Below are 54,627 nucleotides of genomic sequence, written 5' to 3'. Positions count from 1 at the left end.
TGACACCGGCTACTTCGAGGGCTTCAAGGACATCGGCGCCGACCACGGCCCGTTCGACGCCACGATGATCCAGGTCGGCGCGTACTCGGACTTCTGGCCCGACATCCACATGACGCCCGAGGAAGGCGTCCGGGCCCATCTCGACCTGCAGGGCGGTGAGGCGGCCGGCGTGCTGCTGCCGATCCACTGGGGAACGTTCAACCTGGCGCCGCACCCGTGGGCCGAGCCGGGGGAGTGGATGGCGGACGCGGCGGGGGCCGTCGGGCAGGCGGTCGCGTTCCCGCGGCCAGGTGAACCCTTCGAGCCGGCCGGGGAACCGCCGGCCGAGCCCTGGTGGCGGACGCTGTCGGCACCGGTCGTACGCCACTGGAACCGGGCCGGGGGCCTGGACGCCGCCCCGGCCGTCCAGGCACCGGCCATCCCGGCCGCTCCGCCCGCCGGGGGCGACCTGGACCTCGCCGGCGACCGCTGACCCCTCCGGCCGTACGGTGCCTCCTGCACCGTACGGCCTTGCTGGATAATGCGAGCATGCGGATCTCGGCCAGGGCGGACTATGCGGTGCGTGCCGCGCTGCAGCTCGCCGCCGCCCCGGAGGCCTGTCCGCTCACCACCGAGGCGATCGCCGCCGCCCAGGAGATCCCGCGCAAGTTCCTGGAGGGCATCCTCAACGACATGCGCCGGGAAGGTCTGGTGATGAGCCGGCGCGGTGCCAACGGCGGTTACCGGCTGGCCGCGCCGGCGGACGACATCAGCATCGCGGACGTCATCCGGGCCGTCGACGGTCCGCTGGTGTCGGTGCAGGGGGTGCGGCCACCCGACCTGTCGTACACCGGCCCGGCCACCGCCCTGCTCCCGCTGTGGATCGCCCTGCGTGCCAATGTGCGGCAGATCCTGGAAGGCGTGTCCCTCGCGGACGTCGTCTCGGGTCGGCTGCCCGACGGTGTCATGCGGCTGACGGACGCCCCCACTGCCTGGACCAATCCGTAGCCGTATCCGTAGCCGTCCCGTTCCCCGGGACGGACACGTCCGGTTGGTGGATGCTCCCTTGCCCGGGACCGGCCACTCCCACAGGATGATTCCCTACTAATCCAATAGGGAAATGGGGAATCGTGGGTGAGGTGGAGGTGATCACCGCCGCCGGGGACTTCTGGCGGCGCGTCACCGACGAGGTCGCCGACGATCTCGCCGTGGACGCGATCGACCGCGAGCGGGCCGGCAAACCGCCCTTCGACGAGGTCGCGCGGCTGCGGGAGTCCGGACTGCCGGCCGTGCTCACCCCTCCCGCGCCGGACGGACACGGGATGGGCTGGCGGGACGCCTCCGCCGTGGTCCGCCGCATCGCCGCCGCCGACGGCTCGATCGGTGAACTGCTCGGCCGCCATTACGTGTTGTCCTGGAGCGCCCGCTTCTTCGCCGCCCCGGAACACGCCGCCGAACTGGAGGCGCGCGCGGCGGGGGAGCAGTGGCTCTGGGCGGGCGACACCGCCGCGCACCGGCCGCTTCCCCGCGGCGACCTGCCGGGTCCCACGCTCACCCCCGCCGCCGACGGCGGCCACCTCGTCCTGGACGGGCACCGCGCCCTGCCCACCGCGGTCGACGAGGCCGACCGGCTGGTGCTCGACGCCGTCTGCTCCGTCACGCACGAGCCGGTCGTCGTGGTCGTGGACGCGCGGCATCCGCGCGTCGGCCGCGAGCTGTCGCAGGACCGGCTCGGCCAGCGGCTCACCGGTGCCGGTACCGTCCACTTCGACGGCGTACCGGTCGTCTCGGCCGACGTGCTGGGCCCCGCCGGCCGCGACGAGGACATGACCCCGCCCCACGCCGCGCTCGCCCCGCACGCACTCGGTCTCATGCTGACCCAGGTCGCGTTGGGTGTGGCCGAAGGAGCGCTGGCGGAGGCCAGGGACCTCAGCCGCTCGGCGCGCCACACCCGGCCGCCGCACGACGACGCCGACCTCCTGGGGGTCTACGGGGAACTCGCCCTCGCCCTGCACACGGCCTCGGCGGTGGCCGACCGTGCGACGGCGGCCATGGCGGACGCCCTCGCGGCGGGGCGGGCGCTCGACCACGAGCGGCGCGCGGACACGGCCGCCCAGGTGGCGATGGCCGGGGCGGTCACCGCCAGGGCCGCCCTCCTCACCGGCGAGCGGGTGTCGGCGCTCACCGACGCGGACGGCGTCGACCGGTTCTTGCGCAACATCCTGGCGCTGGTGGACCGAGGACCCGCCGGTCCCGCCATGCGGGCCATCGGCGACCATTATCTGAACGCCGTACGAGGTGGTGTGCCCTCGCTGTCCTGGCCCGACCATTACGGTGAGTGATGTTCTGGCCGAAGGGGTGAGGGGTTCCGGCGGGTGCCGGGAGTGCCCGGCCCGCCGACTCCGGACGGGGTGAAGGCGTACCGGCCGGGTTCGGGCGGCGGGGAGTCCGGTGCTCCCCGTGGACTCGTGGCGACCGCTTGTGACCAGTGTCGATCATTCTTTGTCCACTCTCGATCCCTCGTTCGTGAGGGTTATCGGTCTGTCGTACGAGGCCTCATACCAGAGCGCGATGCTGCCCGTATGAGTTTGTCAACTGCCCACCGCACATGATGCGGTGGTGACTACGGTGAGTGTCGGCCGGGCGGCACCGCGGCACCTCATGCCGTAGGGCGCTTCTGCGTCAGGGGCCGCGTCCAGCAGTCGGATCAGGGAGCGGGGACCGGTACGTGCAGCCACAAGGCGGACGAGGGAGCGGACGGGGCGAAGGGTCCCGGCGCCCGGGCCCGGCCGGTGCCCCGGGGCCGGCCGGCGTGCGGGGCACCGTCGGCACCACGGTCGTGGCCCGCAGGCCGGATCACACCGAGGCGCACCCCGCCGACGCCCGGGCCCGCCGGGCCGGTCCGGCGGCCCGCGCGGACCGCCGCGAGGGCGGGCGGCACGGCCGGCCGCCCGCTCCCGCGCTGCCCGATACACCGATACGGCCCCAACTGCTGCGTCTCGCCGTGCTCCCGCCCGTGGCGGTGGCCCTCAGCGCCTGCGCGGCCGTGCTCTTCACCGTCCGCTCCACCGGGGTCCGGCCGAGCCTCACCCTGTGGGCCGTCCTCGGCGGCGCCACCTCGGTGACGTTCGCCGGCATCGTCATCGCCGCCGTGGCCGCCGACCGCGCCGCCCGGTCCGTGCACGACCGCATCGGCACGCTGCGCCGGAGCACCGCCCGGCGCGAGGCCGACCTGGGCACCCTCGTCGAGGCACTGCGCCGCGGCGACGTCCCGCCGCCCCCGCGCGGGCGGCGGGACGAGCAGGCCGATGTCCCCGACGACGACGCCGACTTCGGCCTGCTCGCCGCCGACCTCGCCCGCGCGCACGACGGGGCCGTGCACGCCGTCGTACAGGCGTCCCAGCTCTCCAGCCAGACCGGCAACGAACAGAAGCTCGAGGTGTTCGTCAACCTCGCCCGGCGCCTGCAGTCCCTGGTGCACCGCGAGATCTCCATCCTCGACGAGCTGGAGAACGAGATGGAGGACCCCGACCTGCTCAAGGGGCTCTTCCACGTCGACCACCTCGCCACCCGCATCCGCCGCCACGCCGAGAACCTCGCCGTGCTCGGCGGGGCCGTCTCCCGGCGGCAGTGGAGCAACCCGGTCTCCATGACCGAGGTGCTGCGCTCGGCGATCGCCGAGGTCGAACAGTACTCACGGGTCAAGCTCGTGCCGCCCGTCGACGGCACCCTGCGCGGGCACGCCGTCGCCGACGTCATCCACCTGCTCGCCGAACTCGTCGAGAACGCCACGGTGTTCTCCGCCCCGCACACCCAGGTGCTGCTGCGGGCCAGCCTCGTCACCTCCGGGCTCGCCGTCGAGGTCGAGGACCGCGGACTCGGCATGCCCGTCGGGGAGCAGGACCGGATGAACGCGCTGCTCACCGACCCCGACCAGGTGCACGTCGCCAGCCTGCTGGCCGATGGCCGGATCGGCCTGTTCGTGGTCTCCCAGCTCGCCAGGCGGCACGGCATCCACGTCCGGCTCCAGAGCAACATCTACGGCGGGGTCCAGGCCGTGCTCGTGGTGCCGCAGGCACTGCTCGGCACGGAGCCCGGGGCCGCCGCCGCAGGCGGGCCGGACGCGGCACCGCCGCCGTACGACCGCGGCACCGGCGCCGTCCCGACGGTCCGTCACATGCCCGCCGCACCGGCTCCCGTGGACGCGCCGCCCGCATCCGCCGTCCCCCTCACGCCCGTGCCCCCGCAGCCCCGTCCCCACGTCCCGGCCCCGTCTCCCTCCGGCGACGCGCTCACCCCGCCGCTGCCCCTGCGCGGTGCCCGTGAGGTGCGCCCCCACTCCGCCGAGGCCGTACCCGGCGTCCACCACGGCGACCGGGACGCCCTCACGGACCACGGGACCACGCCCCTCACTCCGCGCGGCGGCACGGTGCGCGGCACCATGGGCAAGCCCCAGCTGCCCCGCCGCCGCGCCCAGGAACACATCGCCCCACAGCTCCGCGACGGTCCCGCGCCCCGCCAGGACACCGAGTACGTCGCCGGGCACGACCCCAACCTGATGGCCGCCTTCCAACGCGGCGTCAGCCGCGCGGAGTCCAGGCGGGAGTCCCCCGCGGCACCGCGGCCCGCCGTCCCCGCACCCCCCACCGACCACCCCGCCCGGCACGACGGGAGCGCGCCCGCCGGATGACCGGCACCGTCCCCAGTGCTCCCGCAGACCTTCGTACCCCAAGGAGTCGATCCACCATGGCGAGCGATGCGCCGACCGTCCAGGTATCCGACCTCGACTGGCTGATGAGCGGCCTCGTGCAACGCGTACCGCACACCAACAGCGCCGTACTGCTGTCCTGCGACGGACTGGTGAAGTCCGTGCACGGCCTCGACCCGGACGCCGCCGACCACATGGCCGCCCTGGCCTCCGGCCTGTACTCCCTCGGCCGCAGCGCCGGCATCCGCTTCGGCGACGGCGGTGACGTCCGCCAGGTCGTCGTCGAGCTCGACTCGACGCTGCTGTTCGTCACCACCGCCGGCTCCGGCACCTGCCTCGCCGTCATGGCCGGCCGCGAGGCCGACGCGGCGGTGCTCGGCTACGAGATGGCGATGCTGGTCAAGTCCGTACGGCCGTATCTGATGACCGCTCCCCGCCAGCAGGGCGTCGAACCGCCGGCGATGAGGCCTTGAGCGTGACGGCGGCCGGTGACGGGCCCTGGCTCGACGACGCGGCCGGACGGCTGGTGCGCCCCTTCACGGTCAGCAACGGCCGCACCCGTCCCACCGTCGCCCTCGACCTCATGTCCCAGGTCAGAGCCACCGGCGCCACCCCCCTCGGCTATCTCGGCCCCGAGCACGCGCAGGTCCTCGACCTGTGCCGCGCCCCCGTCCCGGTCGCCGAGGTCGCCGCCCATCTCAGACTGCCGGTGGCCGTCACCAAGGTGCTGCTGGCGGACCTCGTGGAATGCGGGGCGCTGACCGACAAACCCCCCGCGTTCCACCACACCCCGACGGACCGGGCCCTTCTGGAGGCAGTGCTCGATGGACTACGACGACAGCTCTGACCACGCCGACGGCGCGGACCACGGTGACGCCCCGTTCCCCACCGCACTCAAGATCCTGGTGGCGGGCGGGTTCGGCGTGGGCAAGACGACCTTCGTCGGCGCGGTCAGCGAGATCGCGCCACTCAGCACGGAGGAACTCCTCACCACGGTCAGTGCCGGCACCGACAACCTCGACGGCATCGAGAACAAGGTCGAGACGACCGTGGCCATGGACTTCGGCCGCATCACCCTCGACGCGGAACACGTGCTGTACCTGTTCGGCACCCCCGGCCAGGAACGGTTCTGGTTCATGTGGGACGAACTCTGCGAGGGCGCGCTCGGCGCGGTCATCCTCGCCGACACCCGGCGCCTGACGGAGTGCTTCGCGGCGGTCGACTTCTTCGAGCAGCGCGGTCTCGGATTCATCGTCGCCGTCAACGAGTTCGACGGCTCCTTCCGTTACGACCCCGGGGAGGTGCGCGCCGCCCTCGACCTCCCCGCGGAGATCCCCGTCGTCCGCTGCGACGCCCGTATCTCCAGCTCCGGCGTCCAGACCCTGCTGACCCTGGTCCGCCACCTCATCGCCCACACTCCGGCCGCCGCGACGGGGTATGGCGCCCACATGTGATTCCCGCACACCTTCGGAGCCCCTATATGACCTTCCCCCATGACCTGGGAGCCCGCCCATGAGCTACGACCCGCCCCGCCCGGCAGGTCGTCTGCTGCTCACCCCCGAGGACGGCCAGGCGCCGGAGCGCGCCCGCAGGCTGCGCCGGCTGGGGCTGGGGGAGCGCCCCGAGCCCGCGCTCGACGCCTTCGCGTACGGCCTCGCCGAGCTCACCGGAGCGCCGTACGCCATGGTCAACCTGCCTGGTGAGGAGGGGCAGTTCTTCGCGGGTCTGCACACCCCGCCCGTCGCACCCGTCGTGCGGAGCGACGGCACCGGCGCTCTGCTGGGCCGGGTGCTGCCCCGCGACCACGGCTTCTGCCCCCATGTGGTGGCCCGGCGCAAGGCGCTGGTCCTGGGGGACGTGAGCGACTACCCGCGGTTCGCGGGCAACCCGGTGGTGGACGAGTTCGGTATCCGCTCCTATCTGGGCGCACCGCTCATCGACAGCACCGGCATGGTGCTCGGCACCGTGTCGGTCACCGACATCCAGCCACGTGCCTGGGGGCAGCCGGGGCTCGCCGCCATCAAGGCGCAGGCCGCGGATCTCGTCGTACGGCTGGAGCGCCGGGAGGGCGACGGGCTGCCGCTGTGACCCCACGCGGCACGGGGCCGGACGGGTGACGGTGTGAAGGAAAGCTGTGGCCGCGCTTAAGAAAACCTCGATGGACCGGTGAGGGTGTCGTACGGCAGATTGCAGTGCGATTCCACTCCTCTTCCCGGACCGGGGCCGCTTCGGCGTGCCCGGGGGCCGGGACTTAACCCTCAGGAGCCGTAGCGTTGAAGGCGCTGGTCAAGGAGAAGGCGGAGCCCGGGCTGTGGCTCGCGGACGTCCCGGAGCCCGCCGTCGGACCCGGCGACGTGCTGATCAAGGTGCTGCGCACCGGTATCTGCGGCACCGACCTGCACATCCGGTCCTGGGACGGCTGGGCGCGGCAGACGATCAGCACCCCGCTGGTCCTTGGGCACGAGTTCGTCGGCGAGGTCGTGGAGACCGGCGGGGACGTCACCGACATCAAGGCGGGTGACCGGGTCAGCGGCGAGGGCCACCTGGTGTGCGGCAAGTGCCGCAACTGCCTGGCCGGCCGCCGCCACCTGTGCCGGGCCACGGTCGGCCTCGGCGTCGGACGCGACGGCGCCTTCGCCGAGTACGTCGTGCTCCCCGCCGGCAACGTGTGGGTGCACCGGGTCCCCGTCGACCTCGACGTCGCCGCGATCTTCGACCCGTTCGGCAACGCCGTCCACACCGCGCTGTCCTTCCCGCTGGTCGGTGAGGACGTCCTCATCACGGGCGCAGGACCGATCGGTCTGATGGCCGCCGCCGTGGCCCGGCACGCGGGTGCGCGCAACGTTGTGATCACCGACGTCAGCGAGGAGCGCCTGGAACTCGCCCGCAAGATCGGCGCGACCCTGGCGCTGAACGTGGCGGAGTCGACCATCGCCGACGGGCAGCACACCCTCGGACTGCGCGAGGGCTTCGACATCGGCCTGGAGATGTCCGGCCGGCCCGAGGCCGTGCGGGACATGATCGCCAACATGACGCACGGCGGCCGGATCGCGATGCTCGGCCTGCCGGCCGAGGAGTTCCCCGTCGACTGGGCCCGTGTCGTCACCTCGATGATCACCATCAAGGGCATCTACGGCCGTGAGATGTTCGAGACCTGGTACGCCATGTCGGTGCTGCTGGAGGGCGGCCTGGACCTCGCCCCCGTGATCACCGGCCGCTACTCCTACCGCGACTTCGACGCCGCCTTCGAGGACGCGGCCGGCGGCAGGGGCGGCAAGGTCATCCTCGACTGGACCGCGTAAGCCATCTGCCTCTCTAGGAGCTTCCCGACATGTTCGACTCCGTGCGCGACGACCTGCGCGCCACCCTCGACGAGATCCGCGCCGCCGGACTGCACAAGCCCGAGCGCGTCATCGGCACCCCGCAGTCCGCGACCGTGAACGTCACCGCCGGCGGCCGTCCCGGCGAGGTCCTCAACTTCTGCGCCAACAACTACCTCGGCCTCGCCGACCACCCCGAGGTGGTCGCCGCCGCCCACGAGGCGCTCGACCGCTGGGGCTACGGCATGGCGTCCGTGCGCTTCATCTGCGGTACCCAGGAGGTGCACAAGGAGCTGGAGGCGCGGCTGTCCGCGTTCCTCGGCCAGGAGGACACGATCCTCTACTCCTCCTGCTTCGACGCCAACGGCGGCGTCTTCGAGACGCTGCTCGGCCCCGAGGACGCGGTGATCTCCGACGCGCTGAACCACGCGTCGATCATCGACGGCATCCGGCTCTCCAAGGCCCGCCGCCTCCGCTACGCCAACCGTGACATGGCCGACCTGGAGCGCCAGCTCAAGGAGGCCGCCGAGGGCGGCGCGCGCCGCACGCTGATCGTCACCGACGGCGTCTTCTCCATGGACGGCTACGTGGCCCCGCTGGACGAGATCTGCGACCTCGCCGACCGCCACGGCGCCATGGTCATGGTCGACGACTCGCACGCCGTCGGCTTCGTCGGCCCCGGCGGACGCGGCACGCCCGAGCTGCACGGCGTCATGGACCGCGTCGACATCATCACCGGCACCCTCGGCAAGGCGCTCGGCGGAGCCTCCGGCGGCTATGTCGCCGCCCGCGCGGAGATCGTCGCCCTGCTGCGCCAGCGCTCCCGCCCGTACCTGTTCTCCAACACCCTCGCCCCGGTGATCGCCGCCGCCTCCCTGAAGGTCCTCGACCTGCTGGAGTCGGCCGACGACCTGCGCGTCCGGCTCGCCGAGAACACCGCCCTGTTCCGCCGCCGGATGACCGAGGAGGGCTTCGACGTCCTCCCCGGCGACCACGCCATCGCCCCGGTGATGATCGGCGACGCCGCCCGTGCGGGACGCCTGGCCGAGCTGCTGCTGGAGCGCGGGGTGTACGTGATCGGCTTCTCCTACCCGGTGGTGCCGCAGGGGCAGGCCCGCATCCGCGTCCAGTTGTCCGCCGCGCACTCCACCGAGGACGTCGACCGCGCGGTGGACGCCTTCGTGGCGGCACGGGTGGAGCTCGACGCCTGAGCGGAGCACACCGAGCGATTTGAGACAATCGCATCCATGATCGAGGCGCGGCGGCTCCACATCCTCCGTGCGGTGGCGGACCACCGTACGGTCACGGCGGCGGCCGCCGCGCTGTATCTGACCCCTTCGGCCGTTTCCCAACAGCTCGCCGCCCTCGAACAGGAGACCGGCCACCGTCTCGTCGAGCGCGGCGCCAAGGGCGTACGGCTCACTCCGGCCGGCGAGATCCTGCTCGGCCACACCAACGCCGTCCTCGCCCAGCTGGAGCGGGCCGAGGCCGAACTGGCCGCCTACGGATCGGGGGAGGCCGGCACGGTCACGGTCGCCGCGTTCGCCACCGGGATCGCCGAGGTCGTCGCGCCCGCGGTGGCCCGCCTCGCCGGGTCGGCGCCCGGCATCCGCATCCGGGTCCAGGACGCCGAGGGCGACGCCAGCCTGCCGATGGTCCTGGACCGGCAGGTCGACGTCGCCGTGGCGGTCGAGTACCGCGGGGCGCCGTCCGCCGACGACCCGCGGCTGGCCCACGTACCGCTGTACGCCGAACCCTTCGACGCGGTCGTCCCGGTCACCCACCGCCTGGCCGACACCGCCGAGGTACCGCTCGCCGAGCTGGCCAAGGACCCGTGGATCGGTCCGTACCCCGGCAACCCGTGCCACGACGTGGTCGTGCTGGCCTGTGAGAGCGCCGGGTTCCAGCCCCGCATGGAGCACTCCTCGGACGACTTCCGCGCGGTGGTCGCCCTCGCCTCGGCGGACGTCGGCGTCGCCCTGGTGCCCCGCTCGGCCCTGCGTGGCATGGACCTCACGGGTGTGGTCGTCCGCCCGGTCGACGGGGTGGTCCCGACCCGTCGCGTCTTCGCCGCCGTGCGCCGCGGCGCCGAGGAACACCCGCTGATCCGCCCGGTCCTCGACGCCCTCCGCGCGGCGGCCGGGGAAGCGTAGGCCAAAGGGCGCGGGCCGGCGCGGGGGTCACACGGCCGACCAGCCGTCGTCCACCGGCAGGACCGCCCCGTTGATGTTGCTCGCCGCGTCCGAGGCGAGGAACAGGATGGCCGCGGCCTGTTCCTCGGGCCGGGCCAGGCGGCCGAGGTTGACGAAGTGGGGGCCGAGCGCGGCGGGGCCGTGGGCGGCCGGGTCGGCGTTCACGGCGATGCTGGTGGCGGTGCCGCCCGGGGCGATGGCGTTCGCGCGGATGCCCTGCTTGCGGTACATCACCGCGAGGTTCCTGGTCAGTCCCACGACGCCGTGCTTCGAGGCGGTGTAGGCGGCGCCCGCCGCGCTGCCGCGCAGGCCCGCCTCGGAGGCGGTGTTGACGATCGAGCCCCTGCCGGCCGCCAGCATGTGCGGCAGCACGGCGCGGGTGAGCAGGAAGGGCGCGGTCAGATTGACCCGCAGGACGCGCTCCCACTCCGTGTCGGTCACGTCCGCCAGAGCCGTCATCCCGTCCATGATCCCGGCGTTGTTCACCAGGACGTCCACGCCGCCGAAGCGCTCGACGGCGGTCCGCGTCACCCGGTCCACGACGGCCTGGTCGCCCAGGTCGCCGGTGACGGCGACCGCCGTGCCGCCGGCCTCCTCGATCGCCGCCACCGTCGACGCGGCGCCCGCCGCGTCGAGGTCCGCGACCAGGACCCGGGCGCCCTCGGCGGCGAAGGCCAGGGCGGTGGCACGGCCTATCCCCGCCCCGGCCCCGGTGACGATGACGCCGCGTCCGTCGAATGTGCCGGCCATGAAGCTCTCCTGTTCCTCGTGTGGGGCTCCGACCGCCCCGGGCGGCACCACCGTACGACTTAATGTCTCTGAGTGACATAAAATCGTGGGGGAAGATCTCCGAGAGCTCGATCACACGCTCACCGGAGCCGGAGGAACCGATGACCGCACCCCATGGCCGCACGGGACGACCGCCCCTGACCGAGGCGCGCAGGACCGAGATCCGCCGGGAGATCGCCCGCGCGGCCGTGGAACTGTTCGTCACCCGGGGCGTCGCGTCCACGACCGGCGAACACATCGGCCGGGCCGTCGGTGTGTCGGCGCGCACCGTGTGGCGCTACTTCCCGAGCAAGGAGAGCTGTGTGACACCGCTGTTCTCGGAAGGCATTGACACCGTCACCGCCCTCCTGCGGGAGTGGCCGTCCGGACAGCCCTTCGGTGAGGCCGTGGACCGGTGGCTGACGGCGGGGACCGGCATCGCCGGCGGGCCCGACCGGGGCACCGTCGGCGCCCTGGTCCGGCTCACCCGGACCGAGCCCGGACTGCGTGCCGTCTGGCTCCAGACCTACGACGAGGCCGAGCAGGCGTTCGCCCACGCCCTGGCCGAGCGGGCCGGACTGCCGGCCGACGACCTGGACGTGACGATCCGTGCGGCGATGTTCAACGCGGCCCTGCGCGCGGCCGTCGAGCACCACGCCTGGCACGGCGATCACGCGCGGGGCGAACGCGGAGCGGCCGAGGCCGGGCTGGAGGCGACCCTGCGCCGGGCGCTCGCCGTCGCCGCGGAGGGGATCGGGTAGGGCCGCAAAGCGGGGCGGCCGCTCCCCGTTATCCTGGCCGGATGACCGAGCACGCCACGTCGGACGGGCAGAGGCCCGCGAACCGGGGGCCGAGAGCCGCCGCCGGCAACCGGGCCGCTCTGGTCACCGCCGCCCGGGAGATCTACGCGGCGCACGGCCTGGACGCCCCGCTGTCCGCGATCGCGCGCCGGGCCGGCGTGGGGCAGGGCGTGCTGTACCGGCACTTTCCCGACCGGGACGCCGTCGCGGCGGCGGTCCTGGAGGAGAACGTGCGCCAGATCGAGCGGGCGGCCGCCGCCGAGGGCGCGACCCCGGGCGGAGTGCTGGGCGTGCTGACCTGGCATCTGGCGCAGTCGGCGGCCTTCATCGGCCTCCTCCACGCCGACGGGACGAGTGGCCGCTTTTCCGCCCACGCGTACGCCCGGGACCTGTCCGAGCGGGTCGAGCGCGCCCTGCGCGGGTGCCTTCCGGACGGCCACCGCCTGACGGACGACCTGATGTTGGCCGTCGCCATGGTCTCCGGAGCCGTCACCGGCCCCACGCCCGGGACACGTGAACACCGGGCACTGGCGGCCTGGCGGCTGCTGGGCGTCACGGTGGGACCGGTGCGGCCCTTCGAGGGCTGAGCGCTCAGCCGCCGTTGGACTGCCGTATGCCCTCCGCGAGCGCGTCGAAGGTGTACAGGTATCCGCCGGCGGGTCCGCTGACGGTCATGTACGCCTTGGTCCCGCCGGGGGCGATCGCCACGTTGGTCGCCGACTCGAGACCCTCGGCGCGGGCCGGCACCTCCACCGTCGCGAGGCGTTCGCCGTACCGGTCGTAGACGGCCATCGCGGGCCGGCCGTGCAGCCCCTGGTACAGGTTGCCGTCCGCGTCCACGGCGAGGGAGTCGGTCTGGGCGAGGCCGCCGTCGACGCGGACGGTCGTGTGCCGGCCGGTTGCCCCGGCCCGTGCGGCGACGGGGAGGTAGGAGATCCGGTTCTCCGTCAGCTCGCTGATCCACAGCCCGCGGTGGTCCACGTCGAACGAGATGCCGTTCGGCGCGGCGAGACCGTCGGCCAGGACGGTGACGTCCTCGCCGTCCCGGCCGATGCGCACCACACGTCCGCGCGCCTCTCCCTCGGACAGACCGAGGGAGTCGCTGACGTACAGGTCGCCGTCCCGGTCGAAGGCGATGTCGTCGGGCCGCATCCGGGCGCCGTCGACCTCGCCGGTGAAGAAGGTGCGCCGGTCGCTCCCGTCGGGGGCCAGGGAGACGATCTCGCCGTGGGCGAAGTCGGACAGGTAGAGCCGTCCGTCGTACGGGCTGAACTGGGCCGAGGTGTAGGCGCCCCGGCCGTCCGTGAAGACCTTCCGCGCCGTCCTCTTGCGGACATCGACGCGCAGCACCTTCGGTTCTCCGGCGGGCGCGGTGACGTCGACGACGGTCAGCTCGCCGTCCTCGCCGAACACCGGACCCTCCAGCAGGGTCATTCCCGTCTCCTCGTGGACCGTGGTCAGCCGCATGAGCTGGTGGGCGGTGATGGTCCGGCCCGCGGCGCCGCGGGCCGCCCCGTCGCCGGGAGCGTGCCGGTCGCTGCCGCATCCGGTCAGGGCCAGTGCGCCGAGCGCGGCCAGCACGGCAAGGGATCGGTTCCGGAGTCGTCGCATGGGGGTCACTTCTTCCTGTCCGAAGGTCGACGTGCCCCCGAACCCTAACCGGACAACGCTGTCCGGTTGTTGCTACGGTGCGTCAAGGCCGTTCGTTCCCACGGCAGTTCGCGGCCGTCCGGCCATGACAGCAGACGGAGAGAAGCGAGGTCCCCCCACATGACGTCCCCTCACACACAGGCCCCCGACGAGCTCGCCGCGCTGCGGCGGCGCTACCGCCGCGAGCGCGAGCGGCGCGTACGGCCCGACGGCCTCCGCCAGTACCTCGGCGCCGACGCGGAGTTCGGCTTCTACGCCGCCGACCCGTACGCGGGCGAGCCGGCCGGGCGCGAGCCGCTGTGCGACACCGTCGACGTCGCCGTCGTCGGCGGTGGTTTCGGCGGCATCCTCGCCGGGGCGCGGCTGCGGCAGCGGGGCGTGGCACGCGTCCGGATCCTCGACAAGGGCGGCGACTTCGGCGGCACCTGGTACTGGAACCGGTACCCGGGCATCCACTGCGACATCGAGTCCCACGTGTACCTGCCGATGCTGGACGAGACCGGATACGTACCGGAGTGGAAGTACTCCCCGGGCGAGGAGATCCGGCAGCACGCGATGCGGATCGCGCGGCAGTACGACCTGTACGCGGACGCCCTGTTCTCCACCACCGTCACCGCGCTGACCTGGGAGGAGAGCTCCCGCACCTGGATCGTGGACACCGACCGCGGCGACAGGTTCCGGGCGACGTACGTCGTCACCAGCACCGGCACCATGAGCGAGCCCAAACTGCCCGGGATACCCGGCATCCAGGACTTCGAGGGGCACACCTTCCACACGTCCCGCTGGGACTACGCCTACACCGGCGGCACCCCGGAAGGCGGCCTGATCGGGCTCGCGGACAAGCGCGTGGGCGTCGTCGGCACCGGCGCCACCGGCGTGCAGGTCATCCCGATGCTGGCCGAGGACGCCGGGCACGTCCACGTCTTCCAGCGCACCCCCTCCACGGTGGACGTGCGCGCCAACCGCCGCACCACGGCCGGGGACGTCGGCGCGGACCGCGAGGGCTGGGCCCGCGCGCGCCGGGAGAACTTCCTGCGCGTCGTCTCGGGCGAGACGTTCGACGAGGATCTCGTGGCGGACGGCTGGACGTCGTCGGCGGGCCTGCTGGAGAAGCTGCTGCCGAGCTTTCGCCGCCCCGCCGACCGGGAGGCCTTCGAGACCGCCTACGAGATCGCCGACGCGGCGAAGATGAACGAGGTGCGGGCCCGCGTCGCCCGGGCGGTCACCGACCCGTCGACGGCGGAGACGCTCACGCCCTGGTACCGGTACGCCTGCAAGCGCCCCACCTTCTCCGACACGTACTACGCGGCCTTCAACCGGAGCAACGTCACCCTGGTCGACACCGCGGACACCCACGGCATCGAACGCGTCACCGAGGACGGCGTCGTGGTGGGCGGCACCGCGTACGCGCTCGACTGCCTGATCTTCGCCACCGGGTTCGCCGTCGGCGTCTCCGGCGTCCACTCCGGCAAGCTGCCCGTCCGCGGCCGGGGCGGAACCCGGTTGCTCGACGCGTGGGCCCGCGACGGCATCCGCACCCTGCACGGCTTCACCGCCCACGGCTTCCCGAACCTGATCCAGATGGGTTCCCTGCAGAACGCCAGCAGCGTCAACTTCACGCACGTCCTGGACGAACAGGCCGTGCACGCCGCCGCCCTGGTGGCGGCGGCCGAAGCCAAGGGCGCCCTCGTCGAACCGTCCCGCGAGGCGGAGGACGCCTGGCTCGCCGCCATGGCCGAAGGCGCCCCCGACCACGAGTGGTTCCACGCCGAGTGCACCCCCGGCTACTACAACCGCGAAGGGCTCGGCCGCCCGGGCGGCCCGACGGCCTATCCGCACGGCGCCCACGCCTTCCACGAACTCCTGCGCCGCTGGCGGGAGGAGTCCATGGACGAGGTGCTCGCCTGAGGCCGGCCCTTCCCGAACGCACGGGCGCGGACGGCCGATCGGGGGAAATCGTGCCACTCGGGCGGAGAACGGCCGCCGCCCCGGCGGTCACCCGAACGGCCATCCGGTGTAGCCCTCGGCGAGATACGCGCGGCCGGCGTCCGACTCGACGACCGAGCGCAGCTCGCCGATCTGGCGCATGCGGTCGAAGTCGCTCGCCCCGGGCTGCAGATGCAGCAGGCTCGTCATCCACCAGGAGAAGTGCTGCGCCTTCCAGATGCGCTTTCGGGCGGTGTCGGGGAAGGCGTCGAACAGGGACTCGTCCCCGTCGAGCAGCAGCGCCCGCAGCGCCTCGGTGAGCACGACGACGTCGGCGACGGCGAGGTTCATGCCCTTGGCGCCGGTGGGCGGCACGGTGTGCGCAGCGTCGCCGACGAGCACGACCCGGCCCCGGCGCATCTCGTGCGCGACGAAGCTGCGGAAACGGAGTACGTCCCGCTGGAAGACGCGGCCCTCGTTGAGGGTGGTGCCGGGGACACGGGACCGCAGGATCTCCCACAGCTGCTCCTCGGAGTACGCCCCGGTGTCGGTCGTCGGGTCGCACTGGAAGTACATGCGCTGCACACCGGGGCTGCGCCGGCTGATCAGCGCGAAGCCGTTCGGCGAGTTGCTGTAGATCAGCTCCTCGGCGCTGGGCGGCGCCTCGCACAGGATGCCGAACCAGGCGAACGGGTACTCCCGGAAGTAGCCGCCGTACGTGCCCGTGACGGCTTCGCGGGCCACGCTGCGGGAGCCGTCCGCGCCGATGACGACGTCGGCCTCGATCTCCACGGTGCTGCCCTCGGCGTCCTTGGCCACGACGCGGGGCCGGTCCGTCTCCGCGTCCTCCACGCGCTCGGCGGTCATTTGGAAGCGGAGGTCCTGGCCGGCGGCGAGGCGCGCGGCGACCAGGTCCTTCAGCACCTCGTGCTGCGGATAGAGCCACACGGCCCGGCCGACGGACGCGGCGAAGTCGATCCGGTGGCCCTCGCCGTCGAAGCGCAGCTCTATGCCCTCGTGCTTCTGCCCGGCCGTGAGAACCCGGTCGGAGGCTCCCGTCTCGCCGAGGACCTCGACGGTGCCCTGCTCCAGGATGCCGGCCCGGATGGTGGTCTCGATCTCCTCGCGGCTGCGGGAGTCGATGACGACCGACTCGATGCCGTGGCGGCCGAGCAGATGGGACAGCAGCAGACCGGCGGGGCCTGCTCCGATCACGGCGACTCGGGTGCGTACGGGCATGTCGTCTCCTTCGACGGCCGACGGGGTGACAGGGAGTCTGGCGCCGGTCCGCCCCTGTTGACGACGATCCTTCCCATTGAACGGGAACCGGATCTCCACGACCCGCGGCCGGGCCGGCGGCTACGGGCGGCGCGCGCCGAGCGCCGCCGAGATGCCCGCGGCGGCGGAGCGCAGCACCTCGGCCACGGGGCCGGTCGGCGTGGAGCGGGGGAGGACGACCGACAGCGCGGCGATCACCCGCCCACGTCCCTCGCGCACCGGCACGGCGACGCCCGTGGAGACGGCCTCGACCGTCCCCGGAGCCACGACGGCGCCGTCACGCCGGATGCCGGCCAGGACGCGGCGCAGCAGCGCCGGGTCGGTCACGGTCTCCGGCGACACCGCCTCGAGCGGCTCGGCGAGGACCCGCTCCCGCAGCTCCTCCGGACCGTGGGCGAGCAGGACCAGCCCCGACGACGAGGCGTGCAGGGGCAGCCGCCCGGCGATCCGGGTGATGTTCGCGCCCGCCTGCGGATGGGACAGACGCTCCACGAAGAGGGTTTCGCCGTTCTCCAGCACCGCGAGCTGGGTGTGCTCCCGGACCCGGGCCTGCACCCGCTCCATGAACGGCAGTGCCGCCTGCCGCAGGCGCAGGGCGTGGGAGCCGCGCAGCGCCAGCTCCCACAGCCGCATGCCCAGCCGCACCCGCTGCTCCTCGTCCCGTTCCAGCAGCCCGCACTCCACGAGATCGGCCACCATCCGGTGCGCCGTGGACGACGGCAGCCTCGCGCGCCGCCCGATCTCCGCCGCCGTCTGCACGGTCCGGTCGGTGTCGAACGTCTCGAGGACGCGGACGATCCGCTCGGTGACCGTTTCCCCGGACCGTGAGTTCGCCATCGTCCGTCCTTCCCCGCCCTTCGACGGCGTGCGGGCGGCCGGCCTGCCGCCATGTCGAGTATCGGGGCGATGCCCCCTCGCACAGAGCCCCGGAGACGGACTTCACGCCGCCGTGCGCGGTGCGCCCGCCGTCGGCGGGGATGCCGGCGCCGGTGCCGGAGGACGCCTCGTCCGGGCGCGGGAGCGCGACGAGCGGGGCGGTCCCGCCGTCCGCCCGTGGCCCGTGCCTCCCGCCCGTGTCTCCCGCCCGGCCTCCCGTCGGACAGGAGCCGGCCGGAGGCAATTTTGCATGACGTGCATCTTTGCATAGCATGCAAGGTATGTCGGAGAAGGGCGCCGCGCAGGGCGGGCTGCGGGAGCGGAAGAAGCGGGCGACGCGTGCCGCTCTCGCCGAGGCCGCCGTGCGGCTGGCCGCCGAACACGGTGCGGAGAAGGTCACCGTCGAGGCGATCAGCGCGGCGGCCGGGGTGTCCGTGCGGACCTTCTTCAACTACTTCGACACCCGCGACGACGCCTTCGTCGTGGTCGACGCGGACGCGGGCGCGCGGATGCGGCGGGCCGTACTCGACGCGCCGGCCGCGCTCTCCCCGCTCCAGGCCCTGCGCGAGGCCATGGCGGCGGAACTCGCCGAGGCGGAGCAGCAGCACGAGCTGTGGCGGCTGCACGCCCGGGTGCTGCACGCCTCGCCGCACCTGCTGGTCCGCACGCTCGGCGCGCACATGGCGGACGAGACCGAACTGGCCGAGGCCATCGCCGCGCGCATCCGCGCCGGCGGGCCGACGGCATCCGCGTCCCCGCCCGCCCCCGCGACCGACGAGGAACGGCGCGGTGCGCTCGACCTCTACCCGCGGCTGCTGGCCGCGGTGGCGGGCACCGCGGTGCGCACCAGTGTGGAGCACTGGTGCGCCCGGCAGGAGGAAGCCGCCTTCCTCGACGTCTTCCAGGAGGTGTTCGCCCTCCTCGCCGCCGGTCTTCCGGCACCTCCCGCGTAAGTCCTCATATCGGCCGCCCGGCCTCCCGCCGCGGCCGCCGCACCCGCTGTCCGTTCCGCGCCCACGAGCGTGCCGGCACCCGTCGGCGCCCGTCCCGCGCGCGTGACCGTCCGACCACCGTCCGAAAGAGATCCCGTGAGCTCACCCCCGGCGCCCGCCGACGCGCCTCCCGCCTCCATGACCCAACGGCAGATACTCCAGGCCATGTCGGGCCTGATGGCCGGCATGTTCGTCGCCATCCTGGCGGGCACCGTCGTCTCCAACGCGCTGCCGACGATCATCGCCGACCTGGGCGCCAGCCAGTCCTCCTACACCTGGGTCGTCACCGCCGAACTGCTGGCCATGACCGCGACGGTGCCCCTGTGGGGCAAGCTGTCCGACCTGTTCAACAAGAAGCTGCTGCTCCAGCTCTCCCTGCTGATGTTCGTGGTCGGTTCGCTGCTGGCGGGCTTCTCCCACGACACGACGCTGCTGATCTTCAGCCGGGTCGTGCAGGGCATCGGCGCGGGTGGTCTGACCGCGCTCGCGCAGGTCGTCATGGCCGCCGTCATCCCGCCCCGGGAACTGGGCAAGTACTCGGGCATCTTCGGTGCCGTGTTCGCCGTCGGCACCGTGGCCGGACCGCTGATCGGCGGTGTCCTGGTGGACACCGACTGGCTGGGCTGGCGCTGGTGCTTCTTCATCGGAGTGCCGTTCGCCCTGCTGGCCATCGCCCTGTTGCAGCGCACGCTGAAGCTGCCCACCGTCAAGCGCCAGGTGAAGATCGACTGGCTCGGCGCCTTCCTGATCGTCGCCGGTGTCTGCGCGCTGCTCATCTGGGTCTCGCTGGCCGGCAACCAGTTCGACTGGGCGTCGTGGCAGACCGCCGCACTCGTGATCGGCGGCGTGCTGCTGCTGGCCCTGGCGGTCCTCGTCGAGGCCCGTACCGACGAGCCGGTCATCCCGCTCGACATCTTCAAGAACCGCACGGTCACCCTGACCACGGTGGCCAGCCTCCTGGTCGGTGTCGCCATGTTCGGCGGGACCGTCTTCCTCTCGCAGTACTTCCAGGTCTCCCTGGGCAAGTCGCCGACCGTCGCCGGTCTGATGAGCCTGCCGATGATCCTGGGTCTGCTGGTGTCGTCCACCGTCGCCGGGCAGCTGATCAGCCGGACCGGCAAGTGGAAGAGGTACCTGGTGGCGGGCGCGGTCATCATGACCGTCGGCCTCGCGCTGCTCTCCCTGATCGACGCGGACACGCACTTCGGACTGCTCAGCCTGTACATGGCCGTCCTCGGCGTCGGAGTCGGCATGCTGATGCAGAACCTGGTGCTCGCCGCGCAGAACGACGTCCCCGCGGCCGAGCTGGGCGCCGCGACCTCGGTGCTGTCCTTCTTCCGCAGCATGGGCGGCACGATCGGCACCAGCGTCCTCGGCGCGATCCTCGCCAACCGGGTCGCCGACGAGATGGCCAAGGGGCTGGAGAAGGCGGGCGCCGCCGGAGGAGCCGAGGGCGGCTCGGGCGGCGGGCACAGCGTCCCGGACATGAGCACGCTGCCCGCCCCGATGCGGGAGATCGTGGAGCACGCCTACGGTGTCGCCACCGCCGACCTGTTCCTCATCGCCACCCCGTTCGCGCTGCTCGCCCTGGTCGCCGTCGTGTTCCTGAAGGAGAAGCCGCTGAAGACCACCAGCGGTCTGGAACGCCTCGCCGAGGAGTCCGCCACCGCGGACACCCCGCCGGGCAAGGACCGGGTGACCCCGGTCGCCTGAGCCGCGACCCGGCCGACGGGACCCGTGGAAACGGACGGGGCCGCCCACCGCACGACGGTGGGCGGCCCCGTCCGTCGTCGTGCGGGAGACGGGCCGGCCGGGTGATCACCCGTCGGGCGGGGGCCTCGGCCCGCCTGGGTGATCACCGGTGGCGGGGCCCAACCTCCGCTCATAGCTTCGGCTCATGAACAAACGACATGTCGCCCTTCTCGTCTGTACCGCCGCCGTCGTGGCCGCGGGGCTGGGCGCCGCCCCGTCGGTCCACCATCCGACCGTGCACCGGGTACAGCCCGGCCAGTCGATCCAGAAGGCCGTGGACGCCGCGAAGCCGGGGGACACCGTCCTCCTCGCGCCCGGCACCTACAAGCAGAGCGTCGGCATCAAGGTGCCGGACCTGACCCTGCGCGGCCACGGCGCCGGCCGCACCGTACTGATGCCCGCCGCGGACGCCGGCAAGAGCAAGAACGCCTGCGCGAAGGCCGGCAACGGCATCTGCGTCACCGGCACCGACAGGAGTCCCCTCGGGGACGTCACCGTACGGTCGCTGACGGTGCGGGGTTTCGCCGAGAACGGGCTGTGGGCCACCGGCACCGACGGGCTGAGGGTCATGCACGTGAAGGCGGAGAAGAACGGCCGGTGGGGCATCGCCGAGGAACGCTCCGTGCACAGCGTGCTCAGCCACAACCTCGTCCGGCAGAACGGCGACGCCGGGCTGTTCGTGGCCAACACCGTCGACACCGAGGAAGGCGCCCGGGACGCGGAGAGGACCGTGATCCGTGACAACCGGATGGCCGGCAACCGGATCGGCGTCACCGTGCGCCGGCTGCGGAACCTGACCGTCGACCGCAACGAGGTCACCGGCAACTGCGCCGCCGTCTTCGTGGTGGGCGACGAGTCCGAGCCGCGCGCCGGCGCCCTGCGCGTGACGCGCAACCACGTCCACGCCAACAACGAGTACTGCCCCAAGACGCCCCGGCTGCCCTTCCTGCAGGGCTCGGGCATCGTCCTCACCGGCGCCGAGGAGACGCTGGTCGCCTACAACCGGGTCGAGAACAACAGGGGCACCTCCCCGCTGTCCGGCGGCATCGTGCTCTTCAAGAGCCTCGTCAACGCCCCCAGCGAGCGCAACGAGATCCGCGACAACCTGGTGACCGGCAACAGCCCGGCCGACCTGGCCGACCGGGACACCGCCGAGAACAACACGTTCAGCCGCAACACCTGCACGCTCTCCGAACCCGCGGGCATGTGCTGACCGCTCCGCCCCCACCCACTGCACGACAGCAGAAGCGAGGCAACGGATGACCACCGTCGATCCGGCTCCCCCGCCGCCCATGCGGCTGCGGGAGCTCGTCTTCGGGGCGGCGTGCGCCGCCGCCGTACGCGCGGCCGTCCGCCTGGGCGTGGCGGACGCGCTGGACGGCACCCCCATGACCGTCGACGACCTGGCGACGGCGGTGAAGACCCAGCCGCACACCCTGCGGCGGCTGCTGCGCGCCCTGTCCTGCCAGGGCGTCTTCGCCGAGAACCCCGACGGCACCTTCGAGCACACCGGGATGTCACGGCTGCTGCGCGAGGACGACCCGCACAGCCTGCGGTACATCGCCCTGTGGTGCACCGAGCCGTGGACCTGGAACGTCTGGCCGCTGCTCGACGAGGCGGTGCGCTCGGGCGGCAACGTCTTCGAGGACGTGTACGACCAGGAGTTCTTCACCTACCTCAACGAGTCCGCCCCCGAGTCCGCCCACGTGTTCAACCGGGCCATGACGACGTCCAGCGAGCAGTCCGCACGCGACGTGGCCCGGTTGCTCGACCTGGACGACGCCTCCTCCGTCGTGGACATCGGGGGCGGCCAGGGGCACGTCCTGGCCGGCCTCCTGGAGAAGCACCCCCATCTGCACGGCACCCTGCTCGACCTGCCGGGCGTCGTGGAGAACGCCGACCCGCGGCTGCGCGAGGGCGGCTCGCTCGCCGGCCGGGTCGAGGTCGTGGCCCGGGACTGCCGCGAGGGCGTCCTCGTCCGGGCGGACGTGTACATCATCAAGAACGTCCTGGAGTGGGACGACGACAGCACCCGCCGGGTGCTCGCAGGCGTCCGCGCGGCGGCACGGCCCGGAGCCCGGGTCGTCGTCATCGAGAACCTCGTCGACGACACCCCGTCGATGCGGTTCACCACCGCCATGGACCTGCTGCTGCTCCTCAACGTCGGCGGTGCCAAACACACCCGGCGGAGCATGGTCGACCGGCTGACCGACGCGGGACTCGTCATCGGTGACATCAACCCGGTCAACGCCTATCTCCACGCCTTCGAGTGCACCGTCCCCGGCTGACCGGAGGCGTGCCGACAACCCCGAGGCCGCCGGCTCCGCGACTGACGCGGGACCGGCGGCCTCGGGGTTGTCCGCGGCCGTCCGCTCAGGAACCGGCGCTCCGCTCCCAGCGGTAGAAGCACTGCGCCATGGCGTCCTTGGGGCTGCGCCACGTGGCCGGGTCGTACGGGCTGACGTACGCCTCCAGCCGCTCGCTGATGCTGCGGAACTCGGGGTGTCCGGCGACCTTCGCGATCGCGGGTGCCGGGTCCTGCTCGGCCTCGATGAGGTGCAGGTACACGTCGTCGCCGAACTGGAAGAGGCTGCGCCGGCTGACACCGACCAGACGGGGGAGTTCACCCCGGTCGGAGTCGGCGAACACGCCGGCGATGTCCGGAGCCGAACCGGGCTTCATCCGGGCGACGATGAGGGCGTGGTGCATCGGGTTTCCTTCCGTGGGCCGGTGTTCAGCGCGAGGACGCGACGGACGTGCTCTCGCTGTCGCGGGCGACCTGCTCGATCCGGTCCCGGATGAGGGCCAGCTGCGTACGGGAGTTGCGGTTGATGTTGTCCGTCATCCAGTCGTCGTCGACCGGGGCGTCGGGCTTCATCGCGAAGTCCTGCGTCCAGCGCATCTGCACACCGCCCGGCAGCTCCGCGTACTCCCACACGATGTCCATGTGGGCGAACGGGCCCGTCTCGACACGGCGGGCGCGGACGATCCGCTTCTCCCGGTCCGGGGTGCGCTCCGACACCCAGCTCCACACCTTGCCGTTCTCGTCCGGGTGCATGGTGAGCCGGAACGTCGTCGTGGCGCCCTCACGGGAGAGGACCTCCACGGACGCGTACTCGCTGAACAGCCGCGGCCAGTTCTCCAGGTCGTTGGTCATCTCCCACACGAGGTCGAAGGGAGCGTCGATGGTGATGCTGTTCTCGGTGTGTCCGGCCACTTTCAGGCTCCAGCCGTGAGGGTGCTGTTGACGAGGTTCAGGAACTCCCGGGGCGTCCGGCAGCGCTCCGAGTCGGGGGGAAGCGACGTGCCGTACCGGTTCTCCAGCTCGCCGACGATGCCGAGCAGGCCGAGCGAGTCGAGGCCGAAGACGTCGAAGGGGGATTCCGCCGACCGCTTCAGTTCCTGGGGGTCGACGGTGATGCCGGCCGCCTGCTTCATCAGCGTGGCCAGCTCGTCGAAGGTCACTTCGGAGGTGATCATGGGTGACTTCTCCTTCCCCGCCCGGACCTACCGGGCGGAATCGTCACCGCGGCGCACGACCAGCGCCGCGTTGGAGCCCATCAGTCCCCTGCTGAGGACCAGGGCGGTGCGCAGCTCGGCGGGGCGAGCGCGCGACATCACCAGGTCGAGGTCGTGGCAGATGTCGAACACGTTGGGCGTCGGGGGCACCGAGCCGTGCTCCATGGCGAGCACCGCGGCCACCGTGTCCAGCACGGGCGCCGCGCAGTAGGCGCGCCCGATGCCCGTCTTGGGCGCCGTGACCGGGACGCGGGTGCCGTGTGCGCCCAGGGCGTCGGCGATCGCCAGCGCCTCGGCGCGGTCCGCCTCGGGGACGCCCAGGGCGTCGGCGAACACGACGTCGATCTCCTCCGGCGCGCAGCCCGCCTCGTCGAGGGCGCCGCGGATCGCGCGGGCCAGGCCCTCCCGGGACTCCGCCCAGCGGGAGGCCCCGGTGAACGTGGCGGCGTGGCCGGCCACGGTGGCCCGTACGGGCACTCCGCGCATCCGGGCCCGCTCCTCGTCCTCGACGACGAGCAGCGCTCCGCCCTCGGCGGGCACGAAGCCGCACGCCTTCTCGGTGAACGGACGGTAGGCACGGTCGGGGTCGTCGACGGTGCTGAGCTCGGGGTAGCCGAGCTGGCAGACCATCGAGTACGGGGCCAGCGGTGCCTCCGCGGCCCCCACGACCATGACGTCGGTGCCGCGTCGCACGGCCCGGGCCGCGTGCGCGAGGGAGTCCAGACCGCCCGCCTCGTCGCTCGCCACCACCCCGCACGGCCCCTTGAGGCCGCTGCGGATGGAGATCTGGCCGGTGCTCGCGGCGTAGAACCAGGCGATGGACTGGTAAGGGCCGACGAACTTGGAGCCCTTCCCCCACAGTTTCTGCAGCTCGCGCTGGCCGAACTCGCCGCCGCCCGATCCGGCGGCGGTGACCACGCCGATGGAGAACGGCTCCGCGGGGTCACCGCCGAGTCCGGCGTCGTCGAGGGCGAGAGCGGCGGCGGCCATCGCGAAGTGGCTGAACCGGTCGGTCTGCACCAGGAACCGGTCCTCGATGAGGTCCGCCGGGTCGAAGGCCCGGACCTCGCCCGCCACCCGCAGCGGCAGATGGTCACAGCCCTCGCGGCTGATCAGATCCAGCACGCCGAGGCCTTCGCGGACGGACTTCCAGTAGGCGTCGGTCCGCAGTCCGTTGGGCGCGATCACACCGATGCCGGTGACGGCCGCGCGCCCGGGGCGCCGATTGCTCATCGTGTCCTCCCACCCGGCCCGGACAGCAGCACCGCGGACTGGAAGCCGCCGAATCCGCTGCCGACGGAGAGCACATGGTTCAGCTTCCGCGGGCGGGCGGTGCGCGGCACGTAGTCCAGGTCGCACTCGGGGTCGGGGGTCTCGTAGTTCGCCGTGGGCGGCACCACCTGGTGCTTCAGCGCGAGGACGCAGGCGACCACCTCGATCGCGCCGATCGCGCCCAGCGAGTGCCCCACCATCGACTTGATGGAGCTCATGGGCGTCTCGTGGGCGTGCGCGCCCAGGGACCGCTTCACGGCGGCCGTCTCGTGCCGGTCGTTCTGCCGGGTGCCGGAGCCGTGCGCGTTGACGTAGTCGATCAGCGTGGGGTCGATACGGGCCTGGCCGAGCGTGGTGTCGATCGCTCGGGCCATCTCCAGCCCCTCACCGGTCAGACCGGTCATGTGGTAGGCGTTGCCGTAGGTGGCGTAGCCGCTGATCTCGCAGAGGATCTCCGCGCCGCGGGCCCGCGCGTGCTCGTACTCCTCGAGGACGAGCACGGCCGCGCCCTCGCCCATCACGAAGCCGTCGCGATGGGCGTCGAAGGGCCGGGAGGCGTGCTCGGGGTCGTCGTTGTTGGGCGACGTCGCCTTGATGGCGTCGAAGCAGGCCATCGTGATCGGTGAGATCGGCGAGTCGGACGCCCCCGCGAAGCAGACGTCGGCCCGGCCCTCGGCGATGGTGTGGAAGGCGTAGCCGACCGCGTCGAGCCCGGAGGTGCAGCCGGTGGAGACGGTCTGCACCGGGCCGCGGGCGTTGAACCGCTCGGCGACGACCGAGGCGAGCGTGCTCGGCGAGAAGGCCAGGTGCAGCTTCGGTTCCGCCTGCCGGTGGTCCACGTCCCAGCGCCGGCCGCCCTCGCTGACCCGCACGTAGTCGCTTTCCAGCCGGGTGGTGCCGCCGACCGCGCTGCCCAGCGAGACCGCGGTGCGCCAGGGGTCCGTGGCCTCGGTGTCGAGTCCGGAGTCGCGCACGGCCTCGGCGGCGGCGACCACGGCGAACTGGATGTAGCGGTCCGCGTGTTGGCACAGATCCGCGTCCAGGCCGTGCTCGAACGGGTCGAAGTCGCATTCGGCGGCTATGCGCGAGCGCAGGCCCGCCGGATCGAACAGGGAGATGCCGCGGGTCGCGGTGCGGCCGGCTGCCAGAAGATCCCAGAACGCCGTCGCTCCGATGCCGCCGGGAGCGACCACACCTATACCGGTGACGGCCACCCGGCGGGTCATTTTATGGCCTCGCTCGGCTCGGCCGGCCGGCCGTGCTCGGGACCGCCGACCTTCAACTGCGGCCCGGTGACGGCGCTCTCGGTCTCCTCGGTGTCGACGTGGCCGAGGCTCGGATGCGGGGCGAGCGGGCCCAGGTGGAACACCATGCGGGCCTCCTGGTCACTGACGTTGCGGAAACGGTGCCGCATGTCGATCGGGATCATCAGTCCCTGCTCGGCGCGGAGCGCGAACGGCTCGCCGTCCAGGTCCACTTCGAGCGCGCCGCTGACCACGTACACGAACTCCTCGGAGTACGGGTGGTAGTGCTCGCCGATGCGCTCTCCGGGCTTGATGATCGCCAGGCCCATGAAGCCGCTGGTGGAGCCCACGGTGGCCGGGGTGAGCAGGGTCCTGAGGTCACCTCCGCGCCGTCGGTTGGGTTCCGTCTCGCTCAGGTCCACGATGCGTGGATGCTGCTTGGACATGGTTGTTACCTCCGGGTGTACCGGTGACGTCCGGACGGGCACGGCCGCGGACGTCACCGCGGTCGACCTTCAGGAATGTGCGGAGCTGCGGTCGGTGACCGGCATCATGTCGGCGTGCGCCAGGAGCCGGTTGAGGTTGCGCTCCGAGTCCAGGGAGCCCTCGACGCCGATCGCGGCGCCGTCCAGGAGACGCTCCAGCTCGGCCGCCCTGCCCGGCGCCTTGACGCCGAGGGCGGCGGCGGGGTCGAGATCGAGTTCGCCGGTGACGTCGATCATGCGGACCACGACGTCGTCGCGCTGGAAGACGGTGCTCGCGTACACCGGGCTGTCCGGGTCGTTCGCCGCGGCCTCGTCCTGGTGGGCGAGGAACCGGGCCAGCTCCAGGCCGCGGTCCGCCAGGGCCGGGTAGTACAGCATGTGCCGCCGCAGGCGGGCGGGTTCCGGGCGACCGGTCATCACGTGCTGCATGGCGGGGAGCGCCGCCCGGGTGAAGAACACCCGCGCGGAGTCGGAGTCGGACAGATCCCGGTCCTGCTCCAGGTAGGGGTTGATGGCCTCTTCCACCGCCTGGACCTCGGGCTGGCTGGCCACGTGGCACAGGGTGGCCAGCAGGTCGCCCTCCACCTCCACGGCCCGCACGACGCGGTTGCCGTGCATGAAGAGCGAGGTGCGGTGCAGTCGCGTGACGCCGTTGATCCGTGCCTCGGGCGCGTCGTAGTTGGCCAGGATGTCCACGACCTTGGACTCGGAGCCCGGCTTGACGGTGAAGGTGAGGGCGTGGCGGGTCACCCCGGCGCCCACGCGGGCCGCCTTCTGGAGGCCCGCCTTCGCGGCCTCGGGAGTGAGCGGCTGGTCCGGATGGGTCTCCCGCAGGACGCTGTAGCGCATCGACCGGGTGTCCCGGACGCAGCTGTGCATCGGCCGGACGATCTGGATGTGCTCCTCGCTGTTCACCCACGCGAGGAACGGCAGGGCGCTCTCCCACTCGCTGGTGATGAGCCACTGCGAGGGGTTCTCGATCGACTGGCACAGCTGGTCGCTGATGTGACCGGGAACGGACGCGACCTTGTTGCGCATGTGCTCGTACGCGGCGAGGAACTGCTCCTGAGCCCCCTCGTACAGGTCGAGGAGCAGGATCACCCGCAGCCTCGAGCCGTCGAACGCCGACTGCGAAATGCCTGCCGACATGGTCATCCGGCGCACCTCTCCTCTTCTTCGGAAGGTCAGGCGACGACCGCCGTGTCCGAAGAGCCGGGGCCGCCATGAGTCGATCGTTGACGCGACCTTCCGGTGTGCGCGAGCGACACGGGGCAGGCGGGTGAACCGCGTGTCATCCGGGTGCCGCCGGGACGCGGACCGGTCCGCACCGGGCATGAAAGGTGCGTCCTGTTCCACAGCCCCTCGTGGGCGACGCTGGAGGCGTTTCAATGAATCGATCGGATACGGCCGGCCGGGCGGATCACCGCACGCCGGTCCTCATCGTCGGCGGCTCCCTGGTGGGCCTGTCCATGTCCCTGTTCCTGGGGCGCCTCGGTGTGCCGCACACGCTCGTCGAACGCCACGCGGGCACGTCGATCCACCCGCGCGGGCGGGGGAACAACGTACGCACCATGGAGCTGTTCCGGACGGCCGGGCTCGAGCAGCGCATCGGCCGGGCCGCGTCGGTCCTGGCGGACAACCACGGCATCTGGCAGACCCCGAGCCTGGCGGGCGACGAGGGCGAGTGGCTGCTCCAGGAGATCGACCCCGGCGGCGGGCTCGCCCGCTTCAGCCCCAGCGGGTGGTGCCTGTGCAGCCAGAACGACCTGGAACCGGTGCTCCTCGAGGGAGCCCGTGAACTCGGCGGGGACCTGCGCTTCGGGACGGAGATGCTGTCCTTCGAGCAGGACGCGGAGGGTGTGACGGTGCTGGTCAAGAGCCGGGAGACCGGCGAGCACACCAGGATCCGGGCGGACTACCTCGTCGCCGCGGACGGCCCGCGCAGCCCCGTCCGTGAGTCGCTGGGCATCGGGCAGAACGGCCCGGGCGACCTGTTCCACAACGTGAGCCTCACGTTCACCTCCCGCGGTCTCGCCGGTGTCGTCGGGGACCGGCGGTTCATCGTCTGCTACCTGACCAACCCGGACGCCGACGGAGCCCTGCTGCCGGTCGACAACCGGGATCACTGGGTGTTCCACGCCCCCTGGCACCCCGAACACGGCGAGACCCTCGAGGAGTTCACCGACGAGCGGTGCGTCGCCCACATCCGGAAGGCCGTCGGCGTGCCGGACCTCGACGTGGAGATCACCGGCCGGGCCGCCTGGCACGCCGCCGAGCGGGTCGCCGAACGGTACGCCGACGGCCGGGTGTTCCTGGCCGGCGACTCCGCCCACGAGATGTCGCCCACCGGGGCGTTCGGCTCCAACACCGGCATCCAGGACGCCCACAACCTCGCCTGGAAGCTGGCCGCCGTGCTCGGCGGCTGGGCCGAGCCCGGCCTGCTGGAGTCCTACGACGCCGAACGCCGGCCCGTCGCGGAGGCGACCAGCTCCCGTGCCTCCTCCCGTTCGAGCGAGCACAGTCACCCCGGGTACACGCCCGCCCCCGGCGCCCCCGCCCTCGGTGGTCCTGGTGGTCCCGGTCCTGGTGGTCCCGGTGGTCCTGGTGGTCCCGGAGCGGGTGGTCCCGGTGGTCCTGGTGGTCCCGGAGCGGGTGGTCCCGGTGGTCCTGGTGGTCCCGGAGCGGGCGGTCCCGGTGGCCCCGGTGGTCCCGGGATGAAGCCGGGCGGCATCCTCAATGTGGCGCTCTGCTACCGCTATCCGCGCGGCGCGGTCCTGGGCGCCGACCCGGCGGCGCCGGTCATCCCCGACGGGGTGATGCTGACCGGCGAGCCCGGCAGTCGCGCCCCGCACGTGTGGCTGGACCGCTCCGGCACCCGGATCTCCACGCTCGACCTGTACGAGAGGTCGTGCGTGCTGCTGAGTTCCGCGAGCGGCGCCTGCGACTGGCACACCGCGGCGGCAAAGGCCGCGAAGGACCTGTCCGTACCGCTCGACGCGTACCGGGTGGGCGAAGGACCCGACGCGGAACTGACACCCGAGGACGGTGCCGACTGGGCCCGGGCGCACGGGATCACCGCGGACGGCGCGGTACTGGTCCGCCCCGACGGCTTCGTCGCCTGGCGCTCCGAAGGGCCCGTGCCGGACCCGGCGGCGGTGCTGCGGGAGGCCGTCACCACCGTCCTGGCGCGGAGCTGACGGGGGAGCGGCGGCCGGCGGGCGTCACGCTCCGCCGACGCCGCCCTGCCGTCCCCGTTCCGCCTTGGCCTGGTGCTGCTCGAACCGCTGGATCGCGGGCCCGTCGGCGTTCCACGGCCAGGGCGTGACCATGCCCTGCAGTGCCTCGAACACGTGATGCGCGTCGACGGCACGCCCGGCCGCGCACAACGCGTACGCCAGTACGTTCAGATCGGCCTGCGCCGCCGCGTGCTGGAGGAAGCCCGGTTTCGCCCACAGCGCCGCCGCCTGTTCCAGCGCGGCGGCGATCTGCCCGCCCTCCCACAGCTGCCCGGCCGTCATGGCCCGTACCCCGCCCTGCGCCAGCAGCCCCTGGTACTGCCGCACGGTCGCGGTCAATTCGACCGCGGCACACGGCGCGTTGGCCGGGATACGGGTGCGCACCACGTCGACGAAGTCGAGGACGGCCGCGCTGGACCCCCCTTCCTCCGGCGACAGATAGGCGAGCATCTGCAGATACGCCTCACGGTGCCAGCGGTCGCGCCCGGTGGCCTCCCGCCAGATGGCGTTGACGTCGTTCTGGCCGTAGCGCTCGATCCGGGACACACCGAGCAGGACCACCCACGGCAGCGGGTCCTCCGGTCTTCGTTCGGCGGCCTGGTGGCACTGGGAGATCAACTGCCCGGCGTCCTCCAGGTGTCCGTCCCGCAGACCGCGCACCAGCCCGGTCCAGGAGTGGAACAGCAGGGCGTCCGCGCTCTGCGGCTCCCGGCCCAGCCACGCCGCCGCGATCCCCGCGTCGGCCGTCGCCTCGGCCAGTACGGACACCCGGTGACCGCGGCGGTCCCAGTCGTCCCCCGTCTCCTCCAGCAAGGAGGACACGAGGGTCACGTCCGCGGCCCTGCCGCCCCCGTTCCGCTTGCTCAACCGCCCCAGCACGCGCGCCAGCCCGGCGTCGTCGAGGGCGGGCACGATACGGGGGCGTTTACCGGTGCGACTGCTGAAGAGGGCCATGCCGGAAGACTAGGAACTCCACGTGTTCCGGCAACCCGGACGGAATGATCGTTACCGATCTGCCCCTTACCGCCGGTACAGCGGGCAGACCGGGGCGGGGCGGGGCATCTCGCCGGCCCCGCCCCGCCGCTGCGTCCGTTCCGCTTGCCGGCTTCCGGATCAGGCCGCCGGGGCCGGGTACGTCGGGTACTCCACCCCGGAAACGTACTGGACGACCCGGACGACCTGACAGGAGTAGCCGAACTCGTTGTCGTACCAGAGGTAGAGGATCGCGTTGTCGCCCTCGACCTTCAGCGCGCCGGCGTCGACGATCGAGGCGTGGCGCGAGCCGATGAAGTCGCTGGAGACCGCGTCGGGGGCGCTGATGAAGTCGATCTGGCGCTTGAGCGGCGAGGTCAGCGACACGTTGCGCAGGTGGTCCAGGACCTCCTGACGGTCGGTCACGCGGCCCAGCCGGAGGTTGAGGATCGCGATCGAGACGTCCGGCACGGGGACCCGGATCGAGCTGCCGGTGATGGTCGCGTCGAGGTCGGGCAGCGCCTTGGCGACGGCCGAGGCGGCGCCCGTCTCGGTGATCACCATGTTCAGCGGCGCCGACCGGCCGCGGCGCTCCGACTTGTGGTAATTGTCCAGTAGATTCTGGTCGTTGGTGAACGAGTGGACCGTCTCCACGTGCCCGCGCAGCACCCCGTACTCGTCCGCCATCGCCTTCAGCGGCGGCACGATCGCGTTGGTGGTGCAGGACGCGCAGGACAGGATCCGCTCGTCCGGCTTGAGGGTGTCGTGGTTGACGCCGTGCACGATGTTGGGCACGTCGCCCTTGCCGGGCGCGGTCAGCACCACCTTGTCGATGCCGGGACGCAGGTGCAGCGAGAGCCCCTCGCGGTCGCGCCACTTGCCGGTGTTGTCGATGAGGATGGCGTTCTTGATGCCGTACGCCGTGTAGTCGATCTCCGTCGGGTCGCCCGCGTAGATCACCTTGATGGTGTTGCCGTTGGCGGTGATCGTGCTGTTCGCCTCGTCGACGGTGATGGTGCCCTGGAACTGGCCGTGCACGGAGTCGCGGCGCAGCAGCGAGGCCCGCTTGACGATGTCCTGCTCACCGCCCCGGCGGACCACGATCGCGCGCAGGCGCAGGCCGTTGCCGGACCCCGACTTCTCGATGAGCAGCCGGGCCAGGAGACGGCCGATGCGGCCGAAGCCGTAGAGGACGACGTCGCGCGGCTCGCGGCGGTCGATCTTGTTCACGCCGGTGGCGCCGGCGACGGCCTCGGCGGTGAACTCCTCGACGGACATGCCCCGGTCGTCGGTGCGGTGGGCCTCGGCGAGCAGGCCGATGTCGATCTGGGACGGGCCGAGGTCGAGCGTGGTGAGCGCCTGCAGGAAGGGCAGCGTCTCGGTGACCGAGAGCTCCTCGCCGGCGATCTGCCGGGCGAAGCGGTGGGTCTTGAGGATGCTGACCACCGACTTGTTCACCAAGGAGCGGCTGTGCAGCAGGACGGTCACGTCCCGCTCCCGGTGCAGCTTCCCGATGATCGGGATCATCGACTCCGCGATCTCCTCGCGGTGCTTCCAGTGGGTGAACGAGTCTTCGTTGACAGTCACAGGATCATCTTTCGAGCTAGAGGGTGCTCATATGATAGCCATGCGGGCTGCCGGGTCCCGAAGGGGTGCAAGAAGGCCGGTGGGCACACCGGAACGCAGGGTTGCGCGACATGCGAACGGGTACGCGTGCAGCACTGTGCCCGGGCCGGATCCTGTCCCGGGCGGGCCCTACGACCGCCGCTACCAGGGAATCTGCCATGGAGACACCCGCGCACGAGAACAACGCCCCCACGCCCGCGCAGCGGGCCCTGGACGCACTGTCGGAGAACACCGCGGACACGATGGCGCTGGACGCCCTCGCGAACAGCGACGTACTGATCCCGGTGCCGGACGACGCGGGCGACGAGGATGCCACCGGCCCCGGCGCGGTCGCCCTTCCGGTGCTGGAGCAACCGGGCGGCACGCAGGTGGTACCCGTGTTCACGTCCGAACTGGAGATGGCCGGGCTGCTGCCGTTCGTCTCCCGCTACCGGCTCGTCCCGCTCGGCGCGCTCGCCGCCCAGTGGCCGGCCGAGGAACTGTCGCTCACCATCGACGGCAGCTCCGAGCACCGTCTGACGCTCACCTCGGAGGGAGTGCGTACGCTGCTGGCCCGCCCGTGAGCCGGCCGGGCCGCACTGCCGGCCCGGCGTGCCGACCGGGGCCGCGCGCTACTCGCCCAGTGTGCGGGCCAGGGCCGCGCGCTGCACCGGCAGCGCCTCGGCGTGCAGCTCGCGGCCCTTCGGCGTGAGCTGGACATACACGCCGCGCCGGTCCTCCAGGCACATGCTGCGCTCCACCAGGCCGTCCTTCTCCAGGCGGGCGATGAGGCGGGACAGCGCGCTCTGACTGAGGTGGACCCGGCCCACCAGGTTCTGCACCCGGCACTGCTCGCCGCCCGGGGGCGGGGTGGCCGCGAGCAGATCGAGCACCTCGAAGTCGGAGGCGCCCAGACCGTACGGGTGCAGCGCCCGGTCGATCTCGCCCAGGGTGCGCGCGTGGACCGCGAGGATGTCACGCCACCGTTCCTCGAGCCGCGCGTCGGCCGTCTTCGCTGCCATACTCGAACGGTAACACTCGTTCGATATTCAATGAACGCGCGGTGACATCCCCTCGCGCCCTCCGTGGCAGGTCAGACGGGCGCGTCCTGGAACAGGCCGACGGGATTGCCGTCCGGGTCCTGCACGGACGCGATCAGCGTGCCCCCGCCGACGTCCTGCACGTCCTGCAGGGGCTTCGCACCCGCCTCCACCAGCTCGGCGAGCGTCCGCCTGATGTCGGTCACGGTCCAGTAGGGAACCGGTCCGGTCATGCCCTTGGCGTGACCGTGCGGGTCGAGGCCGATCTCGTGCGTGCCGGTCCGGAAACCGGCGTAGTACGGCTCGTCCGCGTACGGTTCCACCCCGAGCAGGGCCCGGAACAGCGCCTTCGCCGGGCCGAGATCCTGCACGGGGTAGACGATCGTCTTCAGGCCGTGGGTCATGACGTACTCCTCCTCGAAACGGACCCGGCGCCCTCGGGTGCGCCGGTCCTCCCACGCTAGGCCGGGAGAGCGCCGTACGGCTTCTCCGATCCTGACCGCCCGGCCCGTCCGGAGGGCCTACGTCGAGTTCCGCTTCACCAGCTCCGTCGGCAGGATCACCGCCGCCGGGTCCTCGCCGCCGATCTGCGCCAGCAGCACCCGTACCATCTCCGTGCTGATGCGGTCCCACGGCTGGCGGATCGTGGTGAGCTCCGGGCTCGCGGCGACGGCCGCGGGGGAGTCGTCGAAACCGCCGACCGCGACGTCCTCGGGCACCCGGCGCCCCGCCCGGTGCAGCGCGGTGAGCACGCCCTGCGCCATCAGGTCGGACGCGACGAACACCGCGTCCACGTCCGGGGCCCGCGCCAGCAGCCGCTCGGCGCCCGCCTCACCGCTGGCCCGGCTGTAGTCGCCGGAGACGACGAGCCGCTCGTCGGCCTCGACGCCCGCCTCGGCGAGCACCTCCCGGTAACCGGCCAGGCGCTCCACACCGCCCGGGGTGTCCAGCGGACCGGTCACCACGCCGATCCGGCGCCGGCCCAGCGCCAGCAGGTGCCGCACCATGTCCCGGGCGCCGTCCCGGTCGTCGGCGGCCACGTAACTCACCTTCGAACCCAGCCCGATCGGCTTGCCGCACGCGACCAGCGGCACCCCCGCCGCCCGCAGCTCCTCCGCCACCGGGTCACCGGAGTGGCTGGACACCAGCAGCACCCCGTCGACATGTCCGGCGGTGATGTACCGCGTGATGCGCCGCCGTTCGTCGTCCGTGCCGGCCAGCATCAGCAGCAGCGGGACGTCGTGCGCGGCCAGCGCCTGTGTGCAACCACGCAGCAGCACATTGAAGTTGGGGTCCTCGAAGAACCGCTCCTGGGGCTCCGTGAGCAGGAAGCCCACGGAATCCGACCGCCCGGTGATCAGCGAGCGGGCGTGCCGGTTGACGACGTAACCCGTCTTGCGGATCGCGGAGTTCACCGCCTCCGCGGCGGTGGGGCTGACGTAGTGGCCGCCGTTGAGCACCCGCGAGACGGTGCCGCGCGAGACACCGGCCTCGCGCGCCACGTCGTGGATCGTCGGCGGCTTGCGCCTGCCCCCCGTGTTGCCCATGGTCATGACTTTACGGCCCCGGAGAGCAGATCCAGACTCCAGAACCGCTGGACGACCAGGAACAGCGCGACCAGCGGGAACACCGCGAGGAACGCGCCCGTGATCACCAGGGTGTACAGCGCCGGGGTGTTGGCGCCCTGTTCGAGCAGGGTGTGCAGACCGAGGGTGATCGGGAACTTCTCGTCGTCGCTGAGCATGATGTACGGCAGCAGGAAGTTGTTCCAGATCGCCACGAACTGGAACAGGAAGACCGTCACCAGTCCGGGCACCATCATCGGCAGCGCGACCCGGGAGAAGATCCGCCACTCGCCCGCGCCATCCATCCGCCCGGCCTCCACCACGTCCGCCGGCACCGCGGCCGCGGCGTAGATCCGCGCGAGGTAGACGCCGTACGGGGAGAGGATCTGCGGCAGCAGCACCGACAGGTAGGAGTCCGTGAGGTCCGCCTTCGCCAGCAGCAGGTACTGCGGGATGGCGAGGATCACCGGCGGCATCAGCACGCCCGCGAGCAGTACGTTGAACAGCGTCTCGCGGCCCCGGAAGCGGTAGACCGCCAGCGCGTAGCCGCTGACCGCCGACACGCACGTCGACAGCAGCGCGCCCAGCACGGCGTACAGGGCGGAGTTGCCCATCCACTGCCAGTAGACGCCGTCGCGGTAGGCGCTGAGGTCGGAGAGGTTGTCGGCGAGGCCGGTGCCCGGCCAGAACGTGAAGGTGGAGAACAGTTCCGAGCCGGACTTGGTGGACGCGATGACCACCCAGGCGACCGGCAGCAGGCAGTACAGCGCGCCGAGCAGCAGCGTCACGGTCGGGACCAGCGCGGTCCGGCGGGGGCGCGCCGGGCCACGGACGGTGCCGGCCGTGGGCTCGGCCTTGTGCAGGGCGAGGGAGCTCATCGTGCGGCCTCCTGCTTGTTGCGCCGGTTCGCGGCCCGCAGGAACCCGAAGGACAGCACCAGGGTGGCGAGCGCGATGAGGGTCGCCTGGGCGGCGGCCGCGTGGATGTCGCCGTTGCCGAAGGCGTCCTGGTACACCTTCATCAGCGGACTCCAGGTGGTGGAGACGGAGTTGGTGAGCGGCTTGAGGACGGTCGGTTCGCTGAACACCTGGAGTGTCGCGATGATCGAGAAGAAGAAGGTCAGCACCAGCGAGGGCGCCACCATCGGGATCTTGATCCGCAGCGCGATCTGCAGCGGTGTGGCGCCGTCCAGCTTGGCCGCCTCGTACACCTCGGCGGGGATGGCCCGCAGCGCGGTGTAGATGACGATCATGTTGAAGCCGGTGCCGCCCCAGACCGCGATGTTCGACAGCGCCAGATACAGCGGCCCGCCGTCCAGCAGGTCCGGCTGCGGCAGGCCGAACCTGTCGAGCACGAAGTAGAACGGGCTCACGTCCGGCAGGTACAGGAAGCCCCACAGCAGGGCCGCCACCACCCCGGGAACGGCGTACGGCAGGAAGATCGCGAGCCGGGTGAAGGGGGCGAGCCGCACCTTCTCGGAGTCGAGCATCAGCGCGAACAGCAGCGCCAGGCCCAGCATGACCGGCACCACGATGCAGCCGTAACCGAGCACGCGCAGCGCGCCGTCCAGCAGCTCGCTGTCGGACAGGGCGCCGGTGTAGTTCTCCGGGCCGGCCCAGACCTCCTCGCGGGCACCGGCCCCCAGCCCGAGGCCGGACACCCGCACCTTGCGGAAGCTGAGCCAGACGGCGTAACCGATGGGCAGCGCGAAGAACAGGAGGAACAGGAGGACGGCGGGGGCGAGGAACGCGTACGGGGCCCCCTTGACCCCGTACGACGTCCGACGGGCCGGGGACTTCACTCCGCGACCCCGAAGCCCTGCTTCTTCAGGTCGGCGACCGTGTCCTGCTGCATGGTGTCCAGGGCGGCGGTGAAGTCCGACTTGTTCTTCGCGGCGGCGCCGAAGGCGTCCTTGAACGTCGTGTAGGCGACGTTGACGTTCGGCCCCCAGGCGGACGGCGCGGTGGTCTCCGCGATCGCGGCGGCCTTCTTGTAGAAGTCGGGCTGGTTGGCGAAGTACTCGGGCGGGCTCATGAAGGCGCCGCTGAGCTGGGCCGAGGTGGAGGCCGGGTAGATGCCGCCCTCCTTCGCCAGCGCGTTCAGCGCGTCGCCGTCGGTGTTCAGCCAGGTGGCGAACTTCGCGGCGGCCTCCTTGTTCTTCGAGTCGGTGGTGACACCGGTGGAGGAACCGCCCCAGCTGCCGGTGCGGCTCTCGTCGTCACCCCACTGGGGGAGCGGGGCCATCGCCCACTTGCCCTTGGTGTCGGGCGCGGCCGTGGTCAGCGTGCCCGGCGCCCACACCGCGCTCACCCACGCGATCTGCTTGCCGGTGTTGAGCGCCTTGTTCCAGGCCGGGGTGTACATCGGCTGGTTGTCGACGGCGCCCTCCTCGACCAGGCCGCCCCAGAACTCGGCGACCTTCTTCGTCGCCGCGTCGTTGATGCCGACCTTCCACTTGTCGCCGGAGGTGGTCCACCACCGGGCGCCGGCCTGCTGGGCGAGGCCCGCGAACAGGCCGGAGTCGTTGGCGGAGAAGGTGGTCAGGTCCTTGCCGGGGGCCGCCTTCTTCAGCGTGCGCGCGGTCTCGGCGAACTCCTCCCAGGTGGCCGGGACGGTGAGTCCGTACTCCTTGAACAGGTCCTCGCGGTAGTAGAACATCATCGGCCCGATGTCCTGCGGGACCGCGTAGACGGCGTCCGTGCCGAGCGTGGTCTGCTGCCAGACGCCCTCGGCGAACTTGCTCTTCGCGTCGCCCACGCCGTCCGCTATGTCGGCGAGCGCGTCATTGCTGACCAGCGTGGGCAGCGCCTGGTACTCCGCCTGCACCAGGTCGGGCGCCTTGCCGGCCTTGTGCGCGGTGAGGATCTTGGTGACCAGCGTGTCGCCGGACGCCTGCTTCTTCACCGTGACGGTGATCTGCTCCTTCTCGCCCGGCCCCTTGTTCCACAGGTCGACGACCTTGTCCATGCCGGGGGTCCAGGTCCAGTACGTCAGTGAGACCGGACCCGACTGTGCGCCGTCGTCGTCGGACGACGAGCCGCAGGCGGCGAGTGCGGTGGCGCCGAGCGCGACGGCGACGGCGGAACTCACGAGGCGACGGCGCTTCGTGTACGGCATGGAACTCTCCCCTGACCTGGGGTCCTCGCCTGCTGCGAGAACCTGCCATGCTTCTGTGAGCGTTCACAGTAGAGAAACATCCCGGACACTTGTCAATGGTTGTTGCTGTGCGGTTATGTTGGCCTCGCACCGCCGAAAATGTGTGTGCACGTTCCCAAAAGATCGACACATCGGGAGAGAATCCATGCCGGAGACCACCCCCAGGGGCCTCACCGGGCTCGCCTTCGGTGGGGACTACAACCCCGAGCAGTGGCCGGAAAGCGTCTGGGACGAGGACGTCCGGCTGATGCGCGAGGCCGGCGTCACCATGGTGAGCGTCGGGATCTTCTCCTGGGCCCTGCTGGAGCCATCGCCCGGCGTGTACGACTTCGGCTGGCTCGACCGCAACCTGGATCTGCTGCACGGAGCCGGCGTCCGCGTCGACCTCGGCACGCCCACCGTGGTGCCGCCCGCCTGGTTCTACCGCGCCCATCCCGACGCGCTGCCCGTCACCGAGGACGGCGTGCGCCTGGAGTTCGGCTCCCGCGGCGCCATCTGCCACAGCAACGCCGACTACCGCGCCGCCGCCGCGAACATCACCACCAAGCTCGCCGAGCGCTACGGAGACCACCCCGCGCTCGCCCTGTGGCACGTCCACAACGAGTACGGCGTCCCCGTCTCCGCCTGCTACTGCGACTCCTGCGCCGCCCACTTCCGCCGCTGGCTGGAGCGGGAGTACGGCACCGTCGACGCCGTCAACGAGGCCTGGGGGACCGCGTTCTGGGGCCAGCACTACACCGGCCTCGACGAGATCAACCCGCCGCGCCGGACCGCGACGGTCGGCAATCCGGCCCAGGCACTGGACTACCGGCGGTTCGCCGACGCCACCATGCGCGAGAACTTCACGGCCGAGCGGGACATCCTGCACCGCCTCTCACCCGGCGTCCCGGTCACCACCAACTTCATGACCGCCCTCAGCCAGTGCGACTCCGTCGACTACTGGGCCTGGGGCCGCGAGGTGGACCTCGTCACCAACGACCACTATCTGATCACCGACGGCCGCCGCACCCACGTCAACCTCGCCATGGCCGCCGACCTCACCCGCTCCGTCGCCGGCGGCGCCCCCTGGCTGCTGCTCGAGCACTCCACCTCGGGCGTCAACTGGCAGCCCCGCAACCCCGCCAAGGCCCCCGGCCAGATGGCCCGCAACTCCCTCGCCCACGTGGCCCGCGGCTCCGAGGGCGCGATGTTCTTCCAGTGGCGCCAGTCCCGGCGCGGCGCCGAGAAGTTCCACTCCGCGATGCTGCCGCACGGCGGCACCGGGACCCGCGTCTTCCGCGAGGTGACCGAACTCGGCGCGTCCGTCCGGTCGCTGGCGCCGGTCCGGGGCACCCGCACCGAGGCCGACGCCGCCGTGCTGTGGGACTGGCAGTCCTGGTGGGCGCAGAACCTCGACTGGCACCCCAGCGAGGACCACGACGCCCGCGAACGCGCCGACGCCTGGTACGAGGCCCTCTACGACCACCACCTCACCGTCGACTTCGCCCACCCCGAAGCCGACTTGTCGCCGTATCCCCTTGTCGTCGTACCGGCCCTGTACCTGATGACGGAGACGGCGGGGAACAACCTCAGGGAGTACGTCGAGAACGGCGGCACCCTCGTGGTGTCGTACTTCTCCGGCATCGTCGACGAGCACGACGCCGTGCACGAGGGCCCCTACCCGGGCGCCCTGCGCGACGTCCTCGGCCTGACCGTCGAGGAGTTCTCCCCCCTGCTCCGGGGCGAGCGGGTCCGTCTGACCGGCCCCGACGGCTCCGAGCTCGACGGCGACGTGTGGACGGAGTTCGTGGTGCCGCGGGGTGCCGAGACGGTGTGGACGTACGCCGACGGCCTGACCGGAGGGCGCCCGGCCGTCACCCGGCACCGCCTCGGCGAGGGCACCGCCTGGTACGTCTCCACCCGGCTCGGCGCCGAGGACCTCGCCACCCTGCTCGGCCGGGCCGTCGAGGACACCTCTATCGCCCCGCGCGCCGACCTGCCCCGCGACGTCGAAGTGGTGCGCCGCGCGGGCGAGTCGGGCACCTTCCTGTTCGCGATCAACCACACCGCCACCGACGCCAAGGTGCCGCTGGACACCCCCGGCACCGAGCTGCTGACCGGTGAACGCGCCGCGGGCCGCCTCGCGGTCCCGGCCGGAGCCGTCCGGGTCGTACGACTCGACGGCTGAGCCGCGACTCCCCTCCGCCCGCGTGAGCGCACCGGCCGCGGGCGGAGGGGGCCCGCACCCCTCTCCCGGGGTGCGGGGCACCCCTCTCCCCACGTCGAAGGGACGACGAACGCCCATGTTCCATCCCAGACGCACACTCCGCACCCTGCTGCCGCCGCTCGTGGCCGGGCTCGCCCTCACCACCCTGCCCGCCCAGACCGCGACGGCCGCGAGCACCCTCACCAACGGCGGCTTCGAGACCGGCGGTTCGGGCGCAGCCACCCCGGCCGGCTGGTCCGAGTACGGCGACACGGCCGCCTCGTACACCGAGTCCGGCGGCCGCGACGGCGGCCACCGCCTGTCCCACTGGTCCTCCTCGGCCTACAAGGTGGAGACCTACCAGTACCTGTCGGGCCTGGCCGGCGGCGACTACAGGCTCACCGCCTGGGTCCGCTCCGGCGGCGGGCAGAACGCGGCGTACCTCGCCCTGAAGAACTGCGGCGGCGCCGAGCAGCGCACCGATCTGCCGGTGTCCGACTCCGGCTGGATACGGATCGTCGTGCCGGTCCGGGTGACCGGCAACCAGTGCACCGTCAGCGTCAACAGCGACGCGAACGGCGGCAACTGGATCAACGTCGACGACCTGACCTTCACCCGCGGCACCTCGGGCCTGCCGGTCAAGGGCGCCGACATCTCCTCCCTGCCCAAGAGCGAGGCCAAGGGCGGGGTCTACCGGACCGCGTCCGGCACCGCAGGCGACCCGGTCGCGATCCTGAAGTCCGCCGGCATGAACTACGCCCGCCTGAAGGTCTGGGTGAACCCGGCCGACGGCTACAACGACAAGGCCCACGTCCTCGCCATGGCCAAGCGCGTCAAGGCGCAGGGCATGAAGCTGCTGGTCGACTTCCACTACTCGGACGCCTGGGCCGACCCGGGCAAGCAGAACAAGCCCGCCGCCTGGGCCGGACACGGCTACGGGCAGCTGAAGAAGGACGTCTACGACCACACGTACGACGTGCTGAACGCCCTCAAGGCGCAGGGCACCACCGCCGACATGGTGCAGGTGGGCAACGAGATCAACGGGGGCATGCTGTGGAGCGAGGGCTCCACCGACAACTGGTCCCAGCTCGCCGGACTGCTCAACTCCGGGTACGACGCGGTCAAGGCGGCCAGCCCGTCCACCGTCGCCGCGCTGCACCTCGCTGAAGGCGGTGACCTCGACGGCACCCGCTGGTGGTTCGACAACGCGGTCTCCCACGGCGTGAAGTTCGACGCCATCGGCCTGTCGTACTACGGCTACTGGCACGGCACGCTGCACGACTTCCAGACGACCCTGGACGACGCGGCCGGCCGCTACGGCAGGCCCGTCTTCGTCGCCGAGACGGCCTACCCGTTCCGGCTGGACAGCGAGGACGGCCTCGAGAACATCATCGACCTCGACGGCGAACTCGTCCCCGGCTACCCGGCGTCCACCGCCGGGCAGACCCGATGGATGAACGACGTGGCGAGCATCGTGGAGGCCGTCCCGAACGGCCGCGGCCTCGGCGTCTTCTACTGGGAGGCCACCTGGACCGCCCGCGGCGGCAACGGCTGGGACCCCGCCGACCCGTCCTCCGGCAACGGCTGGGAGAACCAGGCGCTGTTCGGCTACGACGACCGCGCGCTGCCCGCGATGGCCTGGTTCCGCCACCGGTGAGCCCGCCGGCCCCGCCCCGCCGGCCGGCGGGGCGGGGCCGAACGACCTTTTCGCACAGGCCCGTTGACTCCCGGACAAGGTGCCTCCAGCCCGGGACACGGAGCCCTGGCGCACGGCAGAGTGGAAGGGCTCCGGAGCGCGAGGCCCGGCGCGGAGGTGTGACGAGATGCTGAGGACCCCCGTCGACGGGACACGGCTGCGCATCCTGACGCTGCTGCGGGAACAGGAGGCGGCCGACGGCCTGACCGCGGAGGCCGTCGCCGCACGGCTCGGCCTGTCCCGCCCGGCCGCCCTCACCCACCTGCGGCTGCTCACGGCCCTCGGCCTGCTGCGCACCGGCCGCTGTGCCGGGCGTGTGCGCTACCGGCGCGACGAGGCGCGGATCGCCGAGGTGACGCGGCTGTTCGAGAAGGGCTGGTAGCGCCCACGGCCGCGACGTGACCCGTCGCGTTCCGGGGCGTTACGCTGATCCGGAGCGAGTGGGAGACGTACGACGGTGACAGCCCCGGAAACCGAGAGCCTTCGGGTCCACCCCGCCGTCCGCGCCCAGGCCCCCGTCGTCGCCGTGGTCGCGCTCGGCGGGGGAGCGGGCGCGGCGGCCCGGTACGCGGCGTCCCTGGGGTGGCCGACACCGCCGCACGGGTTCCCCTGGACGATCCTCTGGGTCAATGTCGCCGGCTGCGCCGTCATCGGCGTGTTCATGGTGATCATCACCGAGATCCGCACCGCCCACCCCCTCCTGCGCCCGTTCTTCGGCACCGGCGTCCTCGGCGGTTTCACCACCTTCTCGACGTACGCCGTCGACGTCCGTGACCTGTTCGACGGCGGCAGGCCGGGCACCGGACTCGTGTACCTCGCGGTGACCCCGCTCGCGGCGCTCGCCGCCGTGTGGACGGCCGCCTCGGCGACCCGCCGCGTCCTGATCAGGAGGCAGCCATGACACGGCTGACCGGCACCGTCCTCCGTCTGACCGTGTACGTCGGCGAGAACGACATGTGGCACCACCGGCCCCTCTCCTCGGAGATCGTCCACCGGGCCCGTGCGGCCGGGCTCGCGGGAGCCAGTGTCTTCCGCGGCGTCGAGGGCTTCGGTGCCTCCTCCGTCGTGCACACCTCCCGGCTGCTGTCCCTCAGCGAGGACCTGCCGGTGGCGGTCGTCGTGGTCGACACGGAGGAGCGCGTACGAGCCTTCCTGCCGGAACTCGACACGCTCGTCACCGGCGGACTGGTCCTCCTCGACCGCTGCGAGGCCGTCCGGCACGTGCGCCGTGAGGAGCCGCGGTGAACTGGCTGTACGTGGTGCTGGGCGCCATGGTCGGCGCTCCGCTGCGCTATCTCACCGACCGCGCGGTGCAGTCCCGGCACGACTCCGTGTTCCCCTGGGGAACCTTCACGGTCAACGTCACCGGCAGCCTGGTCCTCGGCCTGCTCACCGGCGCGGCGGCCGCGGGCGCGGCGGACTCCCGCCTCCAGCTGCTCCTCGGGACGGGCCTGTGCGGCGCCCTGACCACCTACTCCACCTTCTCCTACGAGACGCTCCGCCTGGCCGAGGGCGGCGCCCGCGGCTACGCCGCCGTGAACGTGGCGGCGAGCGTGGCCGCCGGCCTGGGCGCGGCCCTCACCGGCGCGGCCCTCGCCCACGCCGTGTGGGGTTAGCGCTTCCCGCGCAGCGGCTCCCCGACCTGCCTGAGGTGACGCAATGCCTCACGGTACGAGGCGAGCAGCCCCGTCCGGCGGTACGGGATGCCCAGCTCGGCGCAGTAGCGCTCGGTGATGACCTGGGCCCTGCCGAGGGCCGGCGTCGGCATGCTGGGGAACAGATGGTGCTCGATCTGGTGGTTCAGCCCGCCCATGAAGGCGTCGACGAACACACCGCCGTCGACATTGCGGGAGGTGAGGACCTGGCGGCGCAGAAAGTCCGGCTCGGTGCCCTCCTCGATCATCGGCATGCCCTTGTGGTTGGGGGCGAACACGGATCCGAGGTAGATCCCGAACAGACCCTGGTGCACGGCGATGAACGCGAGCGCCTTGCCGGGGGAGAGGACCAGGAACAGCCCGCCGAAGTACACGGCGAAATGGGCGACGAGCAGGGTGCCCTCCAGCACCGGCCGTTTCATCGACGGACCGCGCAGGGCCTTGAAGCTGCTGAAACTCAGATTGAGGCCCTCAAGGGTCAGCAGCGGAAGGAAAAGGGCCGCCTGGTGCTTTCCGATGAATCGCGCGGGCCCCTTGGCCTGTTTCGCCTGACGCCGAGACCACACAATGATGTCGGGGGCGACATCCGGGTCCTTCTTCTCATGGTTGGGGTTCGCGTGATGGCGCGTGTGCTTGCTCATCCACCAGCCGTAGCTCATGCCCAGCAGCACATCGGCCACCAGCAGCCCGCCGATCTCACTGGGGCGACGGCGGGAGAACACCTGACGGTGGGCCAGGTCGTGCGCGGCCAGTCCGAGCTGCCCGAACACCACGGCCAGAGCGGCGGCGACGATCAGCTGGCTCCAACTGTCACCCAGGATGAGAAACGCGGTGACACCGCCCGCGAGCGCGAGTGCCACGGCTCCGAAGCGCACCGTGTAATACAGCGGGCGGCGCCGCAGAAGCCCCGCCTCGGCCATGCGCCGTGACAATTCGGAGAAGTCGCTCCCCTTTTCGCGTTCACGCGTGCCCGGGACATCACTGAGTATCGTGGGATTGGCCATGTGCTTGAGTATGTGAACGATTTCCCCGGCGCGGAATGATGTTGGCCCCCGGAGGGGAATGATGACGACCCCCTGACGGGGGTGTGGCTGTCCCCACCCCTGGCGCCGCCTTCGGCTTCGGCCCGTTGCGCGGCCCGCCGCCTCGTCCTCCGCTTGACAGTGCCCGCGCCGCCCCGGACCATCGGCCTCGTGAACCTGTCAGACAGCCAGACAGGTGGTGCGGGTCCGCGGCGCGTCAGCGCGATGGAAGCGGTGCTCTCCCACCTCCGCGGCGCCATCGAGCGCGGCGAGTACACGATCGGCGACAAGCTGCCCTCCGAGGCGGAGCTGTGCCGCACCCTCGAGGTCTCCCGGCCCGTGCTGCGCGAGGCGCTGCGGGCCCTGCAGACCATGGGCCTGACCGTGTCCAGGAGCGGCAAGGGCACCTTCGTCGTCGCCGACGCCGTCGAGGACCCCACCTTCGGCGACTACACGGCCGGCGACCTCCTCGAGGTGCGCCGGCACATCGAGATCCCGGTCGCCGGATACGCCGCCCGGCGCCGCACCCCGGAGAACCTGGACCGGCTGAGCCATCTGCTGGACCGGATGGAGCGGGAGACCGACACCACGACGTGGGTCGCCATGGACACCCTTTTCCACCTCACCGTGGCCGAGGCCGCCCAGAACCCGGTGTTCCGCCGGGTCATCGAGGAGATCCGGGACGCGCTGGCCCGCCAGTCCGCCTTCCTCAACGAACTCGGCGGCCGCCGCGAACAGTCCGACCGCGAGCACCGGGCGATCGTCGAGGCACTCACCGACAGTTCCGAACGCGACGCGGTCGACGCCATGACCCACCACCTCGACCGCGTCGAGACGACCCTCACCGACATCGTGCGCTCCGCGCGCACGCCGGCCCACGACTCCCACCAGGCAGTGTGATGTACAGCAGTCTCCCCGCGGACGCGCCCCCGATCCGCGAGCCCCTCCACGCCCCCGTCGCCCACCTGATACGCGGCGGGGTCGTCGAAGGCGTCCACTACGGCTCCGTCGTCGTCCTCGGCCCCGGCGGCGAGGTCGGCTTCCAGCTCGGCGACATCGAGGCCGCCTGCTATCCGCGCTCCGCGCTCAAGCCCGTCCAGGCGGTGGCGATGGTCCGCGCGGGGCTCCCGCTCGACGGCGCACTGCTGTCGCTCGCCGCGGCCAGCCACTCCGGTGAGGAACGCCACCTCGCCGGCACCCGGCGCATCCTCGAACTCGCCGGGCTGACGGAGGACGACCTCCGCAACGTCCCCGACCTGCCGTTCGACCCGGTCGTCCGGGACACCTGGGTGCGCGAGGGCCGCCCGCCGTCCCGGCTCGCGCAGAACTGCTCCGGCAAGCACGCCGCCATGCTCTGCACGGCCAAGCTGAACGGCTGGTCACTCGACGACTACCTCGACCCCGCCCACCCCCTCCAGCAGGCGATCGCCGAGACCGTCGAAGACCTCACCGGCCGGCGCGTGGCCGCGGTCACCGTCGACGGCTGCGGCGCGCCCTTGTTCGCGGTCTCCCTGCACGGTCTCGCCCGTGCCGCCGCGCGGATCACCACCGCCGCGTCCGGCACCCCTCAGGCGCGCGTCGCCGACGCGATGCGTGAGCACGTGGAGATGGCCTCCGGAGCGGGCCGGGACGTGGCCGCGCTGATGCGGGCGGTTCCCGGGCTGCTCGCCAAGGACGGATTCGAGGGCGTGCAGGTCGCCGCGCTGCCGGACGGGCGTGCGGTTGCCGTGAAGATCGCCGACGGGGCGGGGCGGGCGCGTGTTCCCGTGGCCGCGGCGGGGCTCGCTCGCGCGGGTGTGGATCCGTCGTTGCTCGCGGAGTTCGGGGGAGAGGCGCTGCTCGGCGGCGGGCGGCCGGTGGGGGAAGTGCGTCCGGTGCGGGCGTTGGAACGGGTGGGTGCGCCGTCCCGGGCGTGATGTGCGCAGTGCCCCGCGCCCCTTTCGGGGCGGTCGCGGTCCGGGTTCTGCCGCGGGCCGTCAGGGGGCCGTATGCGGGATGCGGCGGGGCCGCATGCCGCATACGGCCCCGCGCCCCTTTCGGGGCGCCGTCTTGCCGTCAGTTCGTCGGTACCGGGCCCCATCTGAGGCGTAGGTACAGTGACACGCTCGCGGCGCCCAGAAGGGCGGCCGCGGCGATGGGCCAGGTCAGCGGGTGGGCCGGGGTGTCGGTCCTCCTCGGTGCCGAAGCCGTGGCGGACTCCGCCTCCGGGCCGCGCGGCGGGGCGGGCCGCAGGGCGTCCAGGGAGCCCACCGGGTTCACTTGTCCGGCTGCCTCGAAGCCCCAGTCCAGCAGGGTGCGGGCCTCCTCGTACACCGCGTGGCCGTCGCCCGACCGGGGGTTCATGACCGTCACCACGAGGGTGTGGCCGTCCCGGCGCGCCGCGGCCACGAGGGTGTGACCGGCGTCGCCGGTGTAGCCGTTCTTGATGCCGATCAGTCCCCGGTAGGGTTCGACGCCGTCCGCGCCGGTGAGCAGCCGGTTGGTGTTCACGATCCCGTAGGAGCCGCCGTCGCGGGCCGGGAACCGTGCCTCGTGCCGGGCGCAGTACCGGGCGAACTCGCGGTTGTGCAGCCCGGCGCGGCCGAACACCGCCAGGTCGTAGGCCGACGACACCTGGCCGGGCGCGTCGTAGCCGTCGGGCGACGTGACCCGGGTGTCCCGGGCGCCCAGGGCGCGGGCCTTGGCCTGCATCCGCTCGGCCGCGGCCTGCCAGCCCCCGCTGAGCGCGGCCAGCACGCGCACGGCGTCGTTGCCGGAACTGAGGAAGACCCCGTTCCACAGGTCGGACACCCGGTACGTACGGTCCTCGGCGACTCCGACGAGGCTGCTGCCGGGGCCGATGCCCGCCAGTTCCTTCGCGCCGACCCGGTGCCGGATGCCGGCCGGCAGGGCCGGCAGCACGGTGAGCGCGAACAGTGTCTTGATGGTGCTGGCCGGCGGCAGCCGGCGGTGCGCGTCGTGCGCCGCCAGTACGTCGCCCGTGCGGGCGTCGGCCACCAGCCACGACAGGGCGGACGGATCCGGGACCTCGGGCGCCCCCGGGCGCGGGCGGACGTGCGTGCCGGGCCGGTACAGCAGCGCCGCGGCCGCCGCCCGCGGCCCGGGATCCACGCCGGCGATCGCCGCGGCGGGCCCCGCCGCCGGCAGGCCCGCCGCACAGAGCACACAGGCCGATACGGCAGCCCGCGAAGTAAATCCGATAGTCATACCGCAAACGTAGGAATGGACTCCCCGGAACACCGCGCTGCCCCGGCCGGGGGCCGCCCGCGAGCACCCGGATGCCACACGCCGACGCCGTGTCAGCCGCCCGGCAGGGTCGGCTGGACGCGACGCAGGAACGTCGCGTTGTCGGGGGTCTCACGCATCCGGCCCAGCAGTGTCTCCAGATCGGCCAGTCCGTCCCGCGAGCGCAGCGCGCGCCGCAGACCCCGTGCGGTGGTCAACTCGGCCGGAGGGAGCAGCAGTTCCTCGCGGCGAGTGCCCGATCCTGTGATGTCGACGGCGGGGAACAGCCGGCGCGCGGCGGCCTCGCGGCTCAACCGGAGCTCCATGTTGCCGGTGCTCTTGAGCTCCTCGAAATAGAACTCGTCGGCCCGGGAACCGGTCTCCACCAGGGCCGAGGCGAGAATCGTGAGCGAGCCGCCCTCCTCGGCCTGACGGGCGGCGCCGAAGAACCGCTTGGGCCCGAGCAGCGCGGAGGCGTCGACGCCGCCGCTGAGGGTGCGGCCACCGGACGCGGCCGCGTTGTTGTACGCCCGGCACAGCCGGGTCAGCGAGTCAAGAAGCACGACGACGTCTTCCCCGGCCTCGACGAGCCGCTTGGCCCGCTCGATCACCAGCTCGGCGAGCGCGATGTGCTCCTTGGCGGGCCGGTCGAAGGTCGAGGCGTACACCTTGCCGCGCACCGAGCGCCGCATGTCGGTGACCTCCTCGGGGCGTTCGTCGAGCAGCACCACCATCAGCCGGCACTCGGGGTGGTTTCCGGCGACGGCCGCCGCGAGCTGCTGGAGGAGGACGGTCTTGCCGGTCTTGGGCGGCGCCACCAGCAGCCCGCGCTGCCCCTTGCCGACCGGCGCGAGCAGATCGACGACCCGCCCGGCCGGTCCGGACGCCGGGTGCTCCAGGCGCAGCCGCCGGTGCGGGTGAAGCGGCGTCAGGTCATGGAAGTGCCGCCGGCCGCGCAGCGCGTCGGGTGTACGGCCGCCGACGCGGGCGACCTCGGTCAGGGCGCGCCGGTCGCCGCGCACGCCCTCCACGAGGTCGCCCTTGCGCAGGCCGTGGCGGCGCAGCAGCGCGGGGGAGACGGACGGGTCGGAGGGGGAGGGCAGGCAGTTCTCGGCGCGCAGATGCCCCTTCCCGGCCGCGTCGATGTCCAGGACACCGGTGACGAGCTGGGGCTGCTGCCGTACGGGAGGGTGGTCGAGTGTGGTGGTGGTCATGGGCCGGTCCTTTCGCGGACGACGGGCGGGAACATGCGAGGGGGAAGGGGAGAACCGCACGGGGAGGACGGACACGCGCCTCCGGACGGCGGAGAGCAGCACCTGGTCACGGCGGGAAGAGACCCTGCCGACGAGGTGGTGCGGGAAGGCCGTGCGCCGGTCGGTGACGACGGGCGGATCAGCGGACCGAAGAGAAAACGAACTGGCACCGACGCCCGAACAAGGGCGTACAACATGTGCTGCCTGCACTCTACCATTGGATGCGGTGGTGTGTAAGAGCGCTGTGTGCCCGGGTGCTCCTCTAGGCTGATCCGATGTTCAGCCCCGAAGGCCCCCGCCTGCGTGAACTCGCCGTTCAGGCACTGTCGTCCGTCGAGCGCGGATACGACCTCCTCGCGCCGAAGTTCGACCACACCCCCTTCCGTACGCCCGACTCGGTGCTCGACGCCACCGCCTCGGCACTGCGGCGGACCGGGCCCTTCGGCACCGGCCTCGATCTGTGCTGCGGCACCGGCGCGGGCGTGGAGGTGCTGAGCCAGGTGTGCCGGAAGAGCGTCACGGGCGTGGACTTCAGCACCGGCATGCTGTCCGTCGCGCGGGGGCGCACCCGGCCGCCGGGGCCGCCGGTCGGCTGGGTGCGGGCGGACGCGCGGGCGCTGCCGTTCGGGCCGGTGTTCGACCTCGTGGTCAGCTTCGGCGCGTTCGGGCACTTCCTGCCCCGTGAGGTGCCGGAGCTGTTCGCGCAGGTCCACTCGGTGCTGCGGCCGGGCGGACGCTTCGTCTTCCCCGTGGTCGCGCCGCCCCGGCCGGGCTCCCTCACCTACGGGATGCTGCTGGGGTTCGACGCCGTGATGCGGGTGCGCAACGCCGTGTGGCGCCCGCCGTTCGTCATGTACTACCGCACCTTCCGCTTCGGCGACATGCGGCGCGAACTGACCCGTGCCGGCTTCCGGGTGGAGTTCCAGGCCCTGCCCGAGTTCGGGCGACGCCGGGACGGCAGCCCGAAGGTCCGGCTGGCCGTCGCCGTGCGGACCTAGCGGGCGGCCGGCACCGTGAACTCGTAGACCAGGGCGTCCTCCTGGGCGTCCATGACGAGCTCGGTGATCTCCAGCGGGCGGGCGTACTGGTCGTGCACCCGCCGGGTGACCCGGACCGACGGCGTTCCCGCGACCGGCGTGATGGTGTCGCGGTGATGCAGGGTCAGGCCCGCCCGGCGCATCCAGTCGTAGGCCCGCCGCAGCTCCGCCGCGCCGGTGCCGTCGGCCCGGTCGCGGTAGCGGCCCAGCTCCTCGACCTCCGCGAGCGCCACGGCGGAAAACGATGTCACCGCCGTCCGCAGTTCCCGCCCGTCGGCCGACGCGGACCAGTAGCGGTGCACCAGCGTCGGCCGGGCCGGGGCCACTCCCAGTACCTCGGCGTGCCCGGGCGGCGGAGCCTCCCAGGTGACGGTGGCCCTGGCCGCCGCGTCCCGGCCGGCGCACCGTGCGCCGAGCGGGAAGCCGGACGCGGCCGGTGTCTCCACCGGCGGGCCGGGCAGCGTGGCATGGCTGCCCCGCCGGTCGGTGGCGAGCAGTCCGTCACGGCGCAGCACCTGCAGCGCCTGCCGTACGGTCTCCCTGCTGACCTCGAAGTGCTCGGCCAGCCGCCGCTCGCCGGGGAGGCGTTCGCCGGGCGGAATGTTCCCGACGCGCAGTTCGCCGAGCAACTCCGTCGCGATCCTCCGGTAGAGGGGCTCCCCCTCGGTGGGTGAGTGGTCGTGCGGGGTGGTGCGGGCCATGCCGCGCCTCCTGTTGGTGACGGTCCGTAGCCGTGCGGGCTCGTTGCGCCACCACATCTAGCATTGGTCTACACCACCAGGGAAGGGCGGTCCGGCAGTTCGGCCGGAACCGTGCGGTCCCTCAGCCGCGCGAGCGCATCCAGCGCAGCTTGGCCGCCTCCTGGAAGGCGCCGCCGCCCTCGTGGTCGTTGAAGTCGTACACCTCGATCGCCTTGTCGTCGTGCGCCCAGGCGTTGAAGGCCCCGAACACCGTCGAGGGCGGGCAGGTCTGGTCCTCCAGGGCCGCCGAGAACAGGGCGGGCGCACTGCCGCGGGCGGCGAAGTGCACGCCGTCGAAGTAGGACAGCGTGCGCAGGGCGTCCTCGAAACGGCCGCGGTGCGTCTTGAGGTAGAGGCCGATCTCCCGGTACGGCTGCCGGTCGGTGAGCGTCGTCGCGCGGGGGAAGTCGCAGAGGAACGGCACGTCCGGCGCGACGCCGGCCAGGTCCGGGACCAGCCCGCCCACCGCTATGGCGATGCCCCCGCCCTGACTGGCGCCCACGGCGACCGTACGGTTCGCGTCGGTCAGCGGGTGCGACCGCGCCGCCTCCACCGCCCGTACGGCGTCCGTGAACACCCGGCGGTAGTAGTAGTTCTCGGGCGCGTCGATGCCGCGCGTCATGAAACCGGGGTATGCCGGAGCGCCGCCCACCGGGTCCGCCGTACCGCCGCCGGCACCCCAGGCGCTGCCCTGGCCCCGGGTGTCCATCACGAAGTGGGCCCGGCCCGTGGACGCCCACAGCAGGTGCTCGTGCGGCAGTCCGCGGCCACCGCCGTAGCCGATGAACTCCACCACCAGCGGCAGCGGGGCGTCGGCGTCGGCGGGCAGCGTCAGCCAGCCCTTGACGGGGTGACCGCCGAACCCGGCGAACGTCACGTCGAAGACCCGCACCGTGGACAGTTCCGTGTCGACCGGCTGGAAACGGGCGTCCAGGTCGTACGCGCGTGCCTCCTCGAGCGTCTTGGACCAGAACGCGTCGAAGTCCTCGGGCGCGGTGGACGCGCTGCGGTACGCGCGCAGCTCGTCGAGGGGGAGGTCGAACAGGGCCATCAGGGACCGCCTTCGTGAAGAGACAGTGCGAAGCGATGACACCGTACGTGGATCACCGGCGCCATTGCCAGAGGCTCCGGGAAAAGCGCCAGGTAGCAGGCATGGAAAGCGATTGCTGTCGAGAGTCTCCGAGGGAGCCGGCCGACAGGATGGGGCCGCCGGCTCAGACGCCGCGGTGCGTCCGCTCCGGTCCGGTACGGGCCCAGGCCCGTTCCCACTCCGCCAGCCTGCGGCGCATCGTCGCCCCGCGCACCGCCCGGTGCGCGAGCAGCACCACGGCCGCGGTGCCCCCGCGGCGCCGGCCCCGATGCCGATGCCGTACTGCCACACCGAGGCGTCGTCGACCGGGGGCGGCGCATCGCGCCCACGGGAGTCGAACCACACGTGCACCACATCGCCGGGGCGCGCGTTCGCCGGGACGCGGGCGACGGCGGTGCGCGGGCCCTCACCCGGCTCCGTCCAGCGCACGTCCGCGCGGAACACGTGCCGACCGCCGGTCCGGGCCGCGTGCCGCGCCTGCGTGGACCGCTCCACCACCTCGGCGCGCACGCGGTGGCGATCGGCGTGCTGCTCCTCGGCGCCCCCCTCGCCTCACCGTGCGCCCACCGTGCGGTGACCATCCCACCAGCGGTGCCGCCACACACAGCAGCACGGCGACGGCCGGCACCGTTCACTCCTCGACGACGTCCGAGCGTCGGCACAGCGGACTGCGCCGACGCCGGCACAGCATCCGCGCTCGCATGTCGGACCCCCCTGCCGTCACCGCGGCCGGGGCATGGACGGGGCCGTACGCGATGGCGTCCCCCGGCGTCCCTCCGCGGCGCGCGGCACCCACGGCACAGCCCCGGCCGGGCACCCGGCCGGGGCCGTGCGAAACGGCGGGTGTCCCGGCGGGGACGTCCCGGTCAGCCGAAGCGCTCGATACGGATGCGCTCCACGGGCTGGCCGGCCGCCACGAGCAGCCTGGAGGCGTGCTCAGCAAAGGAGTTGGAGCCGCACACATAGGCCTCCCACCCACTGGGAGGCTGCTTGGCCAGGAACGGCGCCACATGTGCGGCCGTCATACGTCCCACGGGCACACCTTCGGGGGCACTGCGCGTGAACACCCGAGTCGTCTCCGCGTGGAGCTCCCGCGCGTAGATCAGCTCCTCGGGGCTGCGGGCCGACACCAGCAGGCGCAACGGCAGTCTCATGTCCCGGGTCCGGTGGTACCGCACCATCGACATCAGCGGGACCACGCCGGAGCCGGCGCCCACCAGCAGTGCGGGTCGGTCGCCCGGCCAGGCGAAGAAGCCGCTGAGCGGGCCGCGCACCTCGATCCGGTCACCGGGGCGGGCCACGGTGTGGAACCAGCCCGAGACCTCGCCGCCCTCGACTCGGTCCAGGGTCAGCTCGATGTGCCCGGAGCCGTCCGGCGCCGACGCGATCGAGTAGTGGCGCTGGGCCACATAGCCGTCCTTGGCGGTCAGCCGCAGCAGCAGGTGCTGACCGGGCACATGCCCCGGCCAGCCGGGCACGGCGAACCGGAAGGTCTTCACCCGCGGGGTCTCGCGGCGGATCTCCGTCAGGGTCGCCGTCCGCCACACGGACGCGGTCTGCTCGCTCACGCCGATCCGCCCGGGCACCGCGAACCGCGTCGGCGGAGCGAAGCGCTCCGGCGCGGCCGGCGACGTCCGCGCCATCTGTGTCACCCGTGTCATCGGTGTCGTCCGCTCAGTCACCGGCGTACCTCTGCTCCTCCCAGGGATTGCCGCGCGCGTGGTAGCCGTTGCCCTCCCAGAAACCCGGCTCGTCGTGGTCGAGGAGTTGTAGCCCCGCGATCCACTTGGCGCTCTTCCAGAAGTACAGATGCGGCACGATCAGCCGCGCCGGGCCGCCGTGCTCGGGAGGCAGCGGCCGGCCGTCGTACTCCCAGGCGATCCAGGCCCGGCCGCCGGTCACATCCGCGAGCGGCAGGCTGGTGGTGTAGCCGGTGTGCGCATACGCGACCACATGTGTGGCCGACCCATGGGGTCGGACCATATGGAGAAACGCGTCCAGCGAGACGCCCCCGAACCGCACCCCGAACTTCGACCAGCTCGTCACACAGTGGATGGCCCCCTCGTACGCCGAGGCCGGCAGCGCGTGCGCCTGCTCCCAGTCCCAGGTGCGGGGCTCCGCCACCAGTCCGTCGATCCGGAAGGTCCAGTCGGCGGGCGCGAGGTCGGGAGTCACCTCGGCGGACAGGACGGGCCATTCGTCGCCCGCGTCGTACTGCCCCGGCGGCAGTCCGGGGTTGTGCACGCGAGGGCGGCCGGTGAAGCCTCGGGTGATGTTCACGTGATCGGCGATTCCGTTGCGACTGGTGCTCAAGTGTTTCCGTGTTCAACCGTACGTGGTGTCCGCGACCGATGCGGCGCCAGGCCGGTGGAGGCCCCCCGGCCCGGAC

55 protein-coding genes and 1 pseudogene (1 of these 56 only partly in view) are annotated in these 54,627 nt (G+C 72.3%); 29 read left to right on the top strand and 27 right to left on the bottom strand.

Annotation, left to right across the window (positions count from 1 at the left end; genetic code table 11):
- The 11 genes from ACFXAE_RS27495 to ACFXAE_RS27445 all read left to right on the top strand — a co-directional run.
- Positions 1-472, top strand: the final stretch of a protein-coding gene (locus tag ACFXAE_RS27495) for an MBL fold metallo-hydrolase (protein WP_384719540.1). The gene continues 752 nt to the left of window position 1, outside the view; only the last 472 of its 1,224 coding nucleotides appear in the window; the start codon falls outside the window, past its left edge; it ends in the stop codon at positions 470-472.
- A 56-nt stretch (positions 473-528) separates the two neighbouring features.
- Complete coding sequence (locus ACFXAE_RS27490; protein WP_384719538.1) at positions 529-987, top strand: RrF2 family transcriptional regulator; 459 nt, start codon at positions 529-531, stop codon at positions 985-987.
- 122 nt (positions 988-1,109) lie between these two features.
- Complete coding sequence (locus ACFXAE_RS27485; RefSeq protein WP_384719537.1) at positions 1,110-2,321, top strand: acyl-CoA dehydrogenase; 1,212 nt, start codon at positions 1,110-1,112, stop codon at positions 2,319-2,321.
- A gap of 620 nt (positions 2,322-2,941) precedes the next feature.
- Positions 2,942-4,669, top strand: a complete 1,728-nt coding sequence (locus ACFXAE_RS27480; RefSeq protein WP_384719548.1) for a sensor histidine kinase — start codon at positions 2,942-2,944, stop codon at positions 4,667-4,669.
- A gap of 56 nt (positions 4,670-4,725) precedes the next feature.
- Complete coding sequence (locus tag ACFXAE_RS27475; RefSeq protein ID WP_217131406.1) at positions 4,726-5,160, top strand: roadblock/LC7 domain-containing protein; 435 nt, start codon at positions 4,726-4,728, stop codon at positions 5,158-5,160.
- A gap of 2 nt (positions 5,161-5,162) precedes the next feature.
- The gene (locus ACFXAE_RS27470; protein ID WP_384719546.1) at positions 5,163-5,534 is read left to right on the top strand and encodes a DUF742 domain-containing protein; all 372 of its coding nucleotides are present in this window, start codon (positions 5,163-5,165) and stop codon (positions 5,532-5,534) included.
- Positions 5,512-6,141, top strand: a complete 630-nt coding sequence (locus ACFXAE_RS27465) for an ATP/GTP-binding protein (protein WP_384719534.1) — start codon at positions 5,512-5,514, stop codon at positions 6,139-6,141. Before ACFXAE_RS27470 ends, ACFXAE_RS27465 begins: the two co-directional genes overlap by 23 nt.
- A 58-nt stretch (positions 6,142-6,199) precedes the next feature.
- The gene (locus ACFXAE_RS27460) at positions 6,200-6,775 is read left to right on the top strand and encodes a GAF domain-containing protein (RefSeq protein ID WP_384719532.1); all 576 of its coding nucleotides are present in this window, start codon (positions 6,200-6,202) and stop codon (positions 6,773-6,775) included.
- A 185-nt stretch (positions 6,776-6,960) separates the two neighbouring features.
- Positions 6,961-7,989, top strand: a complete 1,029-nt coding sequence (gene tdh, locus ACFXAE_RS27455) for an L-threonine 3-dehydrogenase (RefSeq protein ID WP_384719530.1) — start codon at positions 6,961-6,963, stop codon at positions 7,987-7,989.
- A 29-nt stretch (positions 7,990-8,018) separates the two neighbouring features.
- On the top strand, positions 8,019-9,218 hold the full coding sequence (locus tag ACFXAE_RS27450) for a glycine C-acetyltransferase (RefSeq protein ID WP_384719527.1): 1,200 nt from the start codon (positions 8,019-8,021) through the stop codon (positions 9,216-9,218).
- Positions 9,219-9,254: 36 nt separating this feature from the next.
- Positions 9,255-10,160, top strand: a complete 906-nt coding sequence (locus ACFXAE_RS27445) for a LysR family transcriptional regulator (protein ID WP_384719525.1) — start codon at positions 9,255-9,257, stop codon at positions 10,158-10,160.
- Between the two features lie 27 nt (positions 10,161-10,187).
- On the opposite strand, the gene ACFXAE_RS27440 is transcribed toward ACFXAE_RS27445, so the two are convergent.
- Positions 10,188-10,949 carry an SDR family NAD(P)-dependent oxidoreductase gene (locus tag ACFXAE_RS27440; protein ID WP_384719523.1) on the bottom strand — a complete coding sequence of 254 codons (762 nt, stop codon included), beginning with the start codon at positions 10,947-10,949 and terminating at the stop codon, positions 10,188-10,190.
- Between the two features lie 140 nt (positions 10,950-11,089).
- Between ACFXAE_RS27440 and ACFXAE_RS27435 the strand changes: the two genes are divergently transcribed.
- Both ACFXAE_RS27435 and ACFXAE_RS27430 read left to right on the top strand, forming a co-directional pair.
- A complete protein-coding gene (locus ACFXAE_RS27435) occupies positions 11,090-11,728 on the top strand; it encodes a TetR/AcrR family transcriptional regulator (RefSeq protein ID WP_384719521.1) in 639 nt (212 codons plus the stop codon).
- Positions 11,729-11,769: 41 nt separating this feature from the next.
- A complete protein-coding gene (locus ACFXAE_RS27430) occupies positions 11,770-12,354 on the top strand; it encodes a TetR/AcrR family transcriptional regulator (RefSeq protein WP_384719519.1) in 585 nt (194 codons plus the stop codon).
- Positions 12,355-12,358: 4 nt separating this feature from the next.
- On the opposite strand, the gene ACFXAE_RS27425 is transcribed toward ACFXAE_RS27430, so the two are convergent.
- Positions 12,359-13,378, bottom strand: coding sequence for an SMP-30/gluconolactonase/LRE family protein (locus tag ACFXAE_RS27425; protein WP_384719517.1), 1,020 nt, complete (start codon positions 13,376-13,378; stop codon positions 12,359-12,361).
- A gap of 159 nt (positions 13,379-13,537) precedes the next feature.
- Here ACFXAE_RS27425 and ACFXAE_RS27420 point away from each other — a divergent pair, with 159 nt between their 5' ends.
- Positions 13,538-15,325: a flavin-containing monooxygenase gene (locus ACFXAE_RS27420; protein WP_384719515.1), complete on the top strand. Its 1,788-nt coding sequence runs from the start codon at positions 13,538-13,540 to the stop codon at positions 15,323-15,325.
- An 87-nt stretch (positions 15,326-15,412) separates the two neighbouring features.
- Here ACFXAE_RS27420 and ACFXAE_RS27415 read toward each other — a convergent pair whose 3' ends face one another.
- On the bottom strand, positions 15,413-16,582 hold the full coding sequence (locus tag ACFXAE_RS27415; RefSeq protein WP_384719513.1) for a 4-hydroxybenzoate 3-monooxygenase: 1,170 nt from the start codon (positions 16,580-16,582) through the stop codon (positions 15,413-15,415).
- Between the two features lie 120 nt (positions 16,583-16,702).
- Entirely contained in the window at positions 16,703-17,458 is a 756-nt protein-coding gene (locus tag ACFXAE_RS27410; RefSeq protein WP_384719511.1) for an IclR family transcriptional regulator, read from the bottom strand.
- Between the two features lie 311 nt (positions 17,459-17,769).
- Between ACFXAE_RS27410 and ACFXAE_RS27405 the strand changes: the two genes are divergently transcribed.
- The 4 genes from ACFXAE_RS27405 to ACFXAE_RS27390 all read left to right on the top strand — a co-directional run bounded on the left by ACFXAE_RS27405 (position 17,770) and on the right by ACFXAE_RS27390 (position 22,529).
- A complete protein-coding gene (locus ACFXAE_RS27405) occupies positions 17,770-18,450 on the top strand; it encodes a TetR family transcriptional regulator (RefSeq protein ID WP_384719509.1) in 681 nt (226 codons plus the stop codon).
- 177 nt (positions 18,451-18,627) lie between these two features.
- The gene (locus tag ACFXAE_RS27400) at positions 18,628-20,202 is read left to right on the top strand and encodes an MDR family MFS transporter (protein ID WP_384719544.1); all 1,575 of its coding nucleotides are present in this window, start codon (positions 18,628-18,630) and stop codon (positions 20,200-20,202) included.
- Between the two features lie 184 nt (positions 20,203-20,386).
- Positions 20,387-21,454, top strand: a complete 1,068-nt coding sequence (locus tag ACFXAE_RS27395; RefSeq protein ID WP_384719507.1) for a nitrous oxide reductase family maturation protein NosD — start codon at positions 20,387-20,389, stop codon at positions 21,452-21,454.
- Positions 21,455-21,500: 46 nt separating this feature from the next.
- On the top strand, positions 21,501-22,529 hold the full coding sequence (locus ACFXAE_RS27390) for a methyltransferase (protein WP_384719505.1): 1,029 nt from the start codon (positions 21,501-21,503) through the stop codon (positions 22,527-22,529).
- An 85-nt stretch (positions 22,530-22,614) separates the two neighbouring features.
- On the opposite strand, the gene ACFXAE_RS27385 is transcribed toward ACFXAE_RS27390, so the two are convergent.
- The 7 genes from ACFXAE_RS27385 to ACFXAE_RS27355 all read right to left on the bottom strand — a co-directional run bounded on the left by ACFXAE_RS27385 (position 22,615) and on the right by ACFXAE_RS27355 (position 27,916).
- Positions 22,615-22,950: a TcmI family type II polyketide cyclase gene (locus ACFXAE_RS27385; RefSeq protein WP_384719503.1), complete on the bottom strand. Its 336-nt coding sequence runs from the start codon at positions 22,948-22,950 to the stop codon at positions 22,615-22,617.
- 25 nt (positions 22,951-22,975) lie between these two features.
- Positions 22,976-23,458 (bottom strand): SRPBCC family protein, encoded by a 483-nt coding sequence (locus tag ACFXAE_RS27380; protein ID WP_384719501.1) that lies wholly within the window; start codon positions 23,456-23,458, stop codon positions 22,976-22,978.
- 2 nt (positions 23,459-23,460) lie between these two features.
- Positions 23,461-23,721: an acyl carrier protein gene (locus ACFXAE_RS27375; RefSeq protein ID WP_384719499.1), complete on the bottom strand. Its 261-nt coding sequence runs from the start codon at positions 23,719-23,721 to the stop codon at positions 23,461-23,463.
- 27 nt (positions 23,722-23,748) lie between these two features.
- Positions 23,749-24,993 (bottom strand): ketosynthase chain-length factor, encoded by a 1,245-nt coding sequence (locus ACFXAE_RS27370; RefSeq protein ID WP_384719497.1) that lies wholly within the window; start codon positions 24,991-24,993, stop codon positions 23,749-23,751.
- Entirely contained in the window at positions 24,990-26,258 is a 1,269-nt protein-coding gene (locus tag ACFXAE_RS27365) for a beta-ketoacyl-[acyl-carrier-protein] synthase family protein (protein WP_384719495.1), read from the bottom strand. The genes ACFXAE_RS27370 and ACFXAE_RS27365 overlap by 4 nt, the downstream gene beginning before the upstream one ends.
- A complete protein-coding gene (locus tag ACFXAE_RS27360) occupies positions 26,255-26,722 on the bottom strand; it encodes a cupin domain-containing protein (RefSeq protein WP_384719493.1) in 468 nt (155 codons plus the stop codon). The genes ACFXAE_RS27365 and ACFXAE_RS27360 overlap by 4 nt, the downstream gene beginning before the upstream one ends.
- A gap of 69 nt (positions 26,723-26,791) precedes the next feature.
- Positions 26,792-27,916 (bottom strand): SchA/CurD-like domain-containing protein, encoded by a 1,125-nt coding sequence (locus tag ACFXAE_RS27355; protein WP_384719491.1) that lies wholly within the window; start codon positions 27,914-27,916, stop codon positions 26,792-26,794.
- 233 nt (positions 27,917-28,149) lie between these two features.
- Between ACFXAE_RS27355 and ACFXAE_RS27350 the strand changes: the two genes are divergently transcribed.
- Positions 28,150-29,958 (top strand): FAD-dependent oxidoreductase, encoded by a 1,809-nt coding sequence (locus tag ACFXAE_RS27350; protein WP_384719489.1) that lies wholly within the window; start codon positions 28,150-28,152, stop codon positions 29,956-29,958.
- A gap of 24 nt (positions 29,959-29,982) precedes the next feature.
- Here the strand turns inward: ACFXAE_RS27350 and ACFXAE_RS27345 are convergent, their stop codons facing one another.
- On the bottom strand, positions 29,983-30,951 hold the full coding sequence (locus tag ACFXAE_RS27345; RefSeq protein ID WP_384719487.1) for a hypothetical protein: 969 nt from the start codon (positions 30,949-30,951) through the stop codon (positions 29,983-29,985).
- Between the two features lie 159 nt (positions 30,952-31,110).
- A complete protein-coding gene (locus tag ACFXAE_RS27340) occupies positions 31,111-32,556 on the bottom strand; it encodes a glyceraldehyde-3-phosphate dehydrogenase (RefSeq protein WP_384719485.1) in 1,446 nt (481 codons plus the stop codon).
- 197 nt (positions 32,557-32,753) lie between these two features.
- Here ACFXAE_RS27340 and ACFXAE_RS27335 point away from each other — a divergent pair, with 197 nt between their 5' ends.
- The gene (locus tag ACFXAE_RS27335; protein WP_384719483.1) at positions 32,754-33,158 is read left to right on the top strand and encodes an SseB family protein; all 405 of its coding nucleotides are present in this window, start codon (positions 32,754-32,756) and stop codon (positions 33,156-33,158) included.
- Between the two features lie 48 nt (positions 33,159-33,206).
- Here the strand turns inward: ACFXAE_RS27335 and ACFXAE_RS27330 are convergent, their stop codons facing one another.
- The 6 genes from ACFXAE_RS27330 to ACFXAE_RS27305 all read right to left on the bottom strand — a co-directional run bounded on the left by ACFXAE_RS27330 (position 33,207) and on the right by ACFXAE_RS27305 (position 38,296).
- The gene (locus ACFXAE_RS27330) at positions 33,207-33,596 is read right to left on the bottom strand and encodes a MarR family winged helix-turn-helix transcriptional regulator (protein ID WP_384719481.1); all 390 of its coding nucleotides are present in this window, start codon (positions 33,594-33,596) and stop codon (positions 33,207-33,209) included.
- Positions 33,597-33,667: 71 nt separating this feature from the next.
- Positions 33,668-34,018: a VOC family protein gene (locus ACFXAE_RS27325; protein ID WP_384719479.1), complete on the bottom strand. Its 351-nt coding sequence runs from the start codon at positions 34,016-34,018 to the stop codon at positions 33,668-33,670.
- Positions 34,019-34,135: 117 nt separating this feature from the next.
- Positions 34,136-35,167, bottom strand: a complete 1,032-nt coding sequence (locus tag ACFXAE_RS27320) for a LacI family DNA-binding transcriptional regulator (RefSeq protein WP_384719477.1) — start codon at positions 35,165-35,167, stop codon at positions 34,136-34,138.
- Entirely contained in the window at positions 35,164-36,057 is an 894-nt protein-coding gene (locus ACFXAE_RS27315; protein WP_384719475.1) for a carbohydrate ABC transporter permease, read from the bottom strand. Before ACFXAE_RS27315 ends, ACFXAE_RS27320 begins: the two co-directional genes overlap by 4 nt.
- Positions 36,054-36,980, bottom strand: coding sequence for a carbohydrate ABC transporter permease (locus ACFXAE_RS27310; RefSeq protein ID WP_384719473.1), 927 nt, complete (start codon positions 36,978-36,980; stop codon positions 36,054-36,056). The genes ACFXAE_RS27315 and ACFXAE_RS27310 overlap by 4 nt, the downstream gene beginning before the upstream one ends.
- On the bottom strand, positions 36,977-38,296 hold the full coding sequence (locus tag ACFXAE_RS27305) for an ABC transporter substrate-binding protein (RefSeq protein WP_384719471.1): 1,320 nt from the start codon (positions 38,294-38,296) through the stop codon (positions 36,977-36,979). The genes ACFXAE_RS27310 and ACFXAE_RS27305 overlap by 4 nt, the downstream gene beginning before the upstream one ends.
- A 184-nt stretch (positions 38,297-38,480) precedes the next feature.
- Here ACFXAE_RS27305 and ACFXAE_RS27300 point away from each other — a divergent pair, with 184 nt between their 5' ends.
- From ACFXAE_RS27300 to crcB (ACFXAE_RS27275), 6 genes are all read left to right on the top strand, one after another.
- Complete coding sequence (locus ACFXAE_RS27300) at positions 38,481-40,502, top strand: beta-galactosidase (RefSeq protein ID WP_384719469.1); 2,022 nt, start codon at positions 38,481-38,483, stop codon at positions 40,500-40,502.
- 115 nt (positions 40,503-40,617) lie between these two features.
- Positions 40,618-42,177 (top strand): arabinogalactan endo-beta-1,4-galactanase, encoded by a 1,560-nt coding sequence (locus tag ACFXAE_RS27295; RefSeq protein WP_384719467.1) that lies wholly within the window; start codon positions 40,618-40,620, stop codon positions 42,175-42,177.
- 166 nt (positions 42,178-42,343) lie between these two features.
- On the top strand, positions 42,344-42,598 hold the full coding sequence (locus ACFXAE_RS27290) for a helix-turn-helix domain-containing protein (RefSeq protein ID WP_384719465.1): 255 nt from the start codon (positions 42,344-42,346) through the stop codon (positions 42,596-42,598).
- A 75-nt stretch (positions 42,599-42,673) separates the two neighbouring features.
- Positions 42,674-43,117, top strand: a complete 444-nt coding sequence (crcB, locus tag ACFXAE_RS27285; protein ID WP_384719463.1) for a fluoride efflux transporter CrcB — start codon at positions 42,674-42,676, stop codon at positions 43,115-43,117.
- A complete protein-coding gene (locus ACFXAE_RS27280; protein ID WP_384719461.1) occupies positions 43,114-43,461 on the top strand; it encodes a DUF190 domain-containing protein in 348 nt (115 codons plus the stop codon). The genes crcB (ACFXAE_RS27285) and ACFXAE_RS27280 overlap by 4 nt, the downstream gene beginning before the upstream one ends.
- A complete protein-coding gene (crcB, locus tag ACFXAE_RS27275; protein ID WP_384719459.1) occupies positions 43,458-43,832 on the top strand; it encodes a fluoride efflux transporter CrcB in 375 nt (124 codons plus the stop codon). The genes ACFXAE_RS27280 and crcB (ACFXAE_RS27275) overlap by 4 nt, the downstream gene beginning before the upstream one ends.
- On the opposite strand, the gene ACFXAE_RS27270 is transcribed toward crcB (ACFXAE_RS27275), so the two are convergent.
- Positions 43,829-44,875: a fatty acid desaturase family protein gene (locus tag ACFXAE_RS27270; protein ID WP_384719457.1), complete on the bottom strand. Its 1,047-nt coding sequence runs from the start codon at positions 44,873-44,875 to the stop codon at positions 43,829-43,831. The two genes, crcB (ACFXAE_RS27275) and ACFXAE_RS27270, sit on opposite strands and share 4 nt — an antisense overlap.
- Positions 44,876-45,118: 243 nt before the next feature.
- Here ACFXAE_RS27270 and ACFXAE_RS27265 point away from each other — a divergent pair, with 243 nt between their 5' ends.
- Together ACFXAE_RS27265 and ACFXAE_RS27260 are read left to right on the top strand one after the other, a co-directional pair.
- A complete protein-coding gene (locus ACFXAE_RS27265) occupies positions 45,119-45,793 on the top strand; it encodes a FadR/GntR family transcriptional regulator (protein ID WP_384719542.1) in 675 nt (224 codons plus the stop codon).
- Positions 45,793-46,809: an asparaginase gene (locus ACFXAE_RS27260; RefSeq protein ID WP_384719455.1), complete on the top strand. Its 1,017-nt coding sequence runs from the start codon at positions 45,793-45,795 to the stop codon at positions 46,807-46,809. The genes ACFXAE_RS27265 and ACFXAE_RS27260 overlap by 1 nt, the downstream gene beginning before the upstream one ends.
- A gap of 139 nt (positions 46,810-46,948) precedes the next feature.
- Here the strand turns inward: ACFXAE_RS27260 and ACFXAE_RS27255 are convergent, their stop codons facing one another.
- Complete coding sequence (locus ACFXAE_RS27255) at positions 46,949-48,100, bottom strand: D-alanyl-D-alanine carboxypeptidase family protein (RefSeq protein ID WP_384719453.1); 1,152 nt, start codon at positions 48,098-48,100, stop codon at positions 46,949-46,951.
- A 92-nt stretch (positions 48,101-48,192) separates the two neighbouring features.
- Complete coding sequence (gene rho, locus ACFXAE_RS27250; RefSeq protein WP_384719451.1) at positions 48,193-49,332, bottom strand: transcription termination factor Rho; 1,140 nt, start codon at positions 49,330-49,332, stop codon at positions 48,193-48,195.
- A 314-nt stretch (positions 49,333-49,646) separates the two neighbouring features.
- Between rho and ACFXAE_RS27245 the strand changes: the two genes are divergently transcribed.
- Positions 49,647-50,369, top strand: a complete 723-nt coding sequence (locus ACFXAE_RS27245) for a class I SAM-dependent methyltransferase (RefSeq protein WP_384719449.1) — start codon at positions 49,647-49,649, stop codon at positions 50,367-50,369.
- Here the strand turns inward: ACFXAE_RS27245 and ACFXAE_RS27240 are convergent.
- The 5 genes and pseudogenes from ACFXAE_RS27240 to ACFXAE_RS27220 all read right to left on the bottom strand — a co-directional run bounded on the left by ACFXAE_RS27240 (position 50,366) and on the right by ACFXAE_RS27220 (position 54,518).
- Positions 50,366-51,109, bottom strand: a complete 744-nt coding sequence (locus ACFXAE_RS27240) for a GntR family transcriptional regulator (protein WP_384719447.1) — start codon at positions 51,107-51,109, stop codon at positions 50,366-50,368. The genes ACFXAE_RS27245 and ACFXAE_RS27240 overlap by 4 nt on opposite strands.
- A 121-nt stretch (positions 51,110-51,230) precedes the next feature.
- Positions 51,231-52,199, bottom strand: coding sequence for an acetylxylan esterase (locus ACFXAE_RS27235; RefSeq protein ID WP_384719445.1), 969 nt, complete (start codon positions 52,197-52,199; stop codon positions 51,231-51,233).
- 163 nt (positions 52,200-52,362) lie between these two features.
- Positions 52,363-52,941, bottom strand: a pseudogene (locus ACFXAE_RS27230) (hypothetical protein).
- A gap of 163 nt (positions 52,942-53,104) precedes the next feature.
- Positions 53,105-53,881: a ferredoxin reductase gene (locus tag ACFXAE_RS27225; RefSeq protein WP_384719443.1), complete on the bottom strand. Its 777-nt coding sequence runs from the start codon at positions 53,879-53,881 to the stop codon at positions 53,105-53,107.
- 31 nt (positions 53,882-53,912) lie between these two features.
- Positions 53,913-54,518: a sulfite oxidase-like oxidoreductase gene (locus ACFXAE_RS27220; RefSeq protein WP_384719441.1), complete on the bottom strand. Its 606-nt coding sequence runs from the start codon at positions 54,516-54,518 to the stop codon at positions 53,913-53,915.
- Positions 54,519-54,627 lie beyond the last annotated feature (109 nt).

Source organism: Streptomyces sp. NPDC059454 (genome assembly GCF_042749965.1).
Lineage (GTDB): Bacteria > Actinomycetota > Actinomycetes > Streptomycetales > Streptomycetaceae > Streptomyces.
Note: the sequence above shows the minus strand (reverse complement) of the source record. Positions and strands in the feature narration are given on the sequence as shown.

What these genes read in the sequence shown, in the direction of transcription:
- ACFXAE_RS27420 (WP_384719515.1), top strand. Translation starts at nt 13,538, where the DNA reads ATGACGTCCCCTCACACACAGGCCCCCGACGAGCTCGCCGCGCTGCGG.
- ACFXAE_RS27360 (WP_384719493.1), bottom strand. Translation starts at nt 26,722, where the DNA reads ATGTCCAAGCAGCATCCACGCATCGTGGACCTGAGCGAGACGGAACCC.
- ACFXAE_RS27450 (WP_384719527.1), top strand. Translation starts at nt 8,019, where the DNA reads ATGTTCGACTCCGTGCGCGACGACCTGCGCGCCACCCTCGACGAGATC.
- ACFXAE_RS27320 (WP_384719477.1), bottom strand. Translation starts at nt 35,167, where the DNA reads ATGACCATGGGCAACACGGGGGGCAGGCGCAAGCCGCCGACGATCCAC.
- ACFXAE_RS27280 (WP_384719461.1), top strand. Translation starts at nt 43,114, where the DNA reads ATGACACGGCTGACCGGCACCGTCCTCCGTCTGACCGTGTACGTCGGC.
- rho (WP_384719451.1), bottom strand. Translation starts at nt 49,332, where the DNA reads ATGACCACCACCACACTCGACCACCCTCCCGTACGGCAGCAGCCCCAG.
- ACFXAE_RS27460 (WP_384719532.1), top strand. Translation starts at nt 6,200, where the DNA reads ATGAGCTACGACCCGCCCCGCCCGGCAGGTCGTCTGCTGCTCACCCCC.
- ACFXAE_RS27425 (WP_384719517.1), bottom strand. Translation starts at nt 13,378, where the DNA reads ATGCGACGACTCCGGAACCGATCCCTTGCCGTGCTGGCCGCGCTCGGC.
- ACFXAE_RS27370 (WP_384719497.1), bottom strand. Translation starts at nt 24,993, where the DNA reads ATGAGCAATCGGCGCCCCGGGCGCGCGGCCGTCACCGGCATCGGTGTG.
- ACFXAE_RS27385 (WP_384719503.1), bottom strand. Translation starts at nt 22,950, where the DNA reads ATGCACCACGCCCTCATCGTCGCCCGGATGAAGCCCGGTTCGGCTCCG.
- ACFXAE_RS27235 (WP_384719445.1), bottom strand. Translation starts at nt 52,199, where the DNA reads ATGGCCCTGTTCGACCTCCCCCTCGACGAGCTGCGCGCGTACCGCAGC.
- ACFXAE_RS27375 (WP_384719499.1), bottom strand. Translation starts at nt 23,721, where the DNA reads ATGATCACCTCCGAAGTGACCTTCGACGAGCTGGCCACGCTGATGAAG.
- ACFXAE_RS27300 (WP_384719469.1), top strand. Translation starts at nt 38,481, where the DNA reads ATGCCGGAGACCACCCCCAGGGGCCTCACCGGGCTCGCCTTCGGTGGG.
- ACFXAE_RS27365 (WP_384719495.1), bottom strand. Translation starts at nt 26,258, where the DNA reads ATGACCCGCCGGGTGGCCGTCACCGGTATAGGTGTGGTCGCTCCCGGC.
- ACFXAE_RS27390 (WP_384719505.1), top strand. Translation starts at nt 21,501, where the DNA reads ATGACCACCGTCGATCCGGCTCCCCCGCCGCCCATGCGGCTGCGGGAG.
- ACFXAE_RS27240 (WP_384719447.1), bottom strand. Translation starts at nt 51,109, where the DNA reads ATGGCCCGCACCACCCCGCACGACCACTCACCCACCGAGGGGGAGCCC.
- ACFXAE_RS27410 (WP_384719511.1), bottom strand. Translation starts at nt 17,458, where the DNA reads ATGGCGAACTCACGGTCCGGGGAAACGGTCACCGAGCGGATCGTCCGC.
- ACFXAE_RS27345 (WP_384719487.1), bottom strand. Translation starts at nt 30,951, where the DNA reads ATGGCCCTCTTCAGCAGTCGCACCGGTAAACGCCCCCGTATCGTGCCC.
- ACFXAE_RS27475 (WP_217131406.1), top strand. Translation starts at nt 4,726, where the DNA reads ATGGCGAGCGATGCGCCGACCGTCCAGGTATCCGACCTCGACTGGCTG.
- ACFXAE_RS27350 (WP_384719489.1), top strand. Translation starts at nt 28,150, where the DNA reads ATGAATCGATCGGATACGGCCGGCCGGGCGGATCACCGCACGCCGGTC.
- ACFXAE_RS27395 (WP_384719507.1), top strand. Translation starts at nt 20,387, where the DNA reads ATGAACAAACGACATGTCGCCCTTCTCGTCTGTACCGCCGCCGTCGTG.
- ACFXAE_RS27440 (WP_384719523.1), bottom strand. Translation starts at nt 10,949, where the DNA reads ATGGCCGGCACATTCGACGGACGCGGCGTCATCGTCACCGGGGCCGGG.
- ACFXAE_RS27325 (WP_384719479.1), bottom strand. Translation starts at nt 34,018, where the DNA reads ATGACCCACGGCCTGAAGACGATCGTCTACCCCGTGCAGGATCTCGGC.
- ACFXAE_RS27435 (WP_384719521.1), top strand. Translation starts at nt 11,090, where the DNA reads ATGACCGCACCCCATGGCCGCACGGGACGACCGCCCCTGACCGAGGCG.
- ACFXAE_RS27415 (WP_384719513.1), bottom strand. Translation starts at nt 16,582, where the DNA reads ATGCCCGTACGCACCCGAGTCGCCGTGATCGGAGCAGGCCCCGCCGGT.
- ACFXAE_RS27330 (WP_384719481.1), bottom strand. Translation starts at nt 33,596, where the DNA reads ATGGCAGCGAAGACGGCCGACGCGCGGCTCGAGGAACGGTGGCGTGAC.
- ACFXAE_RS27255 (WP_384719453.1), bottom strand. Translation starts at nt 48,100, where the DNA reads ATGACTATCGGATTTACTTCGCGGGCTGCCGTATCGGCCTGTGTGCTC.
- ACFXAE_RS27355 (WP_384719491.1), bottom strand. Translation starts at nt 27,916, where the DNA reads ATGACCATGTCGGCAGGCATTTCGCAGTCGGCGTTCGACGGCTCGAGG.
- ACFXAE_RS27245 (WP_384719449.1), top strand. Translation starts at nt 49,647, where the DNA reads ATGTTCAGCCCCGAAGGCCCCCGCCTGCGTGAACTCGCCGTTCAGGCA.
- ACFXAE_RS27335 (WP_384719483.1), top strand. Translation starts at nt 32,754, where the DNA reads ATGGAGACACCCGCGCACGAGAACAACGCCCCCACGCCCGCGCAGCGG.
- ACFXAE_RS27315 (WP_384719475.1), bottom strand. Translation starts at nt 36,057, where the DNA reads ATGAGCTCCCTCGCCCTGCACAAGGCCGAGCCCACGGCCGGCACCGTC.
- ACFXAE_RS27295 (WP_384719467.1), top strand. Translation starts at nt 40,618, where the DNA reads ATGTTCCATCCCAGACGCACACTCCGCACCCTGCTGCCGCCGCTCGTG.
- ACFXAE_RS27270 (WP_384719457.1), bottom strand. Translation starts at nt 44,875, where the DNA reads ATGGCCAATCCCACGATACTCAGTGATGTCCCGGGCACGCGTGAACGC.
- ACFXAE_RS27465 (WP_384719534.1), top strand. Translation starts at nt 5,512, where the DNA reads ATGGACTACGACGACAGCTCTGACCACGCCGACGGCGCGGACCACGGT.
- ACFXAE_RS27430 (WP_384719519.1), top strand. Translation starts at nt 11,770, where the DNA reads ATGACCGAGCACGCCACGTCGGACGGGCAGAGGCCCGCGAACCGGGGG.
- ACFXAE_RS27260 (WP_384719455.1), top strand. Translation starts at nt 45,793, where the DNA reads ATGTACAGCAGTCTCCCCGCGGACGCGCCCCCGATCCGCGAGCCCCTC.
- ACFXAE_RS27400 (WP_384719544.1), top strand. Translation starts at nt 18,628, where the DNA reads ATGACCCAACGGCAGATACTCCAGGCCATGTCGGGCCTGATGGCCGGC.
- ACFXAE_RS27490 (WP_384719538.1), top strand. Translation starts at nt 529, where the DNA reads ATGCGGATCTCGGCCAGGGCGGACTATGCGGTGCGTGCCGCGCTGCAG.
- ACFXAE_RS27225 (WP_384719443.1), bottom strand. Translation starts at nt 53,881, where the DNA reads ATGGCGCGGACGTCGCCGGCCGCGCCGGAGCGCTTCGCTCCGCCGACG.
- ACFXAE_RS27290 (WP_384719465.1), top strand. Translation starts at nt 42,344, where the DNA reads ATGCTGAGGACCCCCGTCGACGGGACACGGCTGCGCATCCTGACGCTG.
- ACFXAE_RS27405 (WP_384719509.1), top strand. Translation starts at nt 17,770, where the DNA reads ATGCAAGGTATGTCGGAGAAGGGCGCCGCGCAGGGCGGGCTGCGGGAG.
- ACFXAE_RS27305 (WP_384719471.1), bottom strand. Translation starts at nt 38,296, where the DNA reads ATGCCGTACACGAAGCGCCGTCGCCTCGTGAGTTCCGCCGTCGCCGTC.
- ACFXAE_RS27445 (WP_384719525.1), top strand. Translation starts at nt 9,255, where the DNA reads ATGATCGAGGCGCGGCGGCTCCACATCCTCCGTGCGGTGGCGGACCAC.
- ACFXAE_RS27265 (WP_384719542.1), top strand. Translation starts at nt 45,119, where the DNA reads ATGGAAGCGGTGCTCTCCCACCTCCGCGGCGCCATCGAGCGCGGCGAG.